Source organism: Dactylosporangium thailandense (assembly GCF_059739745.1).
The window spans coordinates 1,137,248-1,194,918 of sequence record NZ_AP029195.1 but is presented as its reverse complement, the minus strand read 5'-3'; the positions used below and the strand labels follow the sequence as shown (position 1 = coordinate 1,194,918).

At 69.5% G+C, this 57,671-nt stretch carries 41 protein-coding genes (2 of these 41 running past the window's edge); 29 read left to right on the top strand and 12 right to left on the bottom strand.

What is annotated here, in order from left to right; translation table 11 throughout:
• From AC6JBM_RS05105 to AC6JBM_RS05085, 5 genes are all read right to left on the bottom strand, one after another.
• Positions 1 to 329: the 5' end (the start) of a hypothetical protein gene (locus AC6JBM_RS05105; protein ID WP_497982467.1), read on the bottom strand. Its footprint begins 2,164 nt before the window's first position; 329 of the gene's 2,493 nt are visible here — the first part of the coding sequence; the start codon lies at positions 327 to 329; its stop codon lies off the left edge, out of view.
• Complete coding sequence (locus AC6JBM_RS05100) at positions 326 to 1,462, bottom strand: caspase family protein (RefSeq protein ID WP_497982466.1); 1,137 nt, start codon at positions 1,460 to 1,462, stop codon at positions 326 to 328. Before AC6JBM_RS05100 ends, AC6JBM_RS05105 begins: the two co-directional genes overlap by 4 nt.
• The gene (locus AC6JBM_RS05095) at positions 1,462 to 2,616 is read right to left on the bottom strand and encodes a hypothetical protein (protein WP_497982465.1); all 1,155 of its coding nucleotides are present in this window, start codon (positions 2,614 to 2,616) and stop codon (positions 1,462 to 1,464) included. The genes AC6JBM_RS05100 and AC6JBM_RS05095 overlap by 1 nt, the downstream gene beginning before the upstream one ends.
• A gap of 7 nt (positions 2,617 to 2,623) precedes the next feature.
• On the bottom strand, positions 2,624 to 6,748 hold the full coding sequence (locus AC6JBM_RS05090; RefSeq protein ID WP_497982464.1) for a WD40 repeat domain-containing protein: 4,125 nt from the start codon (positions 6,746 to 6,748) through the stop codon (positions 2,624 to 2,626).
• Between the two features lie 144 nt (positions 6,749 to 6,892).
• Complete coding sequence (locus AC6JBM_RS05085) at positions 6,893 to 8,704, bottom strand: hypothetical protein (RefSeq protein WP_497982463.1); 1,812 nt, start codon at positions 8,702 to 8,704, stop codon at positions 6,893 to 6,895.
• A 395-nt stretch (positions 8,705 to 9,099) separates the two neighbouring features.
• On the opposite strand from AC6JBM_RS05085, the gene AC6JBM_RS05080 reads away from it, so the two are divergent.
• From AC6JBM_RS05080 to AC6JBM_RS05025, 12 genes are all read left to right on the top strand, one after another.
• On the top strand, positions 9,100 to 9,597 hold the full coding sequence (locus AC6JBM_RS05080) for an AbrB/MazE/SpoVT family DNA-binding domain-containing protein (RefSeq protein ID WP_497982462.1): 498 nt from the start codon (positions 9,100 to 9,102) through the stop codon (positions 9,595 to 9,597).
• Positions 9,587 to 10,627 (top strand): tyrosine-type recombinase/integrase, encoded by a 1,041-nt coding sequence (locus AC6JBM_RS05075; RefSeq protein WP_497982461.1) that lies wholly within the window; start codon positions 9,587 to 9,589, stop codon positions 10,625 to 10,627. Before AC6JBM_RS05080 ends, AC6JBM_RS05075 begins: the two co-directional genes overlap by 11 nt.
• A gap of 479 nt (positions 10,628 to 11,106) precedes the next feature.
• Positions 11,107 to 11,583 carry a hypothetical protein gene (locus tag AC6JBM_RS05070; RefSeq protein WP_497982460.1) on the top strand — a complete coding sequence of 159 codons (477 nt, stop codon included), beginning with the start codon at positions 11,107 to 11,109 and terminating at the stop codon, positions 11,581 to 11,583.
• Positions 11,584 to 11,709: 126 nt separating this feature from the next.
• Positions 11,710 to 13,206 (top strand): hypothetical protein, encoded by a 1,497-nt coding sequence (locus AC6JBM_RS05065; protein WP_497982459.1) that lies wholly within the window; start codon positions 11,710 to 11,712, stop codon positions 13,204 to 13,206.
• Positions 13,203 to 14,342, top strand: coding sequence for a hypothetical protein (locus AC6JBM_RS05060; protein ID WP_497982458.1), 1,140 nt, complete (start codon positions 13,203 to 13,205; stop codon positions 14,340 to 14,342). Before AC6JBM_RS05065 ends, AC6JBM_RS05060 begins: the two co-directional genes overlap by 4 nt.
• Positions 14,339 to 19,042: a S1 RNA-binding domain-containing protein gene (locus AC6JBM_RS05055; RefSeq protein WP_497982457.1), complete on the top strand. Its 4,704-nt coding sequence runs from the start codon at positions 14,339 to 14,341 to the stop codon at positions 19,040 to 19,042. The genes AC6JBM_RS05060 and AC6JBM_RS05055 overlap by 4 nt, the downstream gene beginning before the upstream one ends.
• Before the next feature lie 556 nt (positions 19,043 to 19,598).
• Complete coding sequence (locus AC6JBM_RS05050; protein WP_497982456.1) at positions 19,599 to 20,312, top strand: sugar phosphate nucleotidyltransferase; 714 nt, start codon at positions 19,599 to 19,601, stop codon at positions 20,310 to 20,312.
• Entirely contained in the window at positions 20,297 to 21,622 is a 1,326-nt protein-coding gene (locus AC6JBM_RS05045; RefSeq protein ID WP_497982455.1) for a glutamate-1-semialdehyde 2,1-aminomutase, read from the top strand. The genes AC6JBM_RS05050 and AC6JBM_RS05045 overlap by 16 nt, the downstream gene beginning before the upstream one ends.
• Positions 21,623 to 21,651: 29 nt before the next feature.
• A complete protein-coding gene (locus AC6JBM_RS05040) occupies positions 21,652 to 22,746 on the top strand; it encodes a class I SAM-dependent methyltransferase (protein ID WP_497982454.1) in 1,095 nt (364 codons plus the stop codon).
• Positions 22,734 to 23,552: a phytanoyl-CoA dioxygenase family protein gene (locus AC6JBM_RS05035; RefSeq protein ID WP_497982453.1), complete on the top strand. Its 819-nt coding sequence runs from the start codon at positions 22,734 to 22,736 to the stop codon at positions 23,550 to 23,552. Before AC6JBM_RS05040 ends, AC6JBM_RS05035 begins: the two co-directional genes overlap by 13 nt.
• Entirely contained in the window at positions 23,549 to 24,460 is a 912-nt protein-coding gene (locus AC6JBM_RS05030) for a phytanoyl-CoA dioxygenase family protein (RefSeq protein ID WP_497982452.1), read from the top strand. The genes AC6JBM_RS05035 and AC6JBM_RS05030 overlap by 4 nt, the downstream gene beginning before the upstream one ends.
• Positions 24,457 to 25,374 carry a carbohydrate kinase family protein gene (locus AC6JBM_RS05025; RefSeq protein ID WP_497982451.1) on the top strand — a complete coding sequence of 306 codons (918 nt, stop codon included), beginning with the start codon at positions 24,457 to 24,459 and terminating at the stop codon, positions 25,372 to 25,374. The genes AC6JBM_RS05030 and AC6JBM_RS05025 overlap by 4 nt, the downstream gene beginning before the upstream one ends.
• Here AC6JBM_RS05025 and AC6JBM_RS05020 read toward each other — a convergent pair.
• Together AC6JBM_RS05020 and AC6JBM_RS05015 are read right to left on the bottom strand one after the other, a co-directional pair.
• Positions 25,348 to 26,568, bottom strand: a complete 1,221-nt coding sequence (locus AC6JBM_RS05020) for a DUF4910 domain-containing protein (protein ID WP_497982450.1) — start codon at positions 26,566 to 26,568, stop codon at positions 25,348 to 25,350. The genes AC6JBM_RS05025 and AC6JBM_RS05020 overlap by 27 nt on opposite strands.
• Before the next feature lie 20 nt (positions 26,569 to 26,588).
• Positions 26,589 to 27,302, bottom strand: coding sequence for a metallophosphoesterase family protein (locus AC6JBM_RS05015; protein WP_497982449.1), 714 nt, complete (start codon positions 27,300 to 27,302; stop codon positions 26,589 to 26,591).
• A 77-nt stretch (positions 27,303 to 27,379) separates the two neighbouring features.
• On the opposite strand from AC6JBM_RS05015, the gene AC6JBM_RS05010 reads away from it, so the two are divergent.
• The 4 genes from AC6JBM_RS05010 to AC6JBM_RS04995 are packed head-to-tail and all read left to right on the top strand — an operon-like array spanning position 27,380 to position 30,838.
• Positions 27,380 to 28,180, top strand: a complete 801-nt coding sequence (locus AC6JBM_RS05010) for an SDR family oxidoreductase (RefSeq protein WP_497982448.1) — start codon at positions 27,380 to 27,382, stop codon at positions 28,178 to 28,180.
• Positions 28,177 to 29,163 carry an NAD-dependent epimerase/dehydratase family protein gene (locus AC6JBM_RS05005; protein WP_497982447.1) on the top strand — a complete coding sequence of 329 codons (987 nt, stop codon included), beginning with the start codon at positions 28,177 to 28,179 and terminating at the stop codon, positions 29,161 to 29,163. Before AC6JBM_RS05010 ends, AC6JBM_RS05005 begins: the two co-directional genes overlap by 4 nt.
• Positions 29,160 to 30,395 (top strand): class I SAM-dependent methyltransferase, encoded by a 1,236-nt coding sequence (locus tag AC6JBM_RS05000; RefSeq protein ID WP_497982446.1) that lies wholly within the window; start codon positions 29,160 to 29,162, stop codon positions 30,393 to 30,395. Before AC6JBM_RS05005 ends, AC6JBM_RS05000 begins: the two co-directional genes overlap by 4 nt.
• Positions 30,392 to 30,838, top strand: a complete 447-nt coding sequence (locus AC6JBM_RS04995) for a dTDP-4-dehydrorhamnose 3,5-epimerase family protein (protein WP_497982445.1) — start codon at positions 30,392 to 30,394, stop codon at positions 30,836 to 30,838. The genes AC6JBM_RS05000 and AC6JBM_RS04995 overlap by 4 nt, the downstream gene beginning before the upstream one ends.
• A gap of 98 nt (positions 30,839 to 30,936) precedes the next feature.
• Here AC6JBM_RS04995 and AC6JBM_RS04990 read toward each other — a convergent pair whose 3' ends face one another.
• The gene (locus AC6JBM_RS04990; protein WP_497982444.1) at positions 30,937 to 31,422 is read right to left on the bottom strand and encodes a hypothetical protein; all 486 of its coding nucleotides are present in this window, start codon (positions 31,420 to 31,422) and stop codon (positions 30,937 to 30,939) included.
• A gap of 404 nt (positions 31,423 to 31,826) precedes the next feature.
• Between AC6JBM_RS04990 and AC6JBM_RS04985 the strand changes: the two genes are divergently transcribed.
• A complete protein-coding gene (locus tag AC6JBM_RS04985) occupies positions 31,827 to 32,291 on the top strand; it encodes a hypothetical protein (protein ID WP_497982443.1) in 465 nt (154 codons plus the stop codon).
• Positions 32,281 to 33,309: a tyrosine-type recombinase/integrase gene (locus AC6JBM_RS04980; RefSeq protein ID WP_497982442.1), complete on the top strand. Its 1,029-nt coding sequence runs from the start codon at positions 32,281 to 32,283 to the stop codon at positions 33,307 to 33,309. Before AC6JBM_RS04985 ends, AC6JBM_RS04980 begins: the two co-directional genes overlap by 11 nt.
• A gap of 1,048 nt (positions 33,310 to 34,357) precedes the next feature.
• Here the strand turns inward: AC6JBM_RS04980 and AC6JBM_RS04975 are convergent.
• A complete protein-coding gene (locus AC6JBM_RS04975; protein WP_497982441.1) occupies positions 34,358 to 35,701 on the bottom strand; it encodes a DUF3825 domain-containing protein in 1,344 nt (447 codons plus the stop codon).
• Between the two features lie 264 nt (positions 35,702 to 35,965).
• On the opposite strand from AC6JBM_RS04975, the gene AC6JBM_RS04970 reads away from it, so the two are divergent.
• The 3 genes from AC6JBM_RS04970 to AC6JBM_RS04960 are packed head-to-tail and all read left to right on the top strand — an operon-like array spanning position 35,966 to position 42,001.
• On the top strand, positions 35,966 to 37,141 hold the full coding sequence (locus tag AC6JBM_RS04970; protein WP_497982440.1) for a DUF6361 family protein: 1,176 nt from the start codon (positions 35,966 to 35,968) through the stop codon (positions 37,139 to 37,141).
• Positions 37,125 to 38,867, top strand: coding sequence for a phospholipase D family protein (locus AC6JBM_RS04965; RefSeq protein ID WP_497982439.1), 1,743 nt, complete (start codon positions 37,125 to 37,127; stop codon positions 38,865 to 38,867). The genes AC6JBM_RS04970 and AC6JBM_RS04965 overlap by 17 nt, the downstream gene beginning before the upstream one ends.
• Positions 38,864 to 42,001, top strand: coding sequence for a helicase-related protein (locus AC6JBM_RS04960; RefSeq protein ID WP_497982438.1), 3,138 nt, complete (start codon positions 38,864 to 38,866; stop codon positions 41,999 to 42,001). Before AC6JBM_RS04965 ends, AC6JBM_RS04960 begins: the two co-directional genes overlap by 4 nt.
• A gap of 159 nt (positions 42,002 to 42,160) precedes the next feature.
• On the opposite strand, the gene AC6JBM_RS04955 is transcribed toward AC6JBM_RS04960, so the two are convergent.
• Entirely contained in the window at positions 42,161 to 42,721 is a 561-nt protein-coding gene (locus tag AC6JBM_RS04955; RefSeq protein WP_497982437.1) for a hypothetical protein, read from the bottom strand.
• Between the two features lie 435 nt (positions 42,722 to 43,156).
• Between AC6JBM_RS04955 and AC6JBM_RS04950 the strand changes: the two genes are divergently transcribed.
• The 8 genes from AC6JBM_RS04950 (at position 43,157) to AC6JBM_RS04915 (ending at position 53,908) form a co-directional block, all read left to right on the top strand.
• Positions 43,157 to 44,779 carry an LA2681 family HEPN domain-containing protein gene (locus AC6JBM_RS04950; RefSeq protein ID WP_497982436.1) on the top strand — a complete coding sequence of 541 codons (1,623 nt, stop codon included), beginning with the start codon at positions 43,157 to 43,159 and terminating at the stop codon, positions 44,777 to 44,779.
• 205 nt (positions 44,780 to 44,984) lie between these two features.
• On the top strand, positions 44,985 to 46,112 hold the full coding sequence (locus AC6JBM_RS04945; protein WP_497982435.1) for a hypothetical protein: 1,128 nt from the start codon (positions 44,985 to 44,987) through the stop codon (positions 46,110 to 46,112).
• A 212-nt stretch (positions 46,113 to 46,324) separates the two neighbouring features.
• Positions 46,325 to 48,232, top strand: coding sequence for a hypothetical protein (locus AC6JBM_RS04940; RefSeq protein ID WP_497982434.1), 1,908 nt, complete (start codon positions 46,325 to 46,327; stop codon positions 48,230 to 48,232).
• A gap of 303 nt (positions 48,233 to 48,535) precedes the next feature.
• Positions 48,536 to 49,093, top strand: a complete 558-nt coding sequence (locus AC6JBM_RS04935) for a hypothetical protein (RefSeq protein ID WP_497982433.1) — start codon at positions 48,536 to 48,538, stop codon at positions 49,091 to 49,093.
• Between the two features lie 86 nt (positions 49,094 to 49,179).
• On the top strand, positions 49,180 to 50,115 hold the full coding sequence (locus AC6JBM_RS04930) for a tyrosine-type recombinase/integrase (RefSeq protein ID WP_497982432.1): 936 nt from the start codon (positions 49,180 to 49,182) through the stop codon (positions 50,113 to 50,115).
• Between the two features lie 180 nt (positions 50,116 to 50,295).
• Entirely contained in the window at positions 50,296 to 50,715 is a 420-nt protein-coding gene (locus AC6JBM_RS04925) for a hypothetical protein (protein ID WP_497982431.1), read from the top strand.
• Positions 50,712 to 51,743 (top strand): tyrosine-type recombinase/integrase, encoded by a 1,032-nt coding sequence (locus AC6JBM_RS04920; RefSeq protein WP_497982430.1) that lies wholly within the window; start codon positions 50,712 to 50,714, stop codon positions 51,741 to 51,743. Before AC6JBM_RS04925 ends, AC6JBM_RS04920 begins: the two co-directional genes overlap by 4 nt.
• Before the next feature lie 347 nt (positions 51,744 to 52,090).
• A complete protein-coding gene (locus tag AC6JBM_RS04915; protein ID WP_497982429.1) occupies positions 52,091 to 53,908 on the top strand; it encodes a hypothetical protein in 1,818 nt (605 codons plus the stop codon).
• Positions 53,909 to 55,907: 1,999 nt separating this feature from the next.
• On the opposite strand, the gene AC6JBM_RS04910 is transcribed toward AC6JBM_RS04915, so the two are convergent.
• Positions 55,908 to 57,044, bottom strand: coding sequence for an IS701 family transposase (locus AC6JBM_RS04910; RefSeq protein WP_497986414.1), 1,137 nt, complete (start codon positions 57,042 to 57,044; stop codon positions 55,908 to 55,910).
• A 72-nt stretch (positions 57,045 to 57,116) separates the two neighbouring features.
• A protein-coding gene (locus AC6JBM_RS04905) for an IS5 family transposase (RefSeq protein ID WP_497986413.1) occupies positions 57,117 to 57,671 on the bottom strand; the annotation gives its coding sequence in 2 pieces (ribosomal slippage) (positions 57,117 to 57,577 and positions 57,577 to 57,671; 798 coding nt in all) (it continues 242 nt past the right edge of the window).

Here is a 57,671-nt window from a genome sequence, read left to right as displayed (position 1 = left end):
TCGACGGCGCCGGCCGGGCGGTCGAGGCCGGTCAGCGCCGACCGCAGCAGCCAGGGACGGGCCGCCAGCGGAGCGAGGTCGATCTCGTGGTCGACGCCGTCCGGCCCGGGCACGTCGAGGCCGCTGGCGATCGTGGCGCCGGTCGGGGCGCTCACGACGAACGTGACCCGGCCCGGCGCGGGCAGCGGCACCGGATGGGCTCGGCCGACAAGCGCCGCGCCGGCCGCGATTCGCCGCATCCGCGCGTCGAAGGCCTCGACGACCAGCGGCACGCCCTCGGCGCTGCGCACCGGCGCGCGCAGCAGCAGCCGGACCTCGGGCGCCGTCATGTCCAGGCCTGCAACTGCAGCGCGGAGCCGGGTGGCAGCAGGTCGATGCGGCGGTTGATCCGCTCGAAGTCCGCGCCGAAGCGGGCGTCCAGCACATGGCTGCCCGCCGCCGCCCGGATGGACCACGGCTCCTCCTCCGACCCGGGCCGACGGCACTCGGGGTCGGGTGGCTCGTCGGCGATGCAGGACAGCGTGGCGCAGCGGTGCGCCTCCGACGGGGTGAACGCCACGGTGAGGTCGACTGGCGGCGAGGCGGGCGTGCGCCAGAGCTCGGCTTTGCCGTAGCCGTCGTGGTGCGGCGGCTGGCCGCTCGGGCCGCGCGTGGCGAGCGCCGTGACGGCACTGATGAGCTGCTGCGTGTCCACCGCCCAGTCCAGCGCGTCGTTGCGCCGGGCCGCACCGCCAGCGAACGCGTCGAGCAGGGCCCGGGTGAAGTGGGCGACCTCGCCGGGCCGGCCGCCGGCGGACCGCGACGGTGCCGCGGCCAGCAGCGTCACCGCGGCCGTCGCCTCCTCGAGCGTCGCCCGCCGCTGCGGGCTGCGCAGGCCGGGCACGGTGACCTCGTGCTCGATGAGGTAGTACGCGGTGGTGGCGCACGCGTCGATGAAGAAGCACTGGGTCGCGGGAGCCTGCTGCACGCACGCGTCGCGGGTCGACTCGAGCTCGAACGCGCCGAGCAGCGGCGCGTCCTCGTGCGCGCCGAAGTCGCAGGTGAGCAGCAGCCGGCTGGCGTGCGAGGACTGCAGGCCGTGGCCGCAGAAGTACAGCAGGGCCACGTTGTCCGGGCGGCTCTGCGCGCGCTCCCGCCACTGCGCGAACGCGCGCCGGACCGCGCCGATGGTGGGCGCCGTGACCCCCGGCACTCCGGCCAGCACCTCCGGGTGCTTCGGATGCGGCTCGACGATCAGGTCGATGCTGGCCAGCGGGGCGGTCCACAGCTCGGGTCGGCTCGCGGCGAGCCACTCGGCGACCGCGAGTGCCGACACCGGCGGCGAGCTGAGCTGCTCCAGACCCGGGAACTTGTCCGCGTCGGCCGACAAGTGCCCCGAGCCGCCGGGCAGGTGACGATACCCGCCGACGCCGATGATCAGCGCGTGGGTCACGGGGCCGGGGCGCGGCGTCTCCAGGTACATCAGGCGTCTCCCGCCAGCCACTGCGCCAGGCGGCGGTGGAAGCTAGGGCGGCCGAGGTACGCCGAGTGGGCCCTTAACAGCCCGGCGCCGGTGTCGTACCGCAGGTCGGTGCTGCCCTCGAAGATCCGCCCGGTGGCGTACCCGAGCAGGTCGCGATCGTCGTAGACGTTAAGCCAGCGCCCGACGGTCGGCAGCCGCGGCACCCGGTCGCGCCGCGGATCGGCCGGCGGGTCAACGGCCGGGAGCAGGCCGAGCTCGGCGAATAGGCCGACCTGGGAGCCGACCGTCACCAGCGTGTCGCAGTGCAGGCCGGCTAGCGGACCGGAGAGCAGGTCGTAGACGATGTTGCCGCCCATGCTGTGCGCGATGACGACGACTGCCGGGTCGGCCGGGGTCCGGGCGGCGTCGGCGGCGCGGAGTTCGGTGGCGACGGTCGTGGCGATGGCGCCGCCGTCCCCGTCGCGCTCGCGCTGCCGCAGGTACGTGAGGACGTCGCCGGCGAATGCGGTCGCCGCCACGTGCATCCGGCGCCGCAGCAGGGTGGCGGCCACCGACGCGGTGCGCGTGCCCGAGGTGCGCAGCCGGCTGAGCGCCTCGCGCAGCAGGTCCGGCACCGCCTCGGCACCGAACCGCTCGGCGCTTCCGGCCAGGGCGACGGCCGCGCCGATCCGGCCGAGCAGGACCCGGTCGTCGGACACTCCGCGCAGCTCGGCCGCGGCGGCCCAGTCCAGCGCGCCGGCCGCGGCGTCGGCGAGCCGGTCCAGGTGCGCGGGGCCGACCCCGGGCAGCTCGGCGGCGGCCGTCCAGAGCAGGTCCACGGCGGCCGCGGGCGAGCGGCGCGCAATGCGCAGCAACAGGTCGTCCGGCGACGGCGCGGGCTGCGGCTCGCCGGCGAGGACCGCGAGCACCTCGTCCTCGTCCGGCGCTCCGTCGGCGCCGAAGACCTCGTCACCGGTGTCCGGCAGGCAGGCGTGGTCCCAGGCGAACCGCGCGGCGACCCCGCCCCAGTACGGGTTGAGGATCGTCGTCGCCGCCGGGTCCAGGCCCAGCGGCGGGGCCAGGAACCGCCGGATCAGCCCGTCGCGGCCGCGGACCCGGCGCCGGTGAACCTGGCCGTCGCGGGTGCCAACGCCGTGTACCACCACAATCGGCACGGTTACCTCACTCGTCGGAACGCGGGATGTCGGCGCGGGCGATCGGCCGCCAGTCGGCAGCGGACCAGTGCCCGTCGTCGGCGCGGTGCAGGACATAGGTGGCCCAGTTGCTCGGGCTGGCGTCGGAGTCGGCGGCCGAGTAGACGCCGACCCAGACCCGCAGGCCGTCGCCCTCGGGCTCGGCGTTGACCACGGTGTTGACGGTTGCCTCGATGCGCCCGCCGTGGACCAGCGCCAGCTGTGCGAAGCCACCCCGGTGCCCGGTCCGGTGCCCGATGGCCAGCGACGCTGGCCCGTGCTCGCCGTCGACCTCCCGGACGAAGATCCGCACGCCGGTCCAGTACTTCTCGGTCTGCAGTACCGGCACCCATTGGGTCTGGTCGTCGCTTGACTGGTAGAGCACGAGCCGGTGCTCCCACTCGCCGCTGCTCTCGACCTGGGCACCGGGGGTGATCGTCCAGGCGTACTCGTGCTCGCCGTCGGAGATCAGGTCACAGCTGCCGCCCGCGCTGATTAGTGAGTCGCACTGCCGGCCGAACCGTTGCCGGGCCGGTGCGGTGGCGGCGACCAGCGGACCGTCCTCGACGTCGGCGAACGGTCCGGCCGCGGCGCTGCCGGAGGCGCTGGGCCCGGGCGCGGGCGCGGCGCACTGGGGCCGCCGCTTGATCCGGTCCTGTCCGCTGTACCGCGCAAACTCGGCGTCGGTGAGGTCGCCGCCGTGCACCGTGCACGCGCGGGTGACCAGGTGCGCCGGGGCGAGGTCCCAGGACAGCGCCATGGTGGTGCCGGTCGCCGGGCGGGCACCGGCGACCGCGTACTTCGCCACCGGCGGCACGAGGCGTCCGATGATCCGGTCACCGGCCGGGCCGGCGGCCAGCCCGTCGATCGGCTGACCGGCCGGTGCGGCCACCACCCGGCTGAGGTCCCCGCTGTCGAGCACGACCAGGTTCTGATCGACGGCCACGAAGGTCAGGCCCTGCGTGGTGCTGGCGGCGATCGCGGCGACCGGCCCGCCCATAGCCACCGGCGAGCCCAGCCGGTGCAGGTCGGCCGACCAGGCCTGCAGTTCCCCGTCGGCCCGGCCCGTGAGCAGGTGCCCGCCGACCGCGGCGAGGGCTGTCACGCCGCCGCCGGAGGCGACGGTACCGTCGACGGTCAGGTCGCCGGCGCGCAGCCGGGTGATGCTGTCGGCGCCACCGCCGGCGACGAATATCGCGCCGTCGGCGGTGGCGAAGCCGGCCGGGCCCCCGTCGTCGAGCCGGACCGCCGCGGTCATCCGCCAGGTCAGCGCGTCCCAAGATTGCACGACGCCGCTCTTGCAGCCGATGAGGAGCGCGGGCGGCTCGACGGCGGCGAAGGTGACAGCGGTGATGCCGCCGCACCCCGCGAACGTGTGCTCGAGGTCGGGCACATCGATCGGGCGAAGCGTGCGCCGGTCCAGCACCACTAGGGGCTGGGACGCCTTCGGGTCGGTGTCGGCGACCGCCACGGCGCCCACGGCGTCAGTGGGCGGCACGGCGAGCAGGCGCCGCGGTGGCACCTCGCCCGGGCCGCTCGGGCCCGCGTCGCCCTTGTCGGTCCGGCCGTCGCGGGCCCGGACCACGATGCCGTCGCTGCCGAGGACGTACAGCGCACCGTCGGCGTCAATGCCCACGTCCTCGGCGCGGACGGCTGGGTTGGCCAGGGCGGCCGGAGACTCGCTCAGCGGGCGCCGACTATGCCGCCACAGTCGCACGTCACCGTCCGGCGCCGGGCTGAGCAGGCCGTCGTCAAACAGCGATGCGCCGGGTGCGGTACCGGTGCGCACGTCGCGGACGACGAGACTGTGCATCGCGGGCTGCTCGGCCCCGGACCCGGCGCGCGAACCGGCCGTGATGTCGTGCTCGATCACCGCGGTGCGGTTGGCCGTGGCGACCGCGATGAGCGGGCCGCGCACGGCGAGCGTCTCGACCCGTTCACCGATGCCGGCGGCGGGGAACGGCACCGCCTCCCGCTGCGCGTCGAGGTCCCAGGCGACCAGGCCCTGGTCCGTGCCCAGCAGCAGCGCGCCCGCGCGGCCTTCGAGCCGCGAATACCAGCCGGCCTCCGGGATCAGGGCCAGCGCCCGCACAGGGCCGTGCTCGGGCGTGGCGATCGACCGCACGACCGGCGGCGCCGCGGAGCCGGGCGCAAGGGTCCGGTAGTCGATGCCGATGAGGCGGCCAGCGGCCGTGGCGGCGTAGAGCATGCCGCTGCCCGGCGGGCCGAACGCGACGGCGGTGATCGCGGCGGGCTGGATCGGCAGTGTCAGGTGCGGCCGGACTGCGCCCAGCGTGGCCGACGTCGCGGTGTTGAAGAGCGTGACCCAGCCCTGGTTGTCGCCGACGGCGAGCACCAGGCCGTCCGGGCTGAACGCGACCGACCATATCGGGCCGCGCTGGCCCACGCCGATGTCGAGACGGGTGCCGGGCTTGATCCGACCGCTTTCGAGCCGCCATATCGCCGGGTTGCCGTCGCGGCCCGCGATGGCGAACTGCGACGGCGTCACGGGGTTGACCGCGATCTGCACGACGCCGGTGTTGGCGCCCAGTTCGCGCGTGAAGGCCTGGCGCTCGCCGATGCGGGTAGCCAGGATGTCGCCGCGGTCGGTGCCGGTCAGCAGGACCTGGCCCTCGGCCGTGGCCGCTGCGGCCGTGGCGGTCGCGTGGCCGGCGTCGATGTGGGCCGAGCCGTCGTACCGCCCGTTGTAGGTCAGCTGCCGCACCAGTTCCCGCGCGGCCGCGGCCCGGTCCGACCCGGCGGGTGCCTGAGCGTAGGCCTGCGCGGCGAGGACCCCGGCCAGGCCCGGAGCGCGGTCCTGCTCCTCCCGCGCGGCGTCGACGAGGTGGCCGGCGACCGCGGCGTGCCGGGCCGGGTCGCCCTGGAGGTCGTTCCACCAGATCCCGCCGATGCCCGCGAGGACGGCGGTCAGCGCGGCGACCGCGACCCCGATGCCGATCCGGCGGTACTTGAGCGGCCATTGGGTCGCCAGGCGGCACCCGTCGCCGACGGTGGCGATCCAGTCCGGCTCGAGGCCGCCCGGCACCTGCTCGTCGGCGCCCCGGTTGGCCTGCGGGAGGATGGGGCGCATCTTGAGCGCGTGGGCCGCGGTCAGCTTGGCGCTGAGACCGGTGATCCGCCCGATGGTGCCGTCGGGGCCGACGGTGCCGGTCAGGGCGACGCGTCCGCGCAGCCGTCGCACCCGGTCGATCCGCGCCCGCAGCCCGCCGGCGGTGGAGCGCTGACGCAGCAGGATCGTGAGAAGCACCGCGAAGGCCGCCCCGGCCGAGTCGCCGCTCACGAACGACACCGGATACCCGTCCATGGGCTCGGTGTGCCGCATCCGCCACAGCACACACGGGAGATCGGCGACATCGCGGACCGCGGCCTCCCACGCGGCGGCGAGGCCGCGCTGAAACCTGCGGTCGCCGTCGAAGAAGCTCATCGACCGCGGGTCGGGGTAGAGTCCGGGCGGCCCGCCCGGCAGCTCGCAGATGTCGAGCCGGGCCGCCGCACCCGTCACCGACGTGCCCTTGGTGTCGGCGTCGAGCAGCACGTGGGTGGCGAGCGGTACCCGGGTCGCGACCGTCCGCCGGCCCAGCAGCGCCAGCACCAGCCCGGCCATGGAGCGCTCCGGCGTCGCCTGTCGCTTCGCGAGGTCGGCCAGCGCGGCGGCCAGCCCGGGCTCCTCGGCGCCGATCAGCGCGAACGGCAGGCCGGACCGGGCCAGAGCCGGCGGCAGCGAGTGGGACAGCTTCCACCGGTTCGTCAGCTCGTCCAGCCGGTGGGCGCGATCGGCGTCGTCGGCCGAGGACAGGGCGAGCGCCGCCGCGACGACAGCTGACCCGTTGCGCGCGAGGCGCTCTCCGGTCGGCGCGTCGGTGGCCTCGTCGCGCAGCCGGCGCAGGATTGTGCCGATGCCGGGCGAGGTCAGCCGATCGCGGTCGGCGCCCTGCGCCGCGGCGCAGGCGGCCCACCACAGCCCGTCGGGGCCGTTGACGTCCTGGGCGGTGTGCTGGTTCGGGGCCTGGTCCGCGACGCGCTGCAGTGCACCGAGGGGATCACTTCGCCCGGCGCTCGGCGGCGCGGTTGACGGCAGGCCTGGGGTCGACATCAATGTTCATCGTGCCCGGGCCGGCGGGGCCCGACAACGGGTGCCAGGCTCGGGTGGCGGCGCCGCGGGTTTCGACATCGGCATCGATCGGCGCCGTCCGGTGCCGTTCGGGGGAGCCCGTTCCGGGACCGCCGCCGCGCCGGTTCAGTCGCACGGTTCGAACATGTCCGTGATGTACGTGACGGCGCCGCTGCCGTCCTCGTGGTCACCGGACCACACCAGCTCCGGGTGGTCGTCAGTCGTGATCGAGTACATCTCGAAGGTGGGGTTCCAGTCGGCGTGGGCGTGCGGGATCTGCGTCATCGCCTGCCGCACCGGGGTCGCGGTGGTGACGCCGTAGGGCAGCCGCACGTTGGCCGGGAGGCTGCCGGTCGACACGGTCCAGCCGACCAGGGCCGAGTCCGGCCGGCCGGGCCGCCGGATTGTGACGCTCAGGGCGCCCCAGGTGAGGGTCCGGCGGGCCTCGGGCGGCAGGGGCACGACCGAGCAGGCACCGTTGCTGTCGCGCAGCTGTGGCGGGCCAAGCGCCGCCCGGAGTCGCCGCTCGGCCGCGTCGCTAGGGCCGTTGACCGAGAAGCCGGCGATGGCGGTCTCGGTCAGCTCGACCGGGGCCGACTCCGGGCCCTGGACGGTCACCGTCACGGGTCCTCTGATCTGCTGCCCGATTCCCGTGTAGGCGGTGGTCGCCGCGCTCAACGCGTCCTTGACCCCGCCGGCCGGGGTGAGCCAGCGCTGCCAGAACCGCTTCCAGCTCACCGCGTCGGCGGTGAGGTCGCCGAGCGCGTCGGCGAGCTTCTCGGTGCACTGGCTCACGACGGCGTTGAAGACGTCCTCCGGTGAGCCGGCGCCGTTGCCAATCCGCACGGTCGAGCCCAGGCAGCTCAACACCTGGGGCAGCTCGATAAGCGCCTTGACCTGCCGGACCGTCTCACTCTCGTCGGTGCCCAGGAACAGGCCGGCGAGAAACTTCGTCGCGATCCACACGATCTCGGCGAGGAAGGTGCTCGGGCTGGCCTGGAGCTGGACCGTCGCCGGCAGCGCGGCGGCGCTCAGCGGGACCGTCGCCCGGTCGCCCCGCGACAGGTAGCCCTGCACCGACAGGTTCGGATACAGCCGGGCGGTCAGCGCCTTCACCACCTCGTTCTCGGCGTCGTCGGACCGTGCCTCGACGGTGAGGTCGTGCGTGAGGAACAGCGACCACACGTAGTCGGCGCCGTTGGCGATCACGAGGTCGACCGATCCGCCGTCGACCCGCAGGCACGGGCGCACGGGGCTGTCCGCGGCCGTTGACCAGCCGCCGCCGGTGCCCGGCGCGAGCTTGATCGGGCCGAGCGCGGGCGTCTCCGCATCCTGCGGGCACTCGGGCGGCGCGGCCGGTTCCCCGGTGGCCCGGGCGGCGAGCGCTCGCAGCCCCGGCAGCAGTACGACCGGCCCGGCGAAGGCGAGGAACTTCGCGGACAGGTGCCACAGCTCGGCGCGCAGGACCCCGGAGTCGTCGACGTCGGCGGCCACGAGGCGGTAGTCCCGGTCCGCGGTGCCGCCCGTGTACAGCAGCGCCTCCCGTGCCGAGGCGCCCGGCGGGAGCCAGCGGCCGGCCAGCCGCACACTGACTGCGATCGGGAGCAGCGGCTGGACATCGCCGCCCAGCGCCAGCTCGAACCGCAGCCGGGGCACGTGCCACTGCGGCAGCGGCCCCGGCTGGTCCGCCGCGATCGCCGCAGGCTGTCCGCCGCTCAGCCGCGTCCTGTCGCGGACCGCACCGGCCGGCACCGAGACGGTCAGCTCCCCGAGCCGGAACGTGCCGCCGTCCGGGCCGACGGTCACCGCGTCCGCCGACCTGTGCCGGTACACGGCGCCGACGACGACGATCGCGATCGCCGTGACCAGCGCGGCCACGGCGATCCACAGCCGCCGCCGGCCGCCGGGCCGCTCGGTCGTCTGCGCCGGACCGGTCATTGCTGCACCGTAGCCACGGCATCAGGACGGCCGCACCGGATGATCGGCCACATTGGGTGCCGCAGACGACGAGTGGGATTCCGGCGCCGCAGCACGAGCCCGGCCGTGACGACCTCAGTAGCCATGCGCCTTCGAGGCTCCGGTTCCTGCCGAGTCACGCGTCCGAGGGCTCCCGTTAACGCCGGTTGAGACCGTACGCTGAGCTGGTTACGCTATTGGCATGTGCACACGTTTTCGGCGTGTGTGCTGGGCGTGGGGTCCCCCCTTCGACACCACCCTTGGTGGAAAAACACCAAGATCAGAATCCGGCGCACACTCAGGCATCCCCGCCACCTGAACCGAGCGGGTGACCAGCCCGCCCGGTTTACGCACGTCAACACCCACCCCGGGCGGCGATGATGACCGCCATCCAGCGCACCATCCCGGCCGTCGCCGAGCAGATGATCGCGGCGCTGATCCCCGCACCGCTCCCCCGCCGACCGCCGGAACCGGCGCCGCTGCCGGCCCTGCCGGCGAGCTCGTCCGCCCACCGCGAATTCGAACCGATGCTCCCGGTGCTGGACATCGCGCGGCTGGACCGGTCCGGGCGAGTGTCCGCCCGATCGCTGCTCGACCAGCTCGGCTGGCGCCCCGGCCAACGTGTGCGCATCGACGTCATCGGCGGTGCGGTCCTGATCCGGGCGGCGGCCAGCGGCCGACCCTTGATCGGCGCGCGCGGCGGCCTCTCCCTGCCCGTCGCGGTGCGGCAGATGTGCGCCATCAGCGCCGGCGACCTCGTCGTCCTCGCCGCCGAACCCGCCCACGACCTGCTGATCGTGCACTCCGTGGCAACGGTCGCGCGACTGCTCGCCGGCCTGCACACCCACCTGACAGCCGACGGCCATGACCGTTGACCCGGCGTGCGTTGCACAGGCGTGGAAGCTCCTGGCAGAACTCGGCGTCACCGTCGCCGACCTGCAGCGCTGCGCTCAACCGGCGCGACCGACGTTCGACGCCTACCTTCCCCAGGTCCTCGCGGCCGCCGGCCCGGGTGCGCTGCGCGCCTACCGCAGCTACTGGCACCGCATGGCCACCGCCTGGGCCGGCATCCCGATCGACGCCGTCACGGCCGGCGACATCCAAGCCATGCGGCAACAGGTCACCGGCCGCGCGCGTGTCCGGCGCAATAGTCGCAACGGCCGGCACGCCGGCGAACTGCTCGTCGCGGCCGCCCGCGCCTTCTACAATCAGGCCGTCGCCGACGGACTGATCCAAGCCGCGGACAGCCCCGCGCACCGTGTCGCCAAACCCCGGCGCCTGCCCAGCACCCGACGAGCGTTGACCCCCTTCGAACTCATCGAGATCAATCAGGTCGCCCGCACCACCGGCAACGACACTATCCTCGACGCACTGCTGCTTCGCCTGCACACGGAGACCGCGTGCCGGCGTGGCGGCGCCCTCGGCCTGCGGCTGCAGGACCTCGACGCCGACCGCAGCCTGCTGCTCCTGCGGGAGAAGGGCGGCACGGTCCGCTGGCAGCCGATCACCCTCGCCCTTGCCACTAGCCTCACCCAGCACGCCGCCGTCCGCGGCGCGATTCTGCCCACCGACGCCCTGCTCCGGTATACGAACGGCAATGCCCTGACCAGCCGCCGCTACGACCAGCTCTGGCACCGTATCGGCCAGCACCTGCCCTGGGTCGCCATGCACGGCGTCACCGCCCACTGGCTACGCCACACCACACTGACCTGGGTGGAGCGGCACTTCGGCTACGGCGTCGCCCGCGCCTACGCCGGCCACACCGACACCACCGGACCAGCCACCACCACCTACATCCGCGCTGACCTCCAAGCCGTCGCCACCGCGCTCGCCGCGATGACCGGGCAGCCACACCCGCTCGCGGGCCCGTCCGGCGACGTTCCGGGTGGTGTATTGCAGACTTGAACACCCGCCCAAAGCGCGCTGCCGGTTCTGAGACCTGCGCTCGCTGGCGGGCGTGCCGCAGGGCGTCGGAACGAACGGCACCTCTCTGTGTCAAGCCGTCAGCAGGAGAGAGGTGCCGTCAAGTTGACAGGCCCTCGGTTTGAGCGTCGTATCAGCCGACAGCGCCCCGGAGGCAGCACTGGCACGGCTAATCCGCGGAGTGTGGTGAACAGATGCAGACGGTTCGCATCGGCGGCTGAACGCCGCGTCACCGGACGGATAAGACGACACCAGCCCCACAATGGCCGGGAGTCGCCGACCATGTGCCTCGATCTTCATCGACCGAACGTCCACCAATGGTGTGGTCGTGTTGGCGCCCGTTCCCGGCGTCGCGACACTTGGAGCAGTGCACCATGTCCCATGGTGATCGGAGTTTGATGGCCTGCAATAACCTGCTCAAGCAACTTCATGAGGTTGAGGCGAATCCGAGGGATACAGGAATGCTCGGGTCGTTCGGCGAAGCGATCGCGGCGGTCCTGCTCCACGACGTTCTTGATCACGAGATCGTTGTCGACGAGGCAACCCGCGGCAAACCGCAGGGCCTTGATCTTGCCACCTTTGACACGCAGTCCGAGCGCCTGATGGTGGTGGAGGTCAAGACGACTGGCAGTGAGAAGAGCGTCGGTCCGCGGATGGGCAGGACCATCTCGACTAGGCAGATGAGCGACGACTGGGTGGCGAGCCACGAAGCCACGCCCGGGGGCATCAGTCGCATCGTTGAGGCGGGCCTGGACAACGTCGACCTCGCCGATGTCGTCGAGGATGCCGTCGGCAAGCTGGTGGTCCACGTGAACACGAGGAACGACACGGTCACGGTGCATGAGGTCGACGCGGACGGCCGAGTCGGCGGAGTCACGCACAGCATTGGCCTGCGGGACCTGGTCCGCTTCGCCGACGCGATGCTCGAGAAGCGCTGATCAGACCGGATGAGTCGAGATACGAACCGGTCCAGGCGAGGCCTGACCAAGTCGAACGGTCGGCCACATGGGCGTCCTCAGGGACGACCTCTGGGCAAGCCGGACGGTTCCACGCTAACCGGTCCGGTGCTCCAGAAAGGCGACCCGCCAACCACGCAGGACGTCGACCTGTTCGCGGCGCGGTATGGTCTGGCGATTCCACTGGCATGGCGTCTCTGGAGCCGGCGCAACGGCTGGCAGCGTCAGGTGGACGGCGGGTGGGAGCTCCTCGGTTTGACGCCGGCGCCGTCCGGCCTGGACGTGGCAGCGATGCTCGCAGGTATCCGGTTTACGGTGCCCGGGTTCCCAGCAAAGCTCGTGCCAATCGAGTGGCTGCCTGAGCGGCAGCTGGCGTGCATGCGTCTGGACGGAACCAACGACCCACAGGTCGTCATCGTGGATCTCGACGATCCGCAGACCTGGGACGACACTCAGCCGGTGGTGGACCGGTTCTCGCTCTACGCGGACGAGTTCACCCGGCAGGCACATGCGCTCCGCAGGATCGCGAAGTTCCTGGCGCATCAGCAGGACCTAGTCCTGGCCGGCCGCCGGGCCGCCGATCAGGCGCCCCGGCCGGATGACTGGCGGGTGTACCGGTTCTGTTCGCAGAACGTCGTCATCGCCCTGGTGCTGCTCCGCTTTGACCGGGACCGAAACGCGCTCAGCGTGGGCGATTGCCTCATCACGCAGCTGTCGCGGCTCGACCCGGATGCGCCGGCCCGGGCGGTGTGCACGCTGCTGCTAGCCGAGGCGCACCGGTCCGGCGGTAACCTGTCCATCCGTTTCGTCACCGGCAGCGGCCGCATTACCGCCGCCGCGCCCATCCCCCGGGCGATCTCCCAGTGGGCCGGTCGTTGCGGCATTGCGCTCGACAGTGCCGATGGCGTCATCCCCGCCGACGCCGCGCTGCGGTTGTTCGTCGCGTCCGTGCGGGTCAGTGACCAGCTTCGGGAGCGGATCGGGGCGTTGCCTCCCGCGGCGGCGGCTGCGGTGTGCCACGGCATCGCCAGTGGAGTCTGGCCTTCGGCCGCCGTGGAGGCGATTCTGACCTGGTCGCACCGCCCTACTGTGGTGCTCAAGGGTGCCACCGACCCACTGGACCGGGCCTGGCATACCGTCGATCTCCTCGACGCACGCGAGGGCCTGCTGATCGCCGCGGCGGTGCACCGGATTGCCGCCGGTACCGGCGACACGCAACTGGACGCCGAGGACACGCAGTTGCCCGTCGACCTCGTCGTGCATGCCGATCGCACCTGCACCGCGTCCGCGGAGACGATCGACCTGACCGACTGGCTGGTCTGCGGCGCCTCGACGTTCCCGGCCAGCGTCCTGCGTCTGACCGTCGCGGACGCCGAACTCGACCAGCTGCCGGATGCGGTCCTGGCTGCGGTGCCTCGGCTCTTCGGCGGGGGTGCGGTGCTGTGCCCCAGGGACCTCCGATCGCTGGACGGCGCGGTGCTGGACGCTTTGGACCGGGAGGCGCGGCGTGCCGGAGTGATGCTGCTGGCCGGGCCGCAATACACGCCGAGCCTGACGATGCGGGCCGCTGACACGCTCGCCCGCGCCCGAACGGCTCGACAGTGACCGGCCGCATCGTGGTGATCTGGGCGATGCCGGGTCCGTGGCCCGGCGGCAGCGGACCGGATCCTGACGGCTTCACCGACGTGGTCCGCTCGGCCGTCACGGTCGAGCGGCGGGCAACGCAGGGCCATCTCGGCCAGGAAGAGCTGCGCCGGTACGCGACCGCCTGCACCGCAATCGAACGTCTCGCCCGCCGCCGCGGCTCCCCCGTCGCCTGCATCGCCGCTGACGTGCTGGACGCCCTGCCCCCCGCACAGCACGGAGCCGGTCGAAGCCGGGCAGGGTTCCACCCACCGGATCAAGCGCCCGACTGGCTGCGCGATCTCGCCTGCGCGTTGGACCAGCAGAGCGCACCGACGGTGCTGGCCGCGGCCGACCGCATCCAAGCGGAGGCGAGCGGGGTGGTCCTCTCGCCATCCCCGATCCCTGTCGGCCCGCAGCTGACCGCCAGCGCCACCAGCACCGTTGCGGACGCGCTACCGTATTGGCCTGAGCCCGAGGCTGCCGAGCAGCTCCGGTCGGCGGCACCCCACTGGGCCCCGTTCCGCGCCGCCGACGAGCGGGTAGCGTCAGCCCGGCAGTTGTGGACCGAGCTGGTCGCTGCGGTAGGCAGTGGCGAGCCCTTGCAGGTCGGCTCTGGGGCACGCCACGAAGTGATCACCGAGGTTCTGCACCAAGCCGCAACCCGCGTCGGTGACGGCCGGCCGGTACGCGTGCTGTATGTAGACGGCTCGGAGGCGCAGCCGTTCCCGCTGCACCGACCAACGAGCGACACCGTCGCCATAGGGCGAACCATTCGGGTCGGGCTCATGTCGATGCGGCACAGCGAAATCGACAGAAGCGTCGATGGGTACTGGTTCCGTAACCGGATGGTATCCACTAGTCGTACGCTCGCGGATACCGATGCGTTCTGCGCCGCCGCAACCCTCGGCAAGCTCCGCGAGCTGACCGCCGCCGGAATCGGTGACATCGAACTGGTGCACACCGGGTTCGAACCGGCCGTCGTCGGCTTCTACCGGGGGCTGACCACCTGGATGGCAGGCGGCGGTCCGACAGTCCGGGTGCAGCCCCTCTATCGCATCAACGGCAGTCTCGTCGAAGGGTCCGCCTGGGGCGCCACGAACGGAGCCATACGATGATTCGGGACTGGAAAGTCGCCTGTAAGGACTGCGGGCGGCTCTTCACATATTCCGACCAGTCGGCGCGGGACGCAGCGGTACGCGGCGAGTCACGGCCCGAACGCTGCGTCGAGTGCCGTTCGAAGCACAATCGCCAGACCAGCCGGATGGGCGCCGCGTACGTCGACCTCGACCCGGGAGACCGGCCGGTGGTGGCCGGAGAGCTGAAGGCCGGCCGGCTGGGCCGGCTCGACCGGGGGTCCCGTCCACACCGTCCGCAGCACACCACGGCACCAACAATCGGCGAAGGCACGTTTGGCATCACCGACGACCACATCGGCGAGCTGCTCGATGCGATGGAACAGCATCAGGTCGTGGTCGTCGAGGCCCCCACCGGATCCGGAAAGTCGACGTTCCTGCCGTGGCGCCTGCTGAACCCGCCTGCACCGTACCCAGGCGACACGGTGACCCGCCACGGCCTGATCGTGGTGACCCAGCCGCGCATCGAGGCAACCCAGGGCATCCCCCGATACATTGCTGGAAGGCTGCACGGCGCCGCCGTCGGTGCCGGCGTCGATATCGGCTACCGGCACTCCGCCGCCCGCGACCAGGCGGATTCCCGCAACAGGCTGGTGTACACGACTGACGGCACCCTGCTGAACATGATCCGCCGCGGTGAACTGCACGGCTGCTCGACGGTCATCATCGACGAAGCGCACGAACGCAGTCTCAACATCGACCTGATCCTCGCGCTGCTGCGCCGCGAGCTGGTGGCGCTGCCACAACTGCGGCTGCTCATCGTGTCCGCCACCATCGACACCCGGGCGTTCGCCGAGTTCTTCCGTCCGGAAATCCGCTCGACCACGATGCGCCTACCGGGCAAACAGGGCAAGCCGGTGTACGAACGGTGGCGCTCGGCGCCGGAGATACCGCTGAACCAGTGGGCCGCCCGGATGCCGGGCGAGGTGGCCGGCACCGCCTACGAGGTGCTGCGGTGGATGGCGAGCGGGGAACGGCCACCGGATGTGCCGGAGGACGTGCCGACGTATCAGGGCGACCTGCTGGTTTTCCTGCCCGGTCGGCGGGCGATCAACGCTGTGATCAATGATCTCGAGGAGTCTGTCGGCGACGACGAGGACCTCGCCGGCAAGGTGCAGATCCTGCCGTTGTATGCCGAACTGTCGCAGGCGCAACGGACTCGTGCCCTGACCGCCGACCGGCGCCCCAAAGGCGTCCGCTGGCGGGTCATTGTGGCGACCAACATCGCCGAGACGTCGCTGACGGTCGACGGCGTCCGCCATGTCATCGACTCGGGTCTGATCAACACTACCGAATGGGACCCGGCGACCCTCACGACGATCGTCCGGCCGAAGGCGCATTCGCAGTCAGGTCTGCGGCAGCGCCGTGGCCGGGCGGGACGCACCGCGCCCGGTGTGTGGCATTGCCTGTTCAGCCGGGATCAGTTCGATCAGCTGCCTTTCGAGACGCCACCGGAGATCGTCCGGGCGCCGCTCGAGCGGGTCGTGCTGACCGCTGCCGCCGCCGGCGTCAGCGACCCTGCTTCGCTGCGCTGGCTCGCGCCCGGACCGCCGATCGACGAGATGCGGCGGGCGTACGCGACCCTGCGGGGCATGGGTGCCGTCACCGCCGACGGCGACCCGACACCGTTCGGCAGCGAACTGGCGTCGTCGCGGGAGTCGTTCGATGCGGCCGCGATGCTGATGTGCGCCGACGAGGCCGGCGTCGCCGTCGAGGCGGCCACTGTCCTGGCCGCGATGCACGATCGGCAGTGGGTGAAGGCGCTGCACTGGAGTTCCGGCTGGCCGGCGATCACCCGCCTGCACGCAGACCGGCTGCACACTGCACTGCTCTCCGACTGTGTCGACGACCTCGACACGACCCTGCTACTGGTCCACGAATGGGAACGGCTGCGGCCCGATGAACAGGACGCGGCCGCGCAGCGATACCTGCTGTCGGCCGGCACCCTCAACGCCGTGCTGCGCCGCCGCGAAGGGCTGCTGCAGTCCCTGCAGTCGAGAACCAAGACCGCCGAGGTCCGACCGATCGAGCCGGGCCTGGCCGACCGGCTGCGCCGGGTCATCGCCTGGGCCGGGCCGAACGCGATCTACCAGTACAACGACGACACGTGGCAGGCGGCACTCGTGCCCCGCGCCGACCCTGACGTCGTCGCGCGACTGCACCAGGGAGCCCGGCCCGTGATGGATGCCGACACGCTGCTGTCACGGACCGCCGACAGGCCGGAATACCTTATCGCGCTCGTCCGGGACCGGCGGCGACGCTGGACCTCACCGCTGCAGGAACCCGAGGAGCAGGTGACGCTGTCGTTCTGCGTCGCGTTGCGCGGCGAGCATCTCGCCGGCGACGTCCCCCTCCTCGCCCACATCGCCGGGCAGGAACCGTCCAGGCCGCTGCAGCCGCCGACTATCCTGCCCGGTGAACGCGTCCTCGTCGAGCCCGTCGGGCAACGCAGTCATGGCACCCAGGTGCGGGTGCTGGCCACACAGCCGCCGGTTGCCGTACCCGACATCGAACTCGCCGTCGGCGACGACACCGCCGAGGAGAGCGGTGACCTCACGCAACGCGAAGCAGTCGGCAACGATCTGAGCGGTCTCGATCCTGACCTGGTCAGCGCCGCCGACTACCTGGTCGCCGACGACGACACGACGTCGAGCGCCCCCGGAACCGGCAGCACCGATGAGCCGGTCAACCTGTTCGCCGGCCTCGAGGTCGTCGTCGACCAGTTCGATCCGAACCATCCGATCGTCGCGGTGACCGCCGTCGTCGACGGCACCGTCTACGCCGCCCAGGACCCGATCGCGGCGGTGGAGCGATTTACTGGGCGGTTCGGACCCGGTGACGAATGTGTCGTTCAGGTGACCGAGATCCGCCCGACGCAACGGGACCGGCGGCGGATCCTCATCGCCCGCGAAGAGGTCACCGGCGTGGAGATCCCGCTGACCGGTTACGACGTCGGCTCCGGAGTCCGGGACACCATGCTGGAGAGCTGGCCGGTCGGAACCAGGCTGCGGCTTGCCGTCGTGGCCACCGACACCGCCACCGGCCTGGTCCAGTTGTCCGCATTACCGTGGATCGCGTCCGCAATGGCCCGGCTCGCCGACGCCGGCGGGGAACCGTTCGCCGGCACCGTCGTCGATGCGCGCAACGAGTCGTTGTACGTATGCCTGACCCCGGACGGCACCCGGCTGCGCGCCGACGACCCGCCAGTCGCCTTCGAGTTCCGCGCCGACGACCTGCCCGCCCGGCCTACTGAGATGGCGATCGGCCAGCAGGTGCGGGTACGGCTCGGCAAACGCCCACGCCGCACCGCTTCCGTCGACCTCGACCTGCCGGACCTGCGGCTGCCGACCGGCCCGTTCCAGCGCACCGGCCGGTCGCTCACACTGTCCGGTCCGGCCGCACCTCGCGACATCCTCGCGATGTACCGGGCCGCGGGCAGCCTGCCGCTGGACGAGGCCGTCGCCGTGCACCGAGCCCTCGGCCTGCTGCTCGCCCGTGCGCTGCGGCAGCGGGCCCGGATCATCGACGTTACCGGCATCATCCGGCTGGGGACGCGACCGCGCTGGTCCGCGACGGTCCTCGCCGTCGCGGACCGCCAGGTCACGGTGGAGGTGGACGGAATCACGACCAACATCCCGAGCAATCATCTCGCGTGGCCCGGACAGCAGCCGCCGTCGCTGTCTCCCGGTGGGACGGTCGACGTACACGTCACCGAAGTAGACCCGGAACAGGGCCGGGTGCTGCTCACCCTGCGCGACCCGGCCAAGGACCCGCTGGCCGGCCTGACCGTCGGTGACGTTCTTACCGGTCAGGTCGTCCGCGCCGAGCGTGCCGGCCTGCGGGTCGCGGTCGCCCGGACCGGAACTGAAGTGTTCGTGCCGGCGCGGGAAACCCTGGTACGCCGCGACCTGGAGACGGTACTTCCCGTCGGCAGCACGCTCCGGGTCAGACTGATCGAGATCAACACCGAACGGCGGAATCTGATCGGCAGCCGGGTCTTCCAACAGGCCGAATGCCCGCTGCCAGACGACATCGTCCGGCTGATCCAGGCAGATCGTGGCCCCGACGTCAACCGGCTCCGGGCACTGACCGGTCCCTCAGCGGATCTGCGGATCGACGCCGGGAAACTGGTGATGCGCTGGACTGATGAGCCCAGCAACCCGACTCCGTGGGACGCGCAGCGGGCGATCGAGACGGTGGCCTCGGGTCAGCTGTCCGAGATCGACGTGCCGCACACCGGCCCCCTCGATGTGCCTGCCCGGGAGCGGTTGTCCCGCCAATTCGGCTGCCTGGTGCGGTTGGACCGCCGCAGCGGAGGAGGCGAACGACCCAACTGGACGGTCATCGTCGCCCACCCACAGGCCGTACCCGCGGAGACGATCACGGCGGCGCTGGTCCGCCTGTACCCTTACCGCATCCGCGCCACGAACCTGCAGACCGACGGCACTGTACGGTTCAACAACGCCCGGCAGGCATTTCAGAATGCCGAACGGGAACGCCGGGCCCGCAAGGAGCCGGCCTCGTTGCTCTTCCGGCAGGATCCCTACAACTACGTAGACATCGGCACGGGCGACACATGGGATGGATTCGCTGCGCGGTTGACGAACTTCGGGCTCATCCTCGTCGAACCACAATGGATCTACGAGGACCGAATCACGGTCCGTTCGTCGCGGCCGATGTGAGCGGCTCAGTGCAGACTTGGACACGCTTGAGTTGCAGCGTTGGAGCACAGCGTAACGGGCCGCAGCAGGTGTAAACGATGCTGCACCAGTGGGCGATCATTGGTACCAAGCCGACCACGATCGCGAGGCTCGCCCGAGACGCCTGCAAGGTGGCAACCTACCTGCGCGGAGGGCTGCCGCGCGCCCTGCGCTACTGGCGCAGCTGTCCGGACTGCGGTGCTGCTCCCGGCCGGGCGTTAGGGTTTGTCCGGCAGCAAGCCGGACAACAACGGGGAGAAGAGCATTGGGATCCAGAAGATCGACTGCGCACCCGCGTCCGTGTCGACCACTACTCGTCCGAGGAGGCCCAACCGCTCAAGCAAGCGTATGTGGTCGCCGATCGGCCACCAGGCGCCGCGGCGCGCGTTCATCAGCTGGGCCGGCGAGCTGACACCCGCCCATAGATGCAGGTCGCCGGAGGTGCTCCCTTCGTGTGTGCTGCTGCCCAGGATCGCCCTGGACGACACCGCCGCATCGAACGATTGATTTCGATGCAACCAAAACCTAGGCTCGCAGCATGACCCCGACCGACCTGCACTCACTCTCCGTAGTGGTACTGGCCGGAGGCCGCGGGACGCGACTAGGGAGCCTGTCCGAAGACATTCCCAAGCCGTTGGTGGAAATCGGCGGGCGGCCGATTCTGTGGCACATTCTTCGGCTCTACGAGGCAGCCGGTATACAGAATTCCATCATTGCCGCAGGTTACCTCGCCAACCGGATCGGAAGGAACTTCGACCGCTCCCCGACCGTCCAAGTTGTTGACACCGGCCTGTCCACAAGCACCGCCGGTCGGGTGCGACGGCTCGCCGGAATCCTGCCGGAGACGTTCTGCCTGACCTATGGCGACGGCCTCAGCGACGTCCGGATCGCTGATGTCGTCGAGTTCCACCACCGCCATGCACGAGTGGCAACAGTGACCGCTGTGCAGCCGCCGGCCCGTTTCGGTGCGCTTTCATTCACCGGCGATCAAGTCACCGCCTTCGCGGAAAAGTCGCACGTCACCGAGGGCTGGATCAACGGCGGGTTCATGGTCTTCGAGCGCGCTGTGTTGGACTGGATCAACGACGACAGCAGCAGCCTCGAGCAAGATGTGCTTCCTAAACTGGCCGGAGACGGGCAACTCGTGGGCTTCCGACATGAGGGCTTCTGGCAGTGCATGGACACCGCGGACGACGTCCGTTATCTGAACGGGCTGTGGGCGGAGGGACGGCCGCCATGGCGTACATGGTGAGCGCCGGTTTCACCCGCTCCCAGGCTCATTTGTCGCGGGCCCAGCGGGCAATCCCGGGAGGCGCGCACACATATGCGAAGGGCGACGATCAATATCCGGAGGGCATGGCACCGTTCATCGACGGCGGCGACGGCTGTCGGGTCTGGGATCTCGACGGCAACCGGTACGTGGAGTTCGGCAACGGTTTGCGCTCGACGACCCTCGGCCACGGCCATCCAGCAGTGGTCGAGGCAGTACGCGGCCGGCTCGACACGGGCGTCAACTTCGTCCGGCCGCACCGCCTCGAAGCGGAGGCCGCCGAGCGGTTGATCGAGCTCATCCCGAGCGCCGAAATGGTCAAGTTCGGACTGAACGGTTCCGACGCCACCACCGCTGCGGTCCGGCTGGCGCGGGCGTACACCGGTCGTGACGTCGTGGCGATCTGCCGGCAGCATCCGATGTTCGCTTCCGACGACTGGTTCATCGGCAGCACGCCGATGGCGGCCGGCGTGCCGGCCGCCATCCAGCGGCTGACCGTCTCGTTCACCTACAACGACCTCGACAGCCTCGCCGAGGTGTTAGCGAACCACCCGGGCAGCATAGCGGCGGTGGTGCTTGAGGCGGAGACGGTGGAGCCGCCCGCGCCCGGCTTCTTCGCCGGGCTCCGCGAGCTGTGTCATCGCCATGGGACGCTGCTGATCCTAGACGAGGTGATCACCGGGTTTCGCTGGCACGAGCGCGGAGCGCAGTACGTATACGGCATCGAGCCGGATCTCGCGACGTTCGGCAAGGCCCTGGGCAACGGGTTCCCGATCTCCGCGCTGGTCGGCCGGCGCGAGGTGATGCGGCTCGGCGGCTTCGCTGGTGACCGGGACCGGGTCTACCTGCTGTCGCAGACCGCCGGGGCTCAGCCGTGGGCGCTGGCCGCCATGCTTGCCGTGATCGAGGTCTACCAGCGGGACGGCATCGCCGGGCGGTTGCACGAGATCGGCGCCGAGCTACGCCGGGGCATCGCCGAGGTGGTGGCCGCCGCTGGTCTGTCCGACTTCTTCCAGCTGCGCGGCCGGGACTGCAACCTGGTGTACGTGGCCCGGGACCAGGACGGCACTGCTAGTCAGGAGTTCCGAACCCTGGTGTTGCAGGTGCTCTTGGAGCACGGCGTGCTGGCGCCGTCGTTCGTGGTGTCGGCCGCCCACGACGCCGAGGCGGTGGCACAGACCGTCGATGCGGTGGCCGCCGTGACGGTACCCTACCGACAGGCCTTGGAGCGGGGCATCGGCAGCGTGCTGCGCGGCCGTCCGGTGCGCCCGGCGATTAGGTCGCGCGGGTGACAGCCTGCCCGGTCTGCCGGTGCACCGCGGTGGAACCGGTGCTCACGGTCCGTGCGGCGCCGCTGCAGATCGGCGTGGCCTGGCCGGACCGCGCGGCTGCCCGGTCCGCCGAGGTCGGCGATACGGTGCTGACCGTCTGCACCGGCTGCGGGTTCCTGTTCAATGCCGGGTTCGAGCCGGGTCGCGTGCGCTACACGGTCGGCTACGACGTGGTACTCGTGCATTCGGGTGTGTATCGGGATTATTTGGAAGCCGAGGCCCGGCTGCTGGTGGAACGGTACGGCGTTCGGGGACGCCGGGTGGTGGAGATCGGCTGCGGCGACGGGTATTTTCTGCGGCTGCTCGCGCGGCTCGGCGGTAACGAGGGGCTCGGGTTTGATCCGAGCCTGCCGTGCGACGTGGTGGAGCCGGGCCTGCGGTTGTCGGCGGCCGAGTTCACGCCCAGCCCTATCGGCGGCGACGCCGGCCTTGTGGTGATCCGCAGTGTGCTGGAGCTGGTGCCGGATCCGGTCGGTTTCCTGCGCGACGCCCGGGCCGTGCTGCGCCCGGGCGGCCTCTGCTATCTCGAGGTGCCCAACGTGGAGTGGGTGCTGCGAGACGGGATGGCCTGGAACATCCATTACGAGCACTGCTCCTACTTCACCGCCGGCACGCTGGGCACCGTGTGCGCCGGTGCCGGGCTGCGCGTCCTGGAGACCGCCCCGGTCTACCACGACGGGCAGTACCTACGCGCGGTTGCCGTCCTGGACGAGGCGGAACCCGCCGTGGTCGGCACTGCCCGCCGGTTCGGCGACTTCTATCGGGCCGCCGTGGCGTCCTGGACCGCCCGGCTGCGAGCGGCCGGGGACGCCGGCCGCACGGTGATCCTGTGGGGTGCGGGCGGGCGGGGCGCCAGCTTCCTCGCGGCCGTCGACCCGGCGGCCGAGCTGGTGGCGTTCGCCGTCGACGTCAATCCCGCACGACACGGCGCCTACCTGCCGGTCACCGGTCATGTAATCCGGCCGCCGGACGCGCTCGCCGCCGCGGACGTCGACGTGATCATCGTGGCGAACGACACCTACCTGACCGAAGTCACGCGGATGGCGCGAGCGCGCGGATTCGAGGGCGAGCTGTGGACGCCCTGAAGGCGGACGAGTTCTGGCGCCAGGGCGTCGTGGTGGTGCCGGAAGTGCTCGCCGGCCCGGACCTGGACCTGGTGCGCGAGCAGGTGGATGGGTACCTGTCCGACCCGCAGGCCCCGACCACCGAAGTCAGCGGCCGCTACGCCGGAGCCGGCCGCTACGCCTACGGGCACGACATGCTGCGGTACGTGGATGCGATGTGGGCGGCGCTGCAGACCTCCGCGCTGGTGCCGGAGATCATCCGGATGCTCGGCAGCGACGGGCCACTCACCCTGCTCGACGACCAGATCTACGTCAAGGAGCCGGGAACCGCCGAGCCGACGCCGTGGCATCAGGACGGTAGCTACTGGGCGGTCAGCGGCCGGCAGCTCTGCACCGCGTGGCTCGCCCTGGACCCGGTCCGCCCGGACAACGGCGGCCTGCAGTTCGTTCTCGGCTCGCACCGGTGGGGCACCGTGTTCCGGGCCCAGGCATTCGCGCCCGGCCAGCAGGTCGAGGATCCCGGCCACCGGCCCGTCCCGGACGACGACGTGCTGCGGGCCGAGCACACCGTCTGGTCACCCGAGCTGGCCCCGGGCGACGCCGTGGTCTTTCACGCCTCGACCCTGCACGGCGCCGGACCGAACCGGTCGGCCGTGCGGCGCAGGGCGGTGGTCAGCCGCTGGGCGGGTACGGACGTCCGGTACGCCCCGCGCTCGCGTGCCTCTCGGCGGCAGATGGACAAGGCCGAGCGCAACGGCGTGGCCGGCGGCGCGCCGTTCACCGGCCCGGACTACGCGAAGTTCGGCAGAAAGGAGAACCCGGCGTGATCATCTACGGCGATCCGGATCTCACCGACGAGGAGGCCCGCGCCGCGTTGTACGCGGGTGACCTCGTGATGCACACGGGCCTGGCTGCCGTCACGCAACTCGTGGAGTTCGCGCGCGAGCAGCTGGCCACGCTGTTCGCCCCGCACGACCCGCAGCTGGCTCACGAGCACCACACGCCCGCCGAACTGGCCGCGCTGCTCGGCGCCTGGAAACCCCGCTTCATCCACCACGAGACCTCGAAGCGGCTGGTCCGGCAGATCATCCAACAGGCCGGCTTCCCGCCCGGGCACACGTATTACGACGTGCCCAAACCCCGCACCGCGTTTCCGGCCGGGCACTTGAACACGGGAGTGGCGTTCGCCTTCCCCTGGCACCGCGACGTCTGGTATTCGGCGCCGGCCCAGCAGGTCAACTGGTGGCTGCCAATCTTCCCGGTAAGGCCGACGAACGCGATGAGCTTCGATCCGGCTTCCTTCGCCCGGGCGGTCCCCAACGACTCGGAAACCTTCGACTACTACCGGCACAACGCCAGCCGCAAGGCCACCGCCGCACAGGTGTCCCGGGAGACGCGGGCGCTGCCGGGCGCCGCCGGCCATCAGCCCGACGGCGAGGTGATCGTGCTGCCGCCGCCCGGCGCCGTGCTGCTCTTCTCCGGCGCCCAGCTGCACACGACCATTCCAAACACGTCCGGGCGGGCGCGGTACAGCATCGACTTCCGCACCGTCGATGACCGCGACCTGGCGGCCGGCGAGGGCGCGCCGTTGGTCGACGTGCGCTGCGGCGGAACCGCCATCCGGGATTTTCACCGCGTCGCCGACGGCGCCGCGTTCGACGAGCGCACCGTGGTCGGCCTGTTCGGGGCGCCGCCACCGGACGCACACCTCGTGTTCTCCCCCAACGCCCGATGACCGGCTACACCCTGCACGCGTTCGGCGAGCTGGCCGCCCACGTCTTCGCCCCGTTCCCAGCCGCCTCACCCGCCGTGGACACACTTCGCCTGGGCCGGGTCGAGATCACCCTGGGCGGCGGGTCCGCGCTCGTCTGCCAGCAAGTCACGGCCCTGGGCCACCGCACCCGGCTGGACGCGATGGTCGGCAACGACCTGCTCGGCGGCTGGCTGCTGGGCGAGCTGGCCCGGCACGGAATCGACTGTCCGGCCCCGATCCGCAGCGGCGCCCGCAGCACCCGGACGCTGATCCTGCACGCCGCGTCGGGCACGCACGACATCACCCACGAGCCGTCCGACGGCAGCCCCGCGGAGTTCGCCCAGGCCGCGGCGCAGGTGTTCGGATCGGACTCCCAGTTCGCGTACGCCCCCGGGTTTCCCGGCTTCGAGCCGGTCCTGGCTGCCCTCGCCGCGACCGGCGTGACGACCGTCGTGGACCTCGGCTATCGGCCGTGGTTGACCGACCCGGACAACTATCGGCGCGAGGTGCTGGCCCGGGCCCGGTTCGCAACAGTGTGCCTGCTCTCCGCCGACGGCCTCGACCCCGCGCAGCGGAACAGCCTGATGGCCGAGGCGGCCGGCCAGGGCGCGCGGGTGGTGGTAGCCACGATGGGCCGACACGGGGTGTACGTGCTGGCCGGGACGGACTGCATCCGGCACGTACCGGCCGTGCCGTGCCGGCCGGTGAATACCCTCGGCGCCGGCGATTCGTTCGCCGCAGGTCTCATCGTGGCGCTGGCGGAAGGCCGCGAACCGGTGGACGCGGCCGTTTACGCGTGCGCCACTGCAGCCGCAGTGATCAGCATGTTCCCAGTGCTTCCCAGCCGCGCGGACGTGGACACCTATCGTTCAGCCGAGCAGTCCCGCTTCCCGTAGCCGACGGGCCACCGCGACCACGGCGGGCAGCGGCAGGCCGGCCCGCTCGGCCACGTCCACGAGGTGGTGCTCGCCGTCGCCGAGGCTCAGCAGCCAGAGCGTGGCCAGCTCCGGCGAGTCGTCGCGCAACTCGCCACCGAGACTCCGGAAGAGGCCGTAGCGGCCGAGCTGCGGTTCGCCGTACGGGGCGAGGTTGCGCGGCACCAGCCCGGCCTCGATCGCGTCGAACGCGGTCAGCACCACCTCGATCGCCGCCCGCACCTGGGCGGCGCTGACGAACGAAAGATCGTCCGCCGAGGTGTGGTACTCGGGGTAGGTGGCGTGCGGCGCCCGGGTCAGGCGACCCACCGGCAGATCGAACCCGGGCGAGCAGAACTGCCGTTCGTCGTAGCCGTACGGCGACCAGCGGAGATCGACGTCGGCCAGGTGGGACATCAAGCGGTCGATCGGGGCGTTCTCCCGGCGGGAACGCTTGTAGGTCAGCGGGCCGGCGTCGCCGAGGCCGGTCAGCACTAGGCCGTGCCGGATGAGGTCGGTCCGGTCCCGATTGCAGTGCAGCCACGCCACGGTGCCTAGGGTGGCTGGCACGAACAGGAACCGGTAGCTGAACTCGCGGGTCTCGGCGGCGGCCCACCGGGCGAGCTCGACCGCGGCGACCATCCCGGTGACGTTGTCGTTGGCCAGGTCGGGATGGCAGACGTGGGTTGACACCAGCACCTCGTCGCGGCGTCGGCCCGGCACTAGATGCTCACCCCAGGTGAGGGCGCCGGGTCCAAGGGTAGCGTCAATGTCCACCGCGTACCGGCCCGGCTCCAGTGCGACCCGCACCTCGTCGGGTAGGCAGAAGCCCCACGTACGGCGGTAGTAGCTGGTGCGGTAGGGCACCAGGTTCGGCCGATCGGGCAGCGAGTGCAGCCGCCGCTGAAGCTCGTCGAGCCCGAAGTCGCCGCGGACCGGTTCGCTGTAGCCGACGACATGCAGGTAACGGTCGGCGGTGTCGGCGACGACGGTGCCGTCCGGTGCCACCAGCCGGGCCCGTCGCAGGTTCCACTCGTCGGGAATACGCCAGCCGAGCACCGGCGTGTCGGTCGGCACGTCGGTCCGGCTGAGCTCGATCTCCCGGCCGATCCGGTCGAGGGTAGACCGTACCCCGTCCCCGGTGAGGCTCCGGCCGATCGGAAAGAGGTCCGCCATCAAGCGAGTCAGCGATCCTGTCATGCGGTGATCAGGACCGAGGTGACCGAGCCGTCGTCGTGCAGGGTGTTGAGCCGGGCGCCGGTGGTGTCCGCGCCGCCGATCGCCACCTCATCGCCCTCGTGCCGGAACGCGATCAGCGAGGACGGGCAGCCGAACAGTGTCGCCTCCCCGACGCGGGCCTCGAACGGATGGTGCAGATGCTCGGTGAACAGCGCTTTGATGTGCGGGCGCCGGGCTACGGCGGCGCGCAGCTCGGCCGCGCCGTCGAGCTGGAACCAAGCGTTGGTGGAGAGCGTGACAGGTGGGTGATGCATTGCCAGGGCGGTCGGCCGCTGGTCGTAGAGGTCGAGCCGGGACATCTCGGCCTCTACGTCGATGGTGCCGTGGATTTGCTCCGGGCGGGTGCTGTCGATGCCGACGATCCGCCACCCGCCGATCTCGAGGACGTCCGGGCCGAACGTGTCGCGAACGGCTACCGGATCGTCGTGGTTGCCGGGCACGGCGAGAATCGGCAGGACGAGCAGTGCCAGCAAGACGGCCAGGTCGTGGCAGCCCGATCGGCTGCCGTCGTCGGTGAGGTCGCCGGTGAGCACGACCGCGTCCACTGGAGACGTCTCGAGCCGGGCGGCGGCGAGCACGGCACGAAGCCGTCGCGCCGGGTCACGCCCGTCGACCGGGGCGCCGCCGTCGGCGAAGTGGATGTCGCTGAGCTGCAGCAGACGGACCGACATCACGGCTCCTTGAAACGATCATCGCCGATGCATGTCGGCGGCATCCATAGGCTACTGTTAATGTTAGGCTCTGACGCATGATCCGCGACTCCGCAAAGGTCGTCATAGTGACCGGAGCCGCAGGCGGGATCGGCGCGGCACTCTGCCGCCGCTTGGCGGCCGAGAGTGCGGAGGCCGTCGTGGCGGTGGACTCAGACGCCGACCGTCTGGCCGGCTTGGCGGCCGAGATCGGTGCCACGCCGATGACCGCCGACGTTCGCGACCCCGAGGCGATGGCCGGGGTGATCCGCCAGGTCGAGGGCCGCTTCGACCGCATCGATGTGCTCATCCAGAATGCCGGCCACTTCGCGTTCGGCGGGCCGGATGCGCCCGACGAGGTGTGGCAGCAATGCCTGAACGTGAACCTGCTCGCGCATGTCCGCGGCGCCCGCGCGGTGCTGCCCGGCATGCTGGCCCGCGGCGGCGGGCACATCGTCAACATGTGCTCAGCGGCGGGCATACTGACCGATCCGGCGGCCGCGCCGTACGCGGTGTCCAAGCACGCCGCGGTGGCGTTCGCCGAGTGGCTGGCCGTGGCGTGCCGGGACACCGGCGTCCGGGTCTCGGCGGTCTGCCCGCAGAGCGTCGACACCCCGATGCTCGACTCCTTCCTGGCCGGGGTGGGCCCAGGTGCCGAGACGTTCGTGGGTGAGGTGCTGAGCGCCGAGGTAATCGCTGGCCGGATTCTCGAGGGCATGGCCGCGAGCCGGTTCCTGATCTACACGCACGACACAACCGCCGCGGCCGAGCTGGCCCACGTGCACGACCGGGACGGCTGGATCCGGGCCCAGCCCCGGCTCTACGCGTTTCCGTGGCCGACCGGCGGGGACGCCGGGTGACCGTGTGGACTGACCGGCCGGTCCTGGTCACGGGTGCGACCGGTCTGCTCGGCGGATGGCTGGCCGAGGCGCTGCTCGGCCTCGGCGCGCACGTCGTGGCCCTGGTCCGCGACTCCGTCCCAGCTAGCAGATTTTGCGCCGATGGCATCCGGGACCGGGTCGACGGCGTGCGGGGTGACGTCACCGACCAGGCGCTGGTTGAGCGGGTGCTCACCGAGTACGAGGTCCGGACCGTGTTTCACCTCGCCGCCCAGACGATCGTCCAGATCGCCGACCGCAACCCGGTGAGCACCTTCGACACCAACATCCGCGGCACCTGGTCGGTGCTGGAGGCGTGCCGGCGCAGCCAAACGGTGTCGGAGATCGTGGTGGCCAGCAGCGACAAGGCGTACGGCCCGCACAACGACCTGCCCTACCGCGAGGACACCCCGCTGGCCGGCCGCTCACCGTACGAGGTGAGTAAGTCGTGCGTGGATCTGATCGCGCAGTCCTACGCGTACTCCTATGGTCTCCCGGTTGTCGTCACCAGGTGCGGCAACTTCTTCGGCGGCGGTGACCTGAACTGGAGCCGCCTGGTGCCGGGCGCAATGCGGGACCTGCTCGCCGGGCAGTCGCCTGTGATCCGGTCCGACGGCACAATGATCCGCGACTATCTGTACGTGGAGGACGGCGCTGCCGCATACGTGCGTACCGCCGAAGCTCTGATGTCCCGGCGTGACCTGGCCGGCCGGGCCTTCAACTTCTCCTTGCAGCAGCCGCTGACCGTGCTGGAGATGCTCGCCCGGATCTCGGCCGCGGTCGGCACCCGGATCGCGCCGACCGTGCTGGGAACCGCGGCCACCGAGATCCCGGCTCAGCACCTGGACTCGACGGCGGCCCGGACCGAGCTGGGCTGGCGGCCGGAGATCGGCCTGGACGAAGGGCTGCGGCGAACGGCCGACTGGTACCGCCAGCATCTGGCGCCTCCGGCGGCGGCCCGATGACGTTCACCCCGGCCGCCGCCTGCCGGTCGTGTGCCGGCACCGCACTGACGCCGGTCCTCGACCTGGGCACCCAGCCACTGGCCAATGCCTACCGGCGGCCGGCGGACGCCAGGCCGGAGCCGCGCTATCCGCTCGGGCTGCTGCTGTGCGACCGGTGCGCGCTGGTGCAGCTGAGCGGCCACGTCGATCCGCGGGTGATGTTCGACGACTACCCGTACTTCTCGTCATACAGCGAGACCATGGTGGCGGCTATGCGCGAACTGGCCGGGCGAGTGACCGCCGAACGCAAGCTCGGGCCCGGCGATCTGGTCGTGGATGTCGGCTCGAACGACGGTTATCTGCTGCGGCACTATCGGAAACTGGGGGTCCGAGTGCTCGGCATCGACCCAGCCCGCAACATCACGACAACCGCGGTCGCGGCCGGAATCCCCACCTTGGAAGCGTATTTCGGGACCGCAGCGGCGGCCGAAACCCGGGCCGCGTACGGGCCGGCCGCCGTAATCCACGCCAACAACGTGATGGCGCACGTCCCGGACGTGAACGACTTCACCGCCGGCGTGGCCCTCCTGCTCGCCGATGACGGCGTGCTCGTCGTCGAATCCCCGTACGTCGTGGACCTGGTCACCGGGTGCGAGTTCGACACGATCTACCACGAGCACGTCTTCTACTACTCGATGACATCGATGACCGCCCTGCTGCGGCGGCACAGCCTGACCGTCACCGACGTCGAACACCTGCCGGTGCACGGCGGCACCCTGCGGTACACGATCCGACGGGCGCCCGCCGCCGAGTCGCCGGAGGTGGGACGGCTGCTCGATCGGGAGGCCAACGCCGGGATCGCCGGACCGGCCTACTATCGGGCCCTCGACGACCGGATCTGCCACGTCCGGGCCCGGCTGCTCGGCCTACTGACGGATCTGCGGGCGCGGGGAGCGCGGATCGCCGCGTACGGCGCTGCGGCCAAGGGCACGGTGCTGCTGAACCACTTCGGCATCACCACCGGTCTGGTCGACGCCGTGATTGACCGCAACCCGCACAAGCAGGGCCGGCTCATCCCAGGCGTCGGCATCCCGATCGTCGATCCGGGTTACCTCGCCGCCGCCCGGCCCACGCACGTGCTGCTGCTGGTGTGGAACCTGCTCGACGAGGTGCTCCGGCAACAGCCGGACTATCTGCGCGACGGCGGCCGCTTCGTCGTGCCGTTGCCCGAGCCGCGGATCGTCGGCCGATGATCAAGGGGGTGCGGAAGGTTCCGCTGCGCCGGATCCCAGACGAGCGGGGCACGGTCAGCCACATGCTGCGCCGCGACGACCCGCACTTCCTGGGCTTCGGCGAGATCTACTTCAGCACCGTGTACCGGGGCGTGGTGAAGGGCTGGCACCGGCACCGCGGCATGACGCTCAACTACGCGGTGCCGCACGGCCGAGTGAAGCTGGTGGTATTCGACGACCGCGACGGATCGCCGACCCGTGGCGCTTGCGACGAGTTCTTCCTCGGCCCGGACGACTACTCGCTCGTGCAGATTCCACCGGGCCTGTGGAACGGCTTCAAGGGCATGTCCGAAGTCGCGCTGGTGGCGAACTGCTGCACCCACCCGCACGACCCGGCTCGGTCGGAGCGGCTGGACCCGTTCGTCAACGACATCCCCTACGACTGGGAAGTCCGTCACCACTGAGCGCGGTGACGAATGATGCGAAACAGCTCCCTCGGGCATAGACCAGCCAGGCCACGGCTTCATGCTCATCGCCGGTCGGGCGGCGGCTTCCTCAGTCGTCAGCAAGTGCAAATCGTCCGGCTCTTGTGCCTGCCGAAAATGTCATCCGGGCCAGTCAGGCGGCATGGGGAACTGCCGCAGGGCGGGCAGGTTACACAGCCGGCGTTGCAGGTAGAAGTCGCCGGCGTCGTTAATGGTGGTTTCGGTGCGCAGAGCCCGACTTGCCGTCTGCCGTCGACGTGCACAGCGGCTTCAATAACAGCGAAGAGTTTGGTCTTCAGCGACCACTCATGGTGCTGCACGAGATCGGCACAGTGCAGCGCCCACGCCGGCCGCGTCACCCTGAGGTGCCGATCCAACCATCGCAATGCGCGCGACTTGCCGCTGCCGGGCTCGCCGAGCAGCAACGCGACCGGACGCTCCGCTAACCCCGCAAGCGGCTCGACAACACCGCCGCCGGTCTCGTCGACCTCGCGGAGAAACGCTCCGTCGAACTGCCGCGTCGCCTGAGGTTCCGCAATGAACCGTTCGAGATCTCCCAACACGATCGAACCTAGCCTGACTCGCGCACAGGTCTACCCAGACCCTCGCAGAGGACGCTGCCTTCCAAACGAGGCCAAGGACATTTCTGCGAGCAGCAACGCAAGCGGCCTACGTGGATACTTCTCAGCGCTTCCGCCAGCGCCTCGGGCCTCGTATCACCCGTCCGGGGGCTGCTGTTCATGCCGGTTGAGGTCGTACGCTGAGCTGGTTACGCTATCGGCATGTGCACACGTTTTCGGCGTGTGTGCTGGCTTTCTGGGTCGGATTCCCCCCTTCGACACTGGTCTTGGTGAATGTTTACCAAGATCGACGAACTCGTAGCGTCCCAGCAGCAGACCCGAGCGGGTGACCACCCGGTCGGGTTTCGGCATGTGCGGACCACGCCCTGGCGGCGACGATGACCCGCGTGCGGCGCAGCGTTCCGACTCCGGGCGAGCAGATGATCGCGGCGCTCATCCCCGCGCCGCTCCCCCGCGCCCGCCCGCCACGGCCACCATTGCTCCGGCTGCCCGCACCTCACACCGGGCCTGACCAGGCCGAGGCGCACCTGGACGTCGGCCGGCTCGACCCGTCCGGCCGAATCTCGGCCCGTGTACTGCTGCACCTGCTGGACTGGCCACCTGGACACCGGATCACGTTCGACATCACGGCCGGCGTCATCACCGCGACCTCCGACCCGGCCGGACGGCACACCATCGGCGCCACCGGTCTCCTCGCGACCCCGGCGTCGATTCGGCAGCTGTGTCACCTCAGTGCCGGCGACCTCGTCGTCCTCCTCACCCAACCCGGCCGTGACCTGCTGCTCATCCACCCAGCTCGAACCGTCGCCCGGCTCCTCGCCGGCCAGTTCGCCGCTGGCGATGCCGGCTGACCGTCAGCGGCTCGACGCCGCCTGGACGGCCCTGGCCGAGCTCGGCGTCACCCTCGCCGACCTGCAACGCGACGCCAGACCAGCAGTGCCGACCTTCGACAAGTACCTGCCGCAGGTACTCGCCGCAGCCGGCCCGGGCGCCCTGCGCGCCTACCGCAGCTACTGGCAGCGCATGACCACAGCCTGGGGCGGCCTCGCCATCGACACGGTTACCGCCAGCGACATCCAGGCGCTCCAGCGACGCATCGTGGCCAACGCACAAGCCCGACGCAACAGCCGCGGCGGCCGCCACGCCGGCGACCTGCTCATCGCCGCCGCCCGCGCCTTCTACAACCAGGCCATCGCCGACGGTCTCATCGACGCCGCGGACAGCCCAGCCCACCGGGTCGGCAAGCCCCGACGGCTGCCCAGCACCCGGCGGGCACTGACACCTGCCGAACTGACCGACATCAACCTCGTCGCCCGCACCACCGGCAACGACACCATCCTCGACGCATTGCTGCTGCGACTGCACACCGAAACCGCGTGCCGGCGCGCCGGCGCCCTCGGGCTGCGACTGCAGGACCTCGACACGGACCGCGGCCTCCTGCAGCTGCGCGAGAAGGGCGGCACCGTCCGCTGGCAGCCGATCAGCCTCGACCTCGCCACCAGCCTCGCCCAGCACGCCGCCGTCCGCGGCGCAGTCCTGCCTGCGGACGCGCTGCTGCGGTACCGCAACGGCAGAGCCTTGACCAGCCGCCGCTACGACGAGCTCTGGCGCCGTATCGGCCGGCACCTGCCGTGGGTCGCCGCCCAGGGCATCACCGCCCACTGGCTGCGCCACACCACGCTCACCTGGGTCGAACGGCACTTCGGGTACGGCACCGCCCGCGCCTACGCCGGCCACACCGACACCACCGGACCAGCCACCACCACCTACATCCGCGCGGACCTCCAGGCCGTCGCCACTGCCCTGGCCGCGATGACCGGCCAGCCGCATCCGCTCGCGCAGGCCATCGACGGTCATCAGGTGGTCTAGTGAAGCTTTGAACACGCGTGCGTCGCAGCACTGCGGCACGGCGTGACGGCTTCGGTGCGATTCACCGACGCGCGGGCTCCGGAGTCTGGTCGATCACCTACACGACCGGTGCCAGTGCTTCCTTGCCTCCGAGGCTGCCAACCGGGCAGGCGCCGCAACAGTTGGCCAGAGTTGACCCGCAGCCATCTGGCGTCCACAGTGGACGATGTCCGGCCCGCCCGTCGCGCTGATGCAACGTCGTCGCGGCGACCGTGTTGTGAGGGCTCGGTACGATGCCGGGGTAAGCGCGTCCTCCTGTGCCGGAGGTCCCCACCGACGACGCGGTCGGCGGGTTGAGTCGCGGGCGAGATGCCGCCCGGGTCGCGGTCGATCGACCGTGTCTCGGAGGGGCTCATGCGCAAGCGCAACACACAGACGACGGCGGGCGACGTCGCACCGGTCCACAGTTCACCCGCGATGTCGAAGACCGCCCCGCCGTCGTCTACGACGACGACCTGCGGCTGGCCCGGCAGGGCTGGGGGCCGACCATCAGGGCGATCTGCCTACGGATCTCCGCAGCCGTCGCCACCCGGATCGCGAGCCGGCCACAGCGCTCTATCTGGCGCAGCGCTACCGGCGCCGGGAAGGTGCTGGCCGGCGTCGCGGCTGCGGTATACGCGAAGAGCCGCGGCCTGCTGTAGCGGGCGGGGCGAGAGTCTACGCGGTTGACCCGCAGAAGACCGGGCGCACGCAGCTTCTGTGACGCGTCCGGTCTTCACCGATGGCTCGAGCCTCGGCCGGGCCAACGTCGCCCGCGGCGACGCCTTCCCCGCAATGGCACGCACCGGGCAGCGTTCATGATGCGTGGTCCCTCCCTGGGCGTTCTGGGGCCGACGCTCATCGAGGTCTGCGAGATGTCGTTGCCCGACAACGTCTCCATCGACCATGCGGCGAGCAGAGCGGGGCGTCGCCGCCGCCTGGCCTCTTCGAGGATGAGTCAGGACGCCAAAGAATGGCGCGAAGGAGCTTGGGCTCATCCGGTTCGTGGCTACGCTGATGTGAGATCCGGCTACGGGTTCAACCAGTCACGGTCTGGCCGAGCCAACAATCGAGCGTTCTTCAACGCTGCAGCTAGGGGCAATACGGTCTCACCGTGGTATTCGTTTCCGACGCGACGGACGACGAGCGCCAGCTGCGCCTCGGCGGTGCCGCGAAGCGCAAGCGGCAGCAGTAGCTGCACGTCACCGCGGTGGAATTGAGGAACCGCAGCCTTGTAGTTCCTCTCGACGCGCTCCACCGCGCGATCGACAGCCGAGCGGGTCAGCATGAGAGCCGTCGGCGCATACTGTAGATCGGCCGGGTAACGTGACAGGTTGTCGTTGACGAAATGGTCCCAATCGAGAATTAACGGCAACTTCGGGTCGTAGAAGAGAACCGACGGATCGTTCCAATACGTCGCCCGTGCTGGCCTCGGCGAGAAGACGCCAGCGATACGCCCATCTGACTGTTTCATCCAATCCACGAGCCGCCACGGATACCCGTCCTCATCCGACTTGGCTGCCAAGACGCCGTAGATCTCTTCCTGGTTGGGCGTTACCAGGCCAGTGTTGAAGCCTGCACGGTCCGAGCCGTCGATCGAGCCGTAGGCGACCTTTCCTTGCTCGAGGATCCGAGCGAACGTGTGTTGTATGTAGCTGCGCAGCACGGGCAGGTCGGCTTGGGGTGCGACGGCCAGTACACCGGCTGCGGCATCGGCGATGTCAATCGGGCTGTCGTCGTCCGCGTCTGGATGACGCAGGACCCAGACATCGTCCTCGGCGAGGTCGGCAAGCACCTGCCACATCTCGACCGGGATCCGCACAAACCGGTTCAGAGGCGGGCGTGGGTCAAGGCGCTTGACGTTCCGCGCATGTGGCCCTTTGTCGCTTGACTCCAGGTCCAAGGTGACCTTCTCGCCACTCTCCAGCGAGGCTCTCGTGTGGTCCGGATGCAAGATATCCGTGTGGTGGACGAAGATCGAAGCACCTGCTGATCCTGCAATCCGGCCGTAGCCTTTCAGATGGTCGTACTCCGCCACGACGCCGGACTGCCTGCCTTCGGGAAAGCTGAGCCCGTCGACTGTTAGGCGCCCTTGGAAGTCTGGCCGCGCCGAGACTGTCACCCGCTCACCAGACACAAGGTGCCGGTATCCAGTTCCCGGGATCGTGCTGAAATGGACGAAGGCCGTGGTGTTCGAGGAGTCGATCTTCACCATGCCGAAGCCGCGTTCCGCGTTCCACCACTGCACGATCGCCAGCTGGTCGGAGACCGGATCCGACGCGTCGCGGCTCGCGGTTCTGGAGTTGCCAGGTGCTGCCCCTCGGCGCGGCGGCATGTTGGCCGGGGTTGCACCTACACCCTGCGGGTTTGGCATGCGTCGTTGCTCCTCGACTTCATCGGCGCGGGCTTAGCCCCTCAATAGTCTCACCGCACCAACCAAGCCAACCGGACGCCGCTCATCCTGAGCGGCGTCCGGTGCGTTCGTCCGTCGCGCGAGACGGAACGTTTAGGCCGGTCGGTGTGACTGGCCAGACTGATGGCTTGCGTTCTCCACCGATCGGACGAAATCGCCTCGTACGCAATCAGACGACCGTGATACTGGCTCCCGGCCAGGGTCGGCCGGGGTGGGGAGGCGGATATGGCGTCGCAATTGTCGTGGCTAGACAGCTCGCTGGCCGAGCAGCAGCAGATCCGAGAGTTGCTCGGCCTCTTCCGCGAGCAGGAAAGCCGCGACGAGCTCGGCATCGGGCAGGTCCGGGACGCCTTCGGCGACCTGCTGTTCCCGGGAACCTCGACCCTGCACACGCGGGCGCGGTACCTCCTCATCGTGCCCTGGTGCATCCGGTACGCGGCCCGCCGGCCCGGGCGCGAACGAGCGGCGCTGCTCGACCGGACTGAGCGGGTCGTCATCGAGTCCCTGCGCGCGGCCGGCGCGACCGACGGGCTCATCGGACGGCGCGCGTCGACCGGCGTGAAGACACTGCCGTCGACCATCTACGCGTCCGCCCTGGACCGCTACGGCATCGATGGCGGCGACGAGCCCGTACCGGCCAGTGACGAGCCCGAGGCGGAGGAGCTCACCGATCTGCGAGCGGATCGCTGGCCGCCGAACCTCCCACCGGTACCGAAGGGCTTTCCCGACGCGATCGACGGCGGGCTTGAACTGCGGCCCGACGAGGCCGACTGGCTACGGGAGCGCATCGCGACCAGTGCCGCCGGCAGCCTCCTCGCCCACCTACTGGAGCCGGGGAACCGCCCGCAGAACGATGCGCCGACGCCATGGTCGGTGTCGGCCGCACTCGCGGCGCCGGAACCGGCGCGAACGATTCTCGACCACGCCCGCAATTTCTCGATCTGCATGCATGGCGCCGCCCTGCTGTACAACCTCCTGCTCGCCGAGAAGTACGAGGACGCCGGTCGTGATGCGATCGAGCCCCCGGACTACCGAGACGCTCTCGCCGACTGGGCCGACGAAATGACGACTGTAGGTCCATGGGACCGGGCCGGCATGTGGGCACTGCTTCGCAATAGGGCAACGAGCGCCTCGGCGAGGGTGTTCATCGACGCGTGGACGGGCCTCGTCCTGGACGGGCGGACAGCTGGCGCAGCCGATGACCGAGCGCTGCGGGATCTCGTCGCCGGCCGGGAGATGGCGGTGAAGCAGAAGCAGTCCAGGCTCATGAACCAGAAGCTGCTGCGGAGCTGGACCGGCGCGTCCGGAAGCCGGCAGCTGGTATACCGCTGGCCTCAGGTCCGCCGCATGCTTATCGACATCCACGACGGGATGGAGGCGATCGATGCTGCTGCCGCCTGACGGCCGGGCGCTGCTCAGCGAGGTGCTCCGTCCGCCGCCGGGCTTCCGGGTTGACCGGGCCGTGGCGCTCACCTTCACCCTCGACCTGGAAAGCCTACTGGCCGCGCCGCTCGCCTTCGCCGCGCACGCTGTCCGCAGCCACGACGACCCCGTCTCGATTCTCGACGCGGTCCGCCGCAGCGCCGACCGGATCGACGTGTTCTGCCAGGCGGGACACATCGCGGCACCGGCGAAGGGCTCGAGCCTGCTGCTTCTGCTGGAACGGTCCGTGCACTCGGTGAACCGGCCGAAGCCCGGCCGGCTCTTCCACCCCAAGCTGTGGCTTGTCCGGTACGCGGCCGACGACGAGCGGCAGCTTCGGCTCGTGGTGCCGAGCCGAAACCTCACCGGCGACCGCAGCTGGGACGTATGCCTGAGCCTCGACGGCACGATCGGCACCCGGATCGACGCCGGGAACCGGCCGTTGGTCCAGCTCGTCCGGCACGCGATCGACCATGCCGCCCTGCCCGTACCCGAACCGCGGCGAACGGCGCTCGACGGTCTCCTCGAGGACGTCCGGCGCGCGGTATGGACGCCGCCGGACGACTTCAAGGGGCTGGCCTTTTACGCGCTCGGCGTGTCCGGCGGCCGAGCGCCTGACTTCAGGGGTACCAGGCAACTCGTCATGTCACCGTTCGTCTCCACCGACGGCCTCGCCCGCTGCGCCCCGAGTGGTGGCGCAACCGTCATCGGGCGCCAGGAGGAGCTGGATCGGCTGCCCGCAGAGGCGCTCGATGGGTGTACTGCGCTGGTGCTCAACGACCTCGCGGCGCTCAACCTCGATGAGGGCGGCCCCGCGCGGCTCACGGGGCTGCACGCGAAGGCGTACGTCGTCGAGCGCGGTCATCAGGCGTGGGTCCTCATCGGCTCGGCCAACGCCACCGGCGCCGCGTTCACGGGCAACGTCGAGGTGCTCGTAGAACTCGTCGGCTCCAAGGCCAAGATCGGGATCGACGCCCTCGCCGGCGAGGCGGCGGACTTGCGGGGAATCCTTGAGGTGTACGAGCGGCAGCCGGCCACGGAGCCCGAGGACGAAACCAGCCGGGTCCTCGAGGAGTGCCTGCGCGACGTGGCTGCCGTGCCGTTCCATGGCACCATCCGTACCACCGCCGAGCCCCACGAACTACGCCTCGTACCCGTCGGCGAGGTAAAGCCGCCACCCGGGATCACGCTGACGTGCGGGCTGCTGACCCGCCCCGACCAGATGGCGACGCTGCCGGGCGAGGCCGTCTTCGCCGGCTTGGCAACGATCGAGATCACGCGGTTCGTGGTGCTCACCGCAACGGCCGCCGACGGCACCAGCCGCCGCGCCGTGGTGCTCGCCAGCCTCACCGGCGACCCCGCCGACCGCTACGACCGGGCGCTCGCCGACCAGATCGACACCCCGGAGAAGTTCCTGCGGTTCCTGGCACTGCTGCTCGGCCTGGGCGCGTCCGCCGACGTCCTCGGCGGCGCCGCGGCCGCCGGCGGTGGCGGTCAACGGCGACGGGGCGTGACCGGCGTGCTGGAGCTGGTTCTCACGGCGCTCGCGGACCGGCCGGACCAGCTCGATGACCTCGCCGGCCTCGTCGCCCGGCTCGCCACCACCGAGCGCGGACGGGCGGTACTGCCGCCGGGCTTCCTCAATCTGTGGCGGGACGTTGACCAGGTCCGCCGCGAGCTCGCCGGGACGAGGACGGGTGCATGAGCGGACTGAAGGACTTTCAGCGCGACACGGTCGCCTACGTGCTCGACCGCTACTTCGGAGCCGAGCCGACCCGCCGGTTCTTGGTCGCCGACGAGACAGGGCTCGGCAAGAGCGTGGTCGCCGGCGGGGTCGTCGCCGAGGTCATCGAGCGGCTGCGGCGCGATGACGCCATCGGTCGCATCGACATCGTGTACATCTGCTCCAATCAGGACGTCGCCGCGCAAAACCTCGCCCGCCTCGCCGGGCCGACCCACGCCGCGCACGCCCTGTCGAGCCGGCTCACCCTGCTCGGCCGCGAGCTGCCGAGCATCGTGCGGCGGCGGCCAGACGGCAAGGCAGTCAACCTCGTCTCCTTCACGCCTGGCACGTCGTTCTCCCCCGGCTGGCGCACCGGCAAGGCCGAGGAGCGCGCGATGATTCACCACCTGCTCCGCGACGAGCGGTGGGACCGCTGGCAGCACAAGGCGGCGCTGCGCATACTGCAATGCACCACCCGGTCCATGGAGAGCTTCGAGGAGGAGTGCGACGCCTTCGAACGCAAGCTCACACACGCCATCGACGCCCGGGTCCGGAAGGGCTTCCTGACCCGGGCGAGGAAGCGGCGGCTGCTGGCCCACTTCGACGAGCTGATCGCGCGCGTCGGCCGACGGACCAAGCTGAGCGACGAGGAAAGAAGTCAGGCGTTCGACCTGGTGGCCAAGCTGCGCGGCACGCTGGCCGAGGCGGGCGTCGAGGCCCTCGAGCCCGACCTCGTCATCCTCGATGAATTCCAACGGTTCCGGAGCCTGCTGGATCCCGAAAACGGCGGCGAGGCCGCGGAACTCGCCCACCACCTGTTCAACCACAAGGACGCGCGCGTCCTGCTGCTGTCCGCCACCCCGTACAAACCGTTCACCTTCGCCGAGGAGGCGGTCGCCGACGAGCACCACGAGGATTTCCGGCGCGTGCTGAGCTTCCTGCGGCCCGACGACCCCAAGTGGCTCGGCGCGGTCCAGGCGGCCCTCCGCCGATACCGCGAGGCGGTCGTCACTGGGTCGCCGGCGGACGAGCACCGGGAGGAGGTACGGCGACTGCTGCTGCACGTCATGTGCCGCACCGAGCGGCCGGCACTGGGCCGCCACGCGATGCTCACCGAATATGTCAGCCCCGTCGACGGCCCGGGACCAGCCGAACTCCGCTCATTCGTGGCGATGAAGCGGCTCGGGACCGCGCTCGGCGCGCCGGTCCTGCTCGACTACTGGAAGTCGGCGCCGTACTTCCTCAACTTCGTTGAGGGCTACCAGCTCGGCGAACGGCTGCGCGCCGCGCTGCACCAGGGTCTGCGACCGGAACTGCGCGGCCTGCTCGACCTCGCGGACCTGCTCGACCCGGCCACCATCGAGAAGTACGCCCCGATCGAGCTCAACAACGGCAAGCTGCGCGGCCTCGTCGCCCAGACCGTCGAGCAGGGCTGGTGGCGGCTGCTCTGGCTTCCGCCGTCCCTCCCCCACTACGCCCTCGACGCGCCGTTCGCCGAGGCGGCCGGTACCACCAAACGGCTGGTCTTCTCGTCCTGGAACGCCACCCCGACCGCCGTGTCCGCCCTGCTGAGCTACGAGGCGGAGCGGCGCATCCGCAACGGACACGCCGACGCGCCCCGCAGCCGACTCGACTATCGCCTCGCCGACGGGCGGCCGGCCGCGATGAGCACCCTCGCCCTGTTCTGGCCACACCCCGGGCTCGCGGCCGCCTGCGACCCCCTTGACGCAGCCCGCCGCGATCCGGACCAGGTTCCAGATCTCGCTGAGGTCGAGACGGCGTGCCGACAGCGACTGCTGGCGGACGCACCGGCCGCCTTCCGCACCGCCGAAGCGACCGGCGAGCCGCAGCCGTGGCGGGCGGTACTGCGCTGGCCCGGCGCCGACGCTGGCCTATCCGCCGAGGACGCTGCCCACGCGCTCGCCGCGGACGAGGCTCACGCCGGCCTCGCTCACCACGTGGAGGAAGCTCTCGCCGCAGCGGCCGCGACGGACCCCGTCTGCGCCACCCCGGAAACGGCCGTCGACGACCTCGTAGCAGTAGGCCTGCACGGCCCCGGCAACATCGCATGGCGCGCCCTGGGCCGCCTCGCCGGCGACTACGCCGGGGTCACGCCAGCGGGCCAGTGGCAGGCGGCCGCCGTACTCGCCAACGGGCTGCGGAGCCTGTTCAACCGACCGGAGTCCATGCTGCTGCTCGACCAGCTAGGGCTCGACGACGTCTACTGGCGCTCAGTTCTGCGGTACTGCGCCGCTGGCGGCCTCCAGGCTGTGCTGGACGAATACGTTCATACCTTGCACAGCTCGGCGGCCGACACGCCGCTCGACGACGATGCACTGCTTGAGCTGGCCGAGGACGTGAGCCGGGCCATGACGCTGCTCCCTGCGCCGTACTCCGCCCTGGACCCGCGCAACCCGAGCATACGGATCCCGATCACCGGCCGGTTCGCGCTGCGATACGGCTGCCGCGGCGACGAGGACAAGACCGCCCACCGCATGACCGACGTGCGGCACGCGTTCAACAGCCCGTTCTGGCCCTTCGTCGTCACGACCACGAGCGCCGGGCAGGAGGGCATCGACTTCCACACGTACTGCTCAGCGGTCGTGCACTGGAACGTGCCCGCTAATCCGGTCGACTTCGAACAACGCGAAGGCCGGGTGCACCGCTTCGGCGGCCACGCCGTACGCCGCAACCTCGCCAACGCCCACCGCGCCGAGGCGCTACGCACGAACCATCCGGACATTTGGCTGGCCGCCTACGACGCCGCCCGGCGCGGCTCCAGGCTTGGCGACATGTCGCCGTACTGGGTCTACCCCGGCGCGGCTCAAGTTGAGCGGCACGTTCTGCCGCTACCGCTCAGCCACGACAGCGATCGATACGAGCGGCTGAAACGCGACCTGGCCCTGTACCGCCTCACCTTCGGCCAGCCGCGGCAGGAGGACATGCTGGCGTTGCTCGACAGCACCGGCCAGTCCGCCGCAGCGGCCGAGCTCGCCACGATCGACCTGCGGCCGCCAAGATCAGCCGTAGGCCGCCGCGCGGAGCCGAGCGGCGGCGAGAGCGGCCGCCCAAGCCAGGACCAGCGCGGCAATGGGCCAGGCGACGACGATTCGTAGTACGGGCGGCGCAGACCCGCCCGACGCCGCCGCCAGCCGCCTGCTGCAGGACAGCGGCTGGGTCGAGCCCGACGCCGAGGTCCTGCCGACAGGCGCGCAGGTCGCCGTCGACTACCTGCAGCCCCTCGCGGACCTGCCCGCGCTCAAGCCGCACGTGCGCTACGGCGCCCAGTCGTCGGCGCCGCCGACGTGGCCGGCTGCCCGCCGCAGCTGCCCGGCCAGATGAGCCTCCAGCTCCGTAAGCCGCCCGGACACCGCACCGACGAGCCGGTTCCGGGTGTCGCCGCATTCGCTGCGGGACGCCTCCGCCAGACCGGTCAGGTCCGAACCGTCGATGCCGAGCCGCTCGGCACCGGCCAGGAGCCGGGTCGTGTGCACGTCGACCGCCAGGTAGCCCATCCGGTCGCCGTCGAGTTGCGCGGGCGGCAGCAGCCCCGCCTCCGCGTAGCTGCGCACGACGTCGACCGGCACGTCGGCGCGCGCGGCCAGCTCGACGAGGTCGAGCACCCCGCGGTCACCGGGACTCCCCGCCGCAACCGTGGTGGCCCGCCCGGCGAGCGAGGCGAGGACGTCCGCGTACTGCGCCGGCACCTGTACGTCGAGCAGCACGCCGCCGTCCTGGGGCGTGACGGTGAAGGTGAAGAACGAGCAGCACTGCGTCTCCCGCGCCGCCAGGTCCCGAACGGTTGCCTTGAGGCCGTCCGGACCGGCCAGCCGCATCCGCGCGTGGGGTCGGGCTCACCATCTCGGCTTCACGCACGGCGGTGGTGAACAGGGCATCGAACTCCGCCAGCCGCAGCGGCTGCTCGTCGGTCGGCAACGTGCACGCGTCAGGGACGACGAACGACATCACAGGCTCCTTGACCAGCAGAATCGGCGCTCGTTGCGCCGTCCCCACGACGGTAAGCCTGTACCTGGGTACCGGGTGCAACCCCACGATTCGACCGGCTCAGCGGAGCACGACGAAGCCGGCGAACATGAGGTTCGGCAGCTGCCGCCATAGAACGCGACGGTGATGGCGCCGTGGCCTACGCCAGTCGACGTATCGAGGCTGGCCTGCCCACGTGCCACGGACGTACCGCATGAGCCCCGTCGTCAGCGAGCTCCTGCGCAAATCCAGTCGCGGCGGCATGCCGGGCCGTCTTAGGTTGAGATGTGACATTTTCGGCGGAGTATCAGCGTCTGCATGCGGCGGTCCTGCATCAGGGTGGCCGTGGTGCGGGTGCCGCCGCCGAGGTCGCAGCGGAGGTACGGTCGATCGCGGCGGAGGCCGGCGCCGCGCGGCTTACCACCGCTGAGACGAAGATTCTCCGGTTCATGTGCTCGTCCGTGATTCTCAACTGCGCGTTCGATCTGCGGGACACGGCGTTGCTCGGACAAGGACGAGACCTCGCGGAGCAGGCGCTGGCCGAGACCACCCCGAACGAGCCGCTGCATTTCCAGTGCCTGTACAACGTGGCAAACGCTCTTGTGATCGAGTGCGACTATGGGCTGCCGAGCGAAGGCAGCCGCGACACCTGGGTGTCCCGGCTGGTCGCCAACCGCTTGGCGCACCGTGTGCAACTGCGTACGACCCGGAAGTTGTTCTTCGAAATCGGCACTGCTCAGGGGGCGGACCCGCACACGCGGTCGGCGGCGTACTGCAACCTGGCGAACAGCCTCGATCATTCGGGCCGCTGGGCAGAGGCGTACGACTTCTATCTGCGGGCATTGGAGGAGAATCCGGACAACGGCAACGCCGCCGGCAATCTGGCTCAGCTTCTGCTGGGACGCATCAGCAACGGTGTCGGGCAGCTGGGGCACTTGGCCGCCGTGTACGACAAGTACGTCAAGATGGCCCAGTCGCTTCGTGAAGGCACCTTGTCGTTCGCCGGCGAGGCAACCGCCGACAGGTGGGACGCACTCGGGCTCACCGAGAGCGAGGGTCATCTCTCCCACGGGCTCGACGACGACAGCGACGACTACCGGATCTGGGTCGCATCGCACCGCCTTGCCCTGTCGCCTGCCGTCGAAGGACTCGGCACGGATGACCCGCACTGGGACGGTGCGGTTATCGAACAGCTCTACGGCACCACGGCAGCCGAAGTGACACCACCGATCCTGGCCGAGATGAACGTCTTGAAATCCGACTTCCTGGTGTCGCGGCGCCTGGCGTTCGACGGGATCGTCCAGATCGCCGAAGGTCCCGAGCAGAAGGCCGACGACTCGGGGTACTACGTCGAGACCCTGGATCATTCCCTCTACGGCACGCAGTACTCGAAACTGTTGCTGGCCCAGCGATCGGCACTCGACGTCCTGGACAAGACCGCGGTGGTCATCAACGAGTACCTCAACATCGGCGACCGCCCCGACCGCGTGTCGTTCCGGAAGTTCTGGTCGGAAACCGACGGATCGGTCCGCGCGAACCTCGTCCACAGCCCGGCCAGCGCGCTCCCGGCATTCGCCCTGTCGGAACTGGCCTTCGACATGGACAAGGACGGCCTCTACGCACCCTCGCAGGCACTACGCAACGCCGGAACCCACAGGATCGTACATGCGGCCCTGCTAGACGCCACGGGCGTCACCGTCGACTCCCGCAGCAGGATCGACCTACTCGACCTCATCGACTCCACGGTCCTCGCACTGCAGGTGACCCGCTCCGCCTTCCTGTACGTCATCGACCTGGTCGCCACCTGGAACCACTTGGACGATCATGCCGGCGAGTACGTACCGATCCCCTCATACGAATACATGCAGTTCCCGGACCCCGACGAGGCACAAACCGCCGACCAGCAGTAGCCCCCGCCGCGCACTACGACGACACGTCATCGACAGCGCCCGAGCCGGACGCAACAGCCGCAGCGGCCGCCACGCCGGCGAGCTGCTCATCGTCGCCGCCCGGGCTTCTACAACCAGGCCATCGCCGACTGCCTCATCGGTTTGGACGGGGTCGCGTAGCCAAATGTGCTGGCGGCGAATGCCACTGCTCATTAGCGTTTCACTCATGAGCAGGTTGGTGTTCGACGAGCCGAAGACGCCTCATGTGCAGCCGCTTGACGCAACTGAACCAACGAGCAGCTGGTTCCGGGAGTCGACGCGCCCGGAAGCAGTTGACGGTCGGCGTATCGTCAACGACCTGTATTCGCGATTTCCTGACGATGACGGCCGTATGCGTGCTGACCTGCGAAGCAGTGACGACCGACGCATGCTCGGCGCGATGGACGAACTCTTCGTTCACGACCAGCTGATCCGCCGGTATCGAGTCACCTACGAGGAAGGTGAAGGCACCCGGCCCGACTTCCGCGTCTATGCCGGAGCCGCCTACGTCGGGGCGGTGGAGGTCGCAACGCTGTTCCTGCGCGATGACTGGGCGGCGGAGGAACGTCGCAACGCCGGGCTCAAGCAGCAGCTCAACCAGCGGCTGCCGCTCACCACCCATTCGGTGGAGTTCGAAATCTTCCGCTGGGACGCTGCCCCGCGGCTGCAACCGATGGTGAAGTGGATCGAGCGCACGCTCGACGAGCTGCGCGCCGACCCGGAAGCGCTGCAGCGCGACGAGATCGGCTGTCCGGAGAAGGTCTACATCAACGCTGCCGTGGAGATCGTCTTCCGGTTCATCGAGCTGCCGGAGTCGTACGTGGTCGGTGCAGACGATCGCGCGGTGCTGGGCGGTGGCTCGATCGGCGGTTGCGTCGACTCTGCCGAACGGTTGCGGCAGCGGCTCGACGACAAGGCGGTCAAGTACGATCTGCGCGACAAACCCTTCGCGATCGTGGTTGGCGTCCGCGACGGGATGTGCGACGTGGGTGATGTCCATCAAGCCTTGACTGGGACATCCGCTGTCGTGATCGCCACCGGTGAGGGTGTTCGCAAGGGCGATGGCTTCTTCGGGTATGGGGCGAACCGGCGGGCTGGCAAGCACCAGCGAGTGTCTGCGGTCTTCTCACTCCACGACTGGTTTCCGGGCGGCCCGTACGAACCTCAGCTGGTCCGGTTCGACAACCCGTTCGCCACAGCTCCGTTCTCCGATGCTGCCCTGCCGTGTGGCGGTCGGTGGGGCGTGACCGAACGAGGAACGGCACAGATTCGCGCGGGTTGGCTTACCCGGCCGGCAGCGCGCACACGCAGGTAGGACTCAACCGCGTATCCCGCGTCGGTGACGGCAATTGGGTCCGGCGTCGGGCGTCCTCGCCGAAGGGCGAGGCATACGGTCCGATCCAAGACCAGGAAGAACTCTTCTCGGCCTACTGGCGGCCGGAGACTTCGCTGCGACCTCTAAACCGGTGGAGTAGCAACGAATGACCTGGTTCACTTGACTCCCTCCACGTGTTGCAGGAAGGCATCGTGAGCGAGCCACAGGTTGATGCCTCATCAGCTCCGGCAGATGACGACGCGCTGGCGGCCGATCGTGTCCCGCCCTACACCCACGACCCAGAGCGCCTGCCTGCGCTTGCAACGTTGGTCGACGCCATCTGTGATGGCGCTACCGATCCGCATGATGCCGCGTTACGTGTCGACGAACTCTCGCCGCGGATTGATCCGCTGACGAGCCGCTCGGAGAAGATGGCGCTGTTCCATACGTTCATGTACCTGCTGGAGGTGTCGACGCCGGATCAGGCACGAGTCGATGCGCGGCTCGAGCCGCTGGACGGACCGTCGCTGCTGCCGGTGGCGTTGCGTGACGCCACGGAAGCGATGCGCATGCTTTGGCTCGGGCTAACCGAACACGTACGGCACCCCATGGCACGTGCACGATGCTGGGACATCGTCTTCACCCTTACTCTGGTGCGCAACCGTCGCGTTTCCGCTGAGCAGGCAATAGACGCGTACCTCGAGGCATCCAAACCACCTGTTTCGCGTCGACACCGAGGCGACGGCCTCGTACGAGCGTGGGTCCTCGCCCGTTTGGTCGGCCTGAACGACACCAAGACATCGAATGCGATCCACGAGGCAATGAAGACGCTGGCTGTGGAGGGTGTCGACCAAGGCGATCCGTATCCCGCCATGACAGTCCTCGCGGCTTTGATCAGCCCAGGGCGGACGCGGTCGGAATCAGTCGACCCCGAGGTGGACGCCTTGCTGGACCGGGCACTCCTTGCCTACTCGCAGATGCACATCATCAGCGGCTTCGCGGCCCTCATCCGGCGCCGCGCCGGCGAAGGCAGCGGGCGAGCCGAGCAGGCGAGCAGGCACGAGGTGAACGCGATGATCGCCGAGGCCGACGCGGCGACCGACCCGATGATCATCAGGACTCGGTACAGCGAGGCTGCGGCAGCCGCCCACACCTACGGCTTGGCCGACCTTGAGAAGAGGGCGGTCGCAGGCTTGCAGTCTGCGCCCCGGGTTGCATGGACCGTCTCCGAATACAAGATCACTACGCCATCCCGGTTCTTCCATGCCTACCTGCCCGGCTTCTCGGAGGCGTCCGAGTGGCGGCAAGCGCTTGCGATCTGGCTGCACTCGACGGCGCCCAGCGGCAGCTTCACCGCGAATGAGCGGACAGCCAACCGAAACCTTCAGATGTCGGTGATGGCCCGCCTCGCCTCCACGGTGATCTTCCGCGATGGGGATCTTCCGGCCCGAGCGTTGGACGGCGATGCAGATCGTCTGGAGCACGCACTCGTGCAGGTCGAACAACAGACGATGGAGATGAGTGGCCGCTTCCTAGCTCGAGCGCTCGCACAACTTCATCAGCGGTTCGGAATTCCGTCGCAGGCGGACCTCAAGGCGTTTCTGCTCCAATCGGGAGCCGCGCCGAACCTAGCTCAGGCATTGGCCACGGCATTCCAGCTGTACTGGGTCGAAGAATACGACGCATGCTGCCATCTAATCGTGCCGAAGATCGAAGCCGCCACGAGAGCGTTGCTACTTGAACTCAATGAACCCATGTACCGGGCCGCTGTCGGCGATACCGTCGGACAGTTTCCCGGCCTCGGAAGCTTGCTACCGCTGCTGGTTGACAATGCCTTCGACCCCGACTGGGAACGCTTCCTGCGCACATTGCTGCTGAACTATGGCACCAACCTCCGCAACCTCATCGCACACGGCTACGCCGACGGGGTCGGGCCCGTCGATGCCGCACTGGCGCTACGCGCCGCCGCGGTCCTGATCCTGGTCACCAACGGCAACGCCGCCCGCCGTGACGCCGCTCAGGTGAGAGGGACATTGAGGTCGCCCACCGGGCACTGGCGGAAGGATCGATGGTGGTGTCGCTGCATCGAGGCCGTACGCGGCGCCATGCGCGGTCTCTGAACAAGAGTCCCCAATCTGCCGAATGCCCGTTCGCAACTAAAACCAGCACCGTCGACACGGCCGAGTGCGCTAGCCGAAACCCGACCCTGGCGGTGCGACGCTTGGGCCGTTGACAATGGGCAAAGACCAGCTGTAGCTGTAACCGACTAGATCTAGCCGAGCTGACGCGGCCTTGAAGGAATGCCGGAGCGTCGATAGGATCAAACGCATGAACCCCTGTTTCTTGCAGGGGTGCTATGGGTGGGGGTTCACGTCCCCCCTTCGACACCAGAATTCGGCGCACACGCCGTTTTTGAGAGCCGCGTGTTCGAGCGCAATCGAACACGCGGCTGTGGCATCTCAGCCATTTGCCCCTGGCCGTTCTTCTGGGATCCGGTGGTCGACATGACCACAGTTCCGATCCGGCCGATCATTCCCTCCGTACAGCCGTACGCCCGTGCCGTGGTCCCGCCGGCGGTCAGCCCGGCGCGGTCGCGTGGGCCGCTGCCCTTGGCCAGGTTGGCTGAACGGCCAGCCGGAACGCTCCGGTTCGGCCTCGCCACAGTCGACACCAACGGGCGGGTAGCTGACAGCACCTTGTTCACGGCCCTTGGCTGGGAGGCCGGGACGCGGCTCGACATCCGTACGTGCGGCGGTCTGGTCCTTGTCATCGCCGACGAGCATGGCGTGTTCCAGTTCAAGTCGCCCGGGTATGTGCGGATACCGGCGACGGCACGGCACTGGTGCCACCTTCCGCTCGGTGAGCGGGTGCTGCTGGCCGCCGACCCGGTCAACGGACTGCTCGTCGTGCACCCGCCCGCGGTGCTTGAGGACCTGGTCGGCGGGCTGTTGACCACGCGGCTGCGGGAGGCGACGTCATGACGGCCGCGACGACACCCGGCCGCGAGGCCGACATCGAGGCTGCGCGGATGCTGCTGGCGCGGCTCGGGTAATCACCTGCGGAACTCGTGCAGGCGGCGTCGGAGCGGCGCGAGGTGCCGACCTTCAGGGAGTACCTGCCGGTGGTCCGCGCTGCGGTGACCGCTGGGACGCTGCGGGCGTACAGCAGCTATTGGAATCGCATCGAGCAGCAGTGGGGCGAGCGTCGGATGGACGATGTGAAGGCGTCCGACATCAGCGCGTTGGTGGAGTACGTCAAGGCGAACCGTGTGATCCGTCGCAACGCCCGCTCCGGGCGCGGGTCGGCGGAGAACCTCATCGCGGCGATGCGCTGCATCTATAACCACGCCGTCGACGACGGGTACCTCACCAAGGACGAGAACCCGGCGTTGAAGGTGGCGAAGCCCCGTCGGCTGCCCAGCACCCGAGGTGCCGTGGCCGACGTGAGACTTGCCGAACTGAACGAGGCCGCAGCGGCCAGCGGCAATGATCCGGAGCTCGACGCGCTGCTGTTGCGGCTGCACACGGAGACGGCCTGTCGGCGCGGCGGCGCCCTGGCGTTGCGGCCGATCGACCTAGATGAGGAGCAGTGCCTGGCCCGACTCCGCGAGAAGGGCGAGACAGAACGGTGGCAACCGGTCTCACCCACCCTCATGTACTACCTGCTGCAGCATGCGGGTGAACGCGGTGCGGTTGGCGACCAGCAGCTGCTGCGGTACCGCAACGGGCGACCGGTCACCCGCCGACGTTACGACCATCTCTTCACGAGGTTGGGCCGGCTGCTGCCTTGGGTGGCGGCGCAGCAGATCAGCGCCCATTGGCTGCGGCACACGACGCTGACCTGGGTCGAGCGGAACTTCGGGTACGCCATCGCCCAGGCGTACGCCGGCCACGCAGACGGCAGCAGCGACGCCGGCACCACCGTCCGGTACGTTCGGGCGAGGCTCAGCGAGGTCGCCGCGGCGCTCGCCGCCCTGACTGGCGAACCGCACCCGATGCAGTAGGAGCAACGCGGGGTGTGGCCGTCGGTGGAACGGCCGCACCCCGGCGGTGGCGCCACCCCACACCCGGTGACACCTCGCCACCGGGGCATGAACGGCGGCAGCATGAGGTGCACGTGACGTGCAGGACGTGAGGATCATGCCGCGCTGGGAGCCGTGATTGCGATGACTGGAGTACCCACCGTGGGCAGCGACGTCCAGCAATCGCGAGCCGGTCGTGGACTGCCGATGCCGGCAATGCCAGCGTCGGGGGCAGCCAAGATGCCGTACTGCTCGATCACGACAGTCGACGACTCCGGACGCCTCGCCGACCGCTCCACGGTCCGCCTGCTGGGCTGGAAACCTGGCGACCGGCTCGACATCACGGTGCAAGTCGGTGTTGGCCGGATCGTGGCCACCAACGACGGCCGCCTGTCCGTTGCTGCGCGTGGTTACGTTCGCATTCCCGCTGCCGCTCGGCGCCTGCTCGGGGTCGATTGCGGCGATCGCGTGCTGGTCATGATCAAGCCCGAGCAGAACGCTCTGCTCATGTATCCGATGGCGACCGTGACCAGCATGCTCATGCAGGCTGAGGCGCCCGACAACCCGGCCCTCGCATCGTGACGGGCGGTGTCGCACCGCCGAGCGGCCTCGATCTGGAGACCGTTCGCGTCCTGCTGGCTCGGCTCGGCATCTCTGCCGAGGACTTGCTCGCCGGCGCCACACCGAAGGCAGTGCCAACCTTCGACGAATACATCGACAAAATCGAGGGCGCCGTGCTGGCTGGCACGCGTCGGGCTTATCTCACCTACTGGCGGCGGGTCAGGGCGCATTGGGGACAGCGCCGACTGGACGAGCCGACGGCATCGGAGATCAAGCAACTTGCCGAACTCACACGAACAGCCGCCATCGTCCGCAGCAACTCCCGCTCCGGCCGTAGCGCCGCTGAACACATGATCGCCGCGCTCCGGTGCCTCTACCGTCACGCGATCGACGACGGCTTGCTGCCAGAGTCGGCGAACCCAGCGCTCCGCGTGCCCAAGCCCCGACGACTCGAAAGCACCCGTCGAGCGCTCACCGACGCGCAACTGGCATCGATCACCGGCGTCGTCTGCGCCACAGGCAACGATCCCGACCTCGACACGCTCCTGATGCGGCTGCACATCGAGACGGCCTGCCGCCGCGGCGGGGCCATCGCGCTCCGACCCATCGACCTCGATGTCGAGCAGTGCCTGATCCGGCTCCGCGAAAAAGGTGAGACGGTCCGCTGGCAACCCGTCTCGCCAACGCTTATGCAGCACCTGATCGAGCACAACCGGCAACGCGGCGGCGGCCACAACGAGCAACTGTTGCGATACCGCAACGGCCGGCCGATCACTCGAAGGCGATATGACTACATCTGGCAACGCGTTGGCCAACGTCTCCCCTGGGTCGCAGCGCAAGGCGTCAGCACGCATTGGCTCAGACACACGACGTTGACCTGGGTCGAGCGCAATCTGGGATACGCCATCGCCCGCGCATTCGCTGGGCACACCGGCCGCAACGATGCCGGCACGACCTCTACCTACGTCAAGGCCGACATCCATGAGGTCGCCACTGCGACCGCCGCACTCACCGGCGAACCGCATCCGCTCTCGAACGCAGGGAGTTGAGGAGGGGCCAGGGCGTCCGCCCTCAAAGCCGTGAGGCTGAAACTGCGGCGCGGCTCGATCACCAGCCGTTGTGCGACTTCGGCGGCTTCGTCCGAACCTCGCTCACAGGGTTCCTTCACGAGGCGTCGTGGATCTCCCTCGCGCGAAGCGGCTCCTCTGACAGGGCTTGCACCTCGCGGGCTGGCTAGGATCACTTCCGGTTCGGGCCTCCGTCAGCCTGACGTTGCTGTCTTCGTCGCAGGCGAACCGGCACGGTCTGACAGCGAACGCCGCCTGCTGTGTTGCTCGTTACTGAGACCAAATACGGTCCGACACTGAAGCTCGAGTGGTTTGCGAGGACGAGACGCATGACCGACAAGGTCAAACGGGAGAGGAAGAAGCCAGCGTCGCCGGCCGCGACCGGTGGTGCAGGTCCCCAGTTCGAGCGCCGCGTGGCGGCAATCGCCCTCGCTAGGCTCATCACCGGCACGCACTTTCCGGGAGTTGCTACTCCGCTCGGCCAGGTGGGCCTCCAGATGCGCGTTCATGGGTATCTGTTCGACGATCTCGTGGTCTTTGGCTTGCATGAAACGGCCATGCCACACGCCGCTTGGCAGATCAAACTCACAATGTCCGTGACCGCGAGCGACGAACAGTTCATGGAAGTTGTCACTGCGGGCCTTCACACACTCTCGGATCTATGCGCCAGCACCTCGACGGTGGTACCGGGTGTGATCGGCGTGATCGCGGATGGCGACGCCGAAGCGGTTGACCAGCTGCGCAAGTTGCACGAAATCGCGGACGGCCATTCAGATTCGTCCACGTTTGACAACGTGTTTCAGGCTGGTGTCATCGACGTCAAGGTTCGAAACCGCCTGGCCGAGGTCCGCAAGGCCGTCGAGAAGGCGATCACTCAGCAAGCGCCCGCCCTCGGCGACATCAACGCATCGACACACGCGCTCCTCGCGGCGCTACATGTCTGGAGACCAGCGACGTCAGACAACGGTGCCGACTACCTCGCCGCTCTCAACGACCTGGGCCCACTCGCCGCCGAGCTCGGCATCAGCGCACACACACTGTTCGCTCACATCGAGGACCTCGTCCAGCGATGGGCGCTCTCGGCCGGCGTCGTTCGCGCCGACCGTGTCTTGCTGCGACTTCAGATGATCACGGGGCTGCGACGGACCTCGGCCAATGTCGTTCGCGACTCGCAGGCTGCCGTCCTCCCCCTCGACGTCACCGCGATCGTACTCGGCCCTGTCGATGGACATGCCCTGCGTCCGGCCATTGCCGAGGCCGAGACCCTGCTCGAAGCTAGAGACCCTGCCGCTGCAGAACGGTTCGCGGCGATCGCTGTGCGCTTCGAGCATGCGCAGTTCTGGCCGTACGCGAACAGGATGCGCCGCCAACAGGCCATGGCCCTGCATGCCACGGGACATGTCGAGCAAGCCATCACACTCCGTGCGGATCTCGCCTGGGCAGCACTCGATCGTCTTCAGGCCTGGGACGGCCGGTTCGCCCTTCACGACGACCGCCAAATTGGTGACGAATTGGCGTTGACACCGGTAGCAAACCGTGTCTGGCGCTGCGCTGATGCCGCTGTCGGCTACTCACTCGGTGAAGACTTCGACCGCTTCGCCGCAGCTTTCGACGCGCTCGAACCCGCAGACCCACATCAGCTGCGCGCGGCGGTGTTCCTGTGCGAGGAAGCCATGGCTCAGAACCAGCCGTCGCAAGTCCTGGGCCGCCGGAACCAACTCGAAACTCTGCTCGGCCAAGCGCCCGCCGACGATGCCGCACGGCAACTAATGATCCGAGCCGGCATGTGTCTGGCTGACGCCACAAACGGCTGGAACGCATTTTTCGCGCAGCACCGCCGCACAGTCAAACCGCTCATCCGCGCGTGGCTGCACGCACGATATGCCCGGCATCTCGCGTTGACAGGCGACGGCGCCCAAGCCAGAGAGCACTACCTCGACGCTGTCTGTCGACCTCGCCGCGAACGAAAACAACCTCGACGATGCCGCCGACTGGCTGTATGCACTGCGGACCGTGGCCTTCTGGTACGAAGGATTCGGCCAGCACGAACAGCACCAGGTCGCGCAATCGCTGCGTCCACTGGCCACGCCCAGCCGCCTTCCCGGATCGCAGCACGCTGCCGAGTTCGCAATGCGGGAGATGAGTAGCCCGGAGCCGTCCGCCTCCGCCGAGCCCTCCATACGTCGGTGGCGATGGCAGGCCTACGTGCGCGGACAGTTGACCGACGAGATGCTCGCGACGGAGACACTCGCCATGCTGCTGCAACGTGAAGGCCGGATCGAGGAAGCCCTCGAGGAATGCGTGCGCGCAGGCAGAAATGACACGGCCGAGAAGATTGCGAGCAAGCTGCCCGAACGCAACGTCCGGATCGAGCACATCGTCCCGTCTCGCGTGGCGGCGTCCCAGGCAACGTATTTCACCGTGGCTGCAGCAGCCGCCGACCATCTGCCCGACGCCGACACACAGCGACTTGCCGAGTCGGCCTTGGCCTTGCTGGACGGGTCGGGGCCGCCGCTCGCCCAGCAGCTCGGCCCGTCGCCGCGACTAACAGCCCTCCACTTCCTTGCCACCGCGTCCGACGCCCTTACCACCCAGCAACGCCAACGACTCATCGAGCACGTACGACCGTTGGTCGGCGGCCCTGAAGCCCATCCGCGCAATACCGACGAAGACGCCATGACCATCCTTGCGGCCGCCGTGTCGGCATCGGACGACGACACCCTCGTGCCGCTACTTGCGCGCGCCATCATGGCTAATGCCGGCAACGCTGAGCGCCTCGTAGGAGCAGTCCGCCTGTCCACCGGTCAGCCCGACGCACTCGAACAACAGCTCGCTCCAGCCGCCCTCGACCACCGGCACGTTGCGCGGACGCTGATCGTCGCCGGCCGAGTACCAGCGACAGTCATCGCCCAGGCAGAAGCCGCCGTCTCTGTCGCGCTGGCTCCACCGTCCTCAGATCTCAGCACCGTGGTGGAGTACTCGGGCGGCCCAGACGCTGGCGTGTTTGGCCGGGTACTTCCGCCAGCCACACGCCTGCAACTGGCAGAGACCCTCACCGCCCGTGCACTCGACGAGTCACAGAGCCCGTGGACCCGACACCACGACCTCGGCGGCGTCTACAACATTGCGCGCTACCTTGACGCGGCGAGTAAGGCGCGCATTCGGCCTGCGGTGCTGCACCTTGCCCGTAGCGCATCACTCGGTGAGCACATTGACGTTTTCTTCCACCCGATGGACCTTTCCTGCCGGGCGCTCGAGATCGCCACTCTGCTCGGTCCCAACGATGAGGAGGCCGCACAACTGGAACGCCTCGCACTGTCCTACATCCGAAACACCACTCCGTCGCAGCAGTGGCTGCTTGCCTCCAGCCTCGACCGCATCGCAGCCGACGGATCATGCATCGAAGCGGCATTTTGCGCCCACCACCCGACCGCTGCATTGCGGTCACTCGCGGTCCGACGGTGGAAGGTTGATCCGACGGTCCTCAGCAGCGAGGAGATGCTGACGCTCGCCGCAGACGAGCATCCCGGCGTCCGCCGCACGGTGGCGCGGGCGCTCATCGGTGTTACCGAGGAGGCCGATCCTGAACTCCGTCAAGAACTCCGGGCACTGCTCGCCAAAGATCCTCGTCGCACCGTCCGACGCATCGTGAACTAGCCCAGATGACCTGAGATGTTCAGCCCCCCGCATGTGCGGGCACCGGAACTGTCGAAGCCGAGAACCCACAACCCTCCGATTCCAAGGCGAGTTATATCCGCTTTCGCGGGTATTGCGCGCGCCATTTAGCAATGACTCGTCCGGATTTCGGTCTAGCCTGGTGGGCTGAGTCCAGGGCGACGGCACAGCGTCCAGGAACGGCGGAGCACGGATCGAGCCCGGGCATGTCCACAATGGACAACTGCCGCGTCTTACCCACGGAGAATTCCGGATAGATCGTGGCGCCACACCGCGAACCGCGCCCGCAGGCCATTTAGTACTGCAACGACAGTTCGTGATGATGTCCGCGTCGCTTATAATGGCTGATGCGGGCGCGGGTCTGGCTTGTTCGTCGCCAGGTCGACCAGCGCACGACGTGTTTGACGACGCACGTCAACGGCGCCGTAATCCGATTGAACAACCGTCGGATCTCGTTGACCGACAAGGGAATCAGGGGTTCGCGGCCGCCGGCAGCGGATCCCCCTTTTTGGCGGCGTCTCGGGTGATCACGAGGAACGCCGCCGCGAGCATGGACAGCGTGACATGTCGATACCACGCCTCATACCCGCGAACCTGGTAGTGATCGAGGCCGGTCTCGTTCTTTGCGGTCTGGAAGCATTCCTCGATCGCCCACCTCGAGCCCGCCACCCGGATCAACTCATCGAGGTCGGTGTCGGCCGGCCCGAAACATACGTAGTAGGCGAGCTTGCTCGGGTCGCTGACACTGCGCCGGGCCAGCAGCCAATGCCCCCAACCCGGACGCCGCAACGGCCGGATCTGTACCGCCGTCCAGTCATAGACCCGCTCACCGTGCGCGCCCGCACCGCAACTCAACCGCAGCCAGCCGGCAGGATCAACCGCGGCGACGAGGCGATCGACACGCTCCTTCAACAGCCGCTGCGACACCACCATCGTGTTGCACGGCACAGCGAGAACGTGCGCGATGTCGTTGAGCTCCAACCACATCCGCAGTTTCGTGTCCTGCCCGTAAGCCTCATCGCCTGTCAGCCAACCGAACGGCACACCCGCCTCAATCGCCCGCTGCACCATCGCCTGCGCCAGCAACGGTTTCGTCGCGAACCGCACCGCGTCCGGGACACCAGCCTCCCGACACCGCTGCCGGTCGACAGTCCACTCCTTCGGCAGATACAACTCCCGATCAATCAACGCCCGCCCCCGCGGCGAGGCATAGGCCAGAAACACACCCACCTGAGCGTTCTCGATCCGCCCCGCCGTCCCGGAGTACTGCCGCGCCACACCAGCAGACTTCACCCCCTTCTTCAAAAACCCCGTCTCGTCCACCACCAACACCCCACACCGGGTATCCCCGATCGCCTCCACCACCGCCGCGCAGACCTCGTCACGGACCCCATCGGCGTCCCAGGCATAGAAGTTCAGCAACCGCTGCATCCGCTCCGGGCCGACGTCCCCAGCCGCCTCCGCGAGGGTCCACCCGTTCTTGCGCTCCACCTCGCTCAGCAGACCCCGCACATAGATCCGCATCTGACGCCGCGACTCCACCCTGGGAAACAGACCAGCAAACCGACCCAGGAACGCCACGAACCCCGCCGACCACCCAGCAGCCATCTCCTCCAACACGGCCGATCAATACCACAACAGACGCCAATGTCACAACATGTCGTTGCAGTATTAGAGTTCCTAACAAAGTCGGACAACGTGTCGGTACGTGATGATGCAGGTGGCGAGGCCGAGGAAGGCTTCGTGGATGTCGTCGCGGCGTTCCCAGCGGATGCGGAGTCGTTTCATGCCGTGGTACCAGGCGATGGTGCGTTCGACGACCCAGCGGTAGACGCCGAGTCCGGAGCCGTGGGGTGTGCCGCGGCGGGCGATGCGGGGCTTGATGCCTTTTGGCGTGTCGGCTCGGCGGTACTTGTCGTGGTCGTAGGCGCGGTCGGCGAACACCTCGTCGGGGCGTTGGCGGGGCCGGCCGCGGCGGCCTCGGACCGGTGGGATCTTGTCGATTAGGGGCAGGAGTTGGGTGACGTCGTTGCGGTTGCCGCCGGTCAAGGAGATGGCCAGGGGGATGCCGGCGCCCTCGGTCAGGAGGTGGTGCTTCGAGCCCGCGCGGGCGCGGTCGACCGGGCTCGGACCGCTTTTGGGCCGCGGTGAGCGGCGCGGACGTGGGAGGAGTCGATGACGGCTCGGGACCAGTCCAGCTTCCCCGCGCCCTGCAGTTCGGCGAGCAGGAGTTCG

Bases quoted from the DNA above. Each gene is read 5' to 3' on its own strand.
- AC6JBM_RS05075 (WP_497982461.1), top strand. From the start codon at position 9,587: ATGACCGTTGACCCGGCGTGCGTTGCACAGGCGTGGAAGCTCCTGGCA.
- AC6JBM_RS05000 (WP_497982446.1), top strand. From the start codon at position 29,160: ATGACGTTCACCCCGGCCGCCGCCTGCCGGTCGTGTGCCGGCACCGCA.
- AC6JBM_RS05080 (WP_497982462.1), top strand. From the start codon at position 9,100: ATGATGACCGCCATCCAGCGCACCATCCCGGCCGTCGCCGAGCAGATG.
- AC6JBM_RS05085 (WP_497982463.1), bottom strand. From the start codon at position 8,704: ATGACCGGTCCGGCGCAGACGACCGAGCGGCCCGGCGGCCGGCGGCGG.
- AC6JBM_RS05010 (WP_497982448.1), top strand. From the start codon at position 27,380: ATGATCCGCGACTCCGCAAAGGTCGTCATAGTGACCGGAGCCGCAGGC.
- AC6JBM_RS05015 (WP_497982449.1), bottom strand. From the start codon at position 27,302: ATGTCGGTCCGTCTGCTGCAGCTCAGCGACATCCACTTCGCCGACGGC.
- AC6JBM_RS04960 (WP_497982438.1), top strand. From the start codon at position 38,864: ATGAGCGGACTGAAGGACTTTCAGCGCGACACGGTCGCCTACGTGCTC.
- AC6JBM_RS04910 (WP_497986414.1), bottom strand. From the start codon at position 57,044: ATGGCTGCTGGGTGGTCGGCGGGGTTCGTGGCGTTCCTGGGTCGGTTT.
- AC6JBM_RS05020 (WP_497982450.1), bottom strand. From the start codon at position 26,568: ATGGCGGACCTCTTTCCGATCGGCCGGAGCCTCACCGGGGACGGGGTA.
- AC6JBM_RS04980 (WP_497982442.1), top strand. From the start codon at position 32,281: ATGCCGGCTGACCGTCAGCGGCTCGACGCCGCCTGGACGGCCCTGGCC.
- AC6JBM_RS05025 (WP_497982451.1), top strand. From the start codon at position 24,457: ATGACCGGCTACACCCTGCACGCGTTCGGCGAGCTGGCCGCCCACGTC.
- AC6JBM_RS05045 (WP_497982455.1), top strand. From the start codon at position 20,297: ATGGCGTACATGGTGAGCGCCGGTTTCACCCGCTCCCAGGCTCATTTG.
- AC6JBM_RS04955 (WP_497982437.1), bottom strand. From the start codon at position 42,721: ATGCGGCTGGCCGGTCCGGACGGCCTCAAGGCAACCGTTCGGGACCTG.
- AC6JBM_RS04915 (WP_497982429.1), top strand. From the start codon at position 52,091: ATGACCGACAAGGTCAAACGGGAGAGGAAGAAGCCAGCGTCGCCGGCC.
- AC6JBM_RS05100 (WP_497982466.1), bottom strand. From the start codon at position 1,462: ATGTACCTGGAGACGCCGCGCCCCGGCCCCGTGACCCACGCGCTGATC.
- AC6JBM_RS04970 (WP_497982440.1), top strand. From the start codon at position 35,966: ATGGCGTCGCAATTGTCGTGGCTAGACAGCTCGCTGGCCGAGCAGCAG.
- AC6JBM_RS04975 (WP_497982441.1), bottom strand. From the start codon at position 35,701: ATGCCAAACCCGCAGGGTGTAGGTGCAACCCCGGCCAACATGCCGCCG.
- AC6JBM_RS05090 (WP_497982464.1), bottom strand. From the start codon at position 6,748: ATGTCGACCCCAGGCCTGCCGTCAACCGCGCCGCCGAGCGCCGGGCGA.
- AC6JBM_RS04965 (WP_497982439.1), top strand. From the start codon at position 37,125: ATGCTGCTGCCGCCTGACGGCCGGGCGCTGCTCAGCGAGGTGCTCCGT.
- AC6JBM_RS05070 (WP_497982460.1), top strand. From the start codon at position 11,107: ATGCTCGGGTCGTTCGGCGAAGCGATCGCGGCGGTCCTGCTCCACGAC.
- AC6JBM_RS04995 (WP_497982445.1), top strand. From the start codon at position 30,392: ATGATCAAGGGGGTGCGGAAGGTTCCGCTGCGCCGGATCCCAGACGAG.
- AC6JBM_RS05050 (WP_497982456.1), top strand. From the start codon at position 19,599: ATGACCCCGACCGACCTGCACTCACTCTCCGTAGTGGTACTGGCCGGA.
- AC6JBM_RS04945 (WP_497982435.1), top strand. From the start codon at position 44,985: ATGAGCAGGTTGGTGTTCGACGAGCCGAAGACGCCTCATGTGCAGCCG.
- AC6JBM_RS05055 (WP_497982457.1), top strand. From the start codon at position 14,339: ATGATTCGGGACTGGAAAGTCGCCTGTAAGGACTGCGGGCGGCTCTTC.